This window comes from Bacillus sp. NPDC077411, assembly GCF_044543425.1.
Taxonomy (GTDB): domain Bacteria; phylum Bacillota; class Bacilli; order Bacillales; family Bacillaceae_G; genus Bacillus_A; species Bacillus_A bruguierae.
On the sequence record NZ_JBITWA010000004.1, the window covers coordinates 54,185 to 107,286 of the forward strand.

Here is a 53,102-nt window from a genome sequence, read left to right on the forward strand (position 1 = left end):
ACAATGCGAATGGAGTAGCATATAAGTATGAAGTGAAAGAACAGCCAGTAGACGGATATCAAACAGAAGTAAAAGGTTATGACATTACAAATACAAAAGTAGGCCAAACAAAAGTAGAAGGAACGAAGACATGGAAAGACGATAACGCGAAAGATCGTCCAAGCACGATCAAGGTAGACTTACTACAAAACGGTAAAGTAGTAGACACGGAAGAAGTAAGTGAAGCAACAAACTGGAAGTATACGTTTGAAAATCTCCAAGCGTATGATGCGAATGGAGTAGCATATAAGTATGAAGTGAAAGAACAGCCAGTAGACGGATATCAAACAGAAGTAAAAGGTTATGACATTACAAATACAAAAGTGGGCCAAACAAAAGTAGAAGGAACGAAGACGTGGAAAGACGATAATGCGAAAGATCGTCCAAGTACAATCAAAGTCGACTTACTACAAAATGGCCAAGTAATCGCAACACAAGAAGTAACAGCCGAAAAAGGTTGGAAATACGAATTTAAAGATTTGGCGGCATACGATGCGAATGGAGTAGCATATAAGTATGAAGTGAAAGAACAACCAGTAGACGGATATCAAACAGAAGTAAAAGGTTATGACATTACAAATACAAAAGTAGGCCAAACGAAAGTAGAAGGAACGAAAACGTGGAAAGACGATAATGCGAAAGATCGTCCAAGCACGATCAAGGTAGACTTACTACAAAACGGTAAAGTGGTGGATACGAAAGAAGTAAGTGAAGCAACAAACTGGAAGTACACGTTTGAAAATCTCCAAGCGTACGATGCAAATGGAGTAGCATACAAGTATGAAGTGAAAGAACAACCAGTAGACGGATATCAAACAGAAGTAAAAGGTTATGATATTACGAATACAAAGATTAAGGAACCGACACCTGAAGTTCCTAACGAAAATACAAATAACGATCCAAAAGTTCCATTTAATAAAGAAAACGATAAGACGACAGTATTACTTCCTAAAACAGGAGGAACACCAGCGGAAATGATTTCAATTGTTGGAGGTATGGTATTGTTCGTTTTAGGTGGAATTCTATTCGCTCGTCAACGAATTAAACAATAAAAAACTTTAGATTATTATTGATATCCCCTTTAGGGAATCATTCAAAAAACTTCACGGAAAGATGAAGGGAAGAATGAAGCTTGAAGGGGATTTTTTGTCTTTTCTTTAGGTGTCGCACTTAATAATACAATTCGCCTCTCAATAAAAAAGCCACCAGTTCTAGATGGTGGCTTTGAGGATAATTAAGCAGCTTTTTGTTCTTTTTGTACAGCAGGTTTTTGAAGAACATTATAGACACCAGTACCAATGACTTCTAACGCCATTTTCATACGTTCTGGTGAAATGTTTTCTAACACATTATCTTGTGGTGTGTGGTATACCTTTTCAATGTGATAGATAAGTGGATCCCAGCTATCTACCCCCATCCAAATAAATAATGCTGAAGGGATGCCAGCGTAAGCAAATGGCACATGGTCACTGGAACCAAATTTTCCTTGAAGAACAAGGTCATTATTTAACTGTTTACTAGCATTTAATGCTGCATCTGTTACAAGATTCGTAGAACCGTCAGGAGTCATTGCATATAAATTTTTTGCTTTATCATAATTTGTAGCAACCATATCAGCATTGAAAACACCTAAAATACGATCACGTTCTTGTTTTGATAAGTTATCAACGTAGTGCTCAGAGCCAAAAAGCCCCATTTCTTCTGAACCGAAAGCAATAAAGCGGATTTCTTTGTCAGTTTCTACATTTTGGAATGTGCGAGCCAATTCTAATAATAATCCAGTTCCAGAAGCATTATCATTTGCCCCGGGTGCCCCGGCAACGCTGTCATAATGAGAACTTACGATGACAGCTTTTTCATTTCCGGCGCTATTTTTCGGTTTCTTTTTTGCGATGACATTTAGAGATTGTAAGTTTGATTCATGTCGTGCCTTTAAAGAAAGAACTGTACTCCCCTTTTTTGCTAATTCTTCTTTGAAGGCATTTCCTTGTGCATAAGCAAGGCCAAATACAGGAATTGATTGTTTTTTTGTTAATCTTGGCTTGAAAGTTTGTCCATAATTGCCACGTCCACCAATTAAACTATACAAGAGAACGCCTTTTGCACCTTTTGCTACAGCATTTTCCACTTGTTTGTTATAGTCTTCTACTGTTTCTCCTTTTTCAAATAATACAATTTTTCCGTTTACTTCATTCGGGATTTCTTCTAGTTTTGTCCCATTTGGAACAAAGATTAGAGGAGCAGTAACAGCTTCAGTTGAAATAAGAGAATTTGGTGCAGCACCTGTTTGCCAATTTCGGGAATGGGATAGTGGAGAATCAATAAATCCCACGTATTGATCTGGTACAGCAAATGGTTGATATTCTACTTCATATCCCATTGCTTTTAATTTCATTCCGACATAACGGGAAGCCCACTGTTCTGCTTGAGTTCCGCCAGGGCGGGGGCCAATTGTTTCAGATAAAAAGCGAACATGTTCAATTGCGCGGTTGGAATCAACTTTTTCAATAATAGGTGAAACTTTTCCATTTTCTGAAGGGGAATCAGCTTTTGCTTGTCCAAGAGGGGCTAATCCGGCAGTGAGTGATATAGCAAGCAAAGAGCTTACTACTTTTTGTTTTAATGATCTCTTCATATTTTCTTCTCCCATTCTTCTATTCTATCTGACTGACAAAAGAAGACGGATAACGACCTTATTCTATCTTTTATTTTTTGTATTTTCAATCAATTGATGTTGAGAAATAAAAACAATAGATATTTTATAGTTTATATATTTTGTTTAAAAAATATATAATATCATCTTAGAGAAAGGTTCGCTTTTTTGTTTGAAGGCCCCTAAATTGTATGTCTAGTGTATTCGAACTTTAGATTATGTAGAGAAAAAGGAATGCATCATTTCTGAGTGCATTCCTTTTATTCGGTATTTATAGCGCTGTTAAAATAATTGGTTCACCGCGGGTTACAACGATTGTATGCTCGCACTGTGCAACAAGGCTGTTATCTGGTGTGACAAATGTCCAGCCATCATCACCGCGTTCAATAATATGATCTGCGCCCATCGATACGAATGGTTCTACTGCTAAGACAAGTCCTTCTTTTAAGAGAGCGTTATCCATTGGATCAAAATAGTTTAAAATGTGATTTGGTGCTTCGTGTAAGCTAAGACCAATGCCATGTCCTGTTAAGTTTTGAATGACCGTATAACCATTTTTACGAGCATCATTGGCAACCGCACGACCAATTTGATTTTGTTTTGCACCAGCTTTTACTTTTTTCATGGCTGCCCAAAATGCACTTTCAACAGCAGCGCAAAGTTTTTCTTTTGCTTCGTCTTGTCCAAGAACAAATGAAATACCTGTATCTGCATAGTAACCATCAAGTGCCGCAGATACGTCGACGTTTACTAAGTCGCCTTCTTTTAGGACACGGTCTCCTGGGATGCCGTGTGCAACTTCTTCATTGACGCTAATGCAAGTTGTCCCTGGAAAATCATATTCTTTTTCAGGTGCAGAAATAGCACCGTGATCATCTAATACTTTCTTACCGATTAAATCAAGCTCTTTTGTTGTCATGCCTGGTTTCGCTTGTTTTTTCATTTCCTCGCGAGCAAGCGCAACGATGCGACCGATTTTTCGTAAGCCTTCTAAATCTTGTTCATTGCGAATAATCATGAAAACCACTGTCCTTCCTCGAATGTACATCTCACATGATTGTATCATGTTTGTTTTTGTCCTGCTACTGACGTGGAAAGTCACTCATTTTAAGATTTCCTGACATTTGTCATATTCATGTCATGACGTCTCATACTGTTTTCCACCTCTTCCAATTTATACAATATAAATATAAGAACGACGGAGGTGGGGAAATGGAACAGATAATTGCAGTAAATGGTGTTTCAAAAACATTTAAACATAAAAAAGCAGTAAATAACGTTTCATTTACAGTAGCGAAAGGAGAAATCGTTGCATTACTTGGACCGAACGGAGCGGGGAAAACGACAACAATTTCGATGATGCTTGGATTAAGGGATCCTTCAGAAGGAAAAGTTTCTATCTTCGGTAAGAGCCCAAAACACCGAGATGTTCGCAATCGCCTTGGAGCAATGCTGCAAGAAGTGAGCGTCATTGATAGTGTGTCAGTAGAAGAAGCAATTGATTTGTTTCGTAGTTATTATACGAATCCAATTGCAAAAGAAACATTACTTAAGTTATCAAATTTAGAATCAGAAAGAAAGCAAAGGTGTGAAAAGCTATCTGGCGGGCAAAAAAGACGTTTAAATTTTGCACTCGCGCTTTCTGGGAATCCCGATTTACTTTTCTTAGATGAACCAACAGTAGGGATGGACATCACGTCTAGAAAAAGCTTTTGGGATACAATTCGAAAATTGGCAGATGAAGGAAAAACAATAATTTTAACAACACATTACTTAGAAGAAGCAGATGCATTAGCAAATCGAATTTTATTATTTGCAAATGGAAAAGTGATTGTTGATGGAACACCAGATGAGATGAAAGCAACAATTTCTCAAAAAACAATATCGTTTTATGTAAAAGAGGAAGTGCCGACGAGTATGCTTCGTAGCCTACCTCATGTTACAAGTGTCCAGTGGCATGAAAAGCGTGTGGTGCTGACAACAGATGATCCAGATGCTACGATACAGGAAATTTTTAACAAAAATTTGCCGGTCATGGATATTGCTGTGGAACGGGGCAGCCTGGATGAAGCTTTTGAACAGTTTGTTGCAAATCAGAAGGAGGGAATTGCATGAGAGCGTTTTGGATGCAATGCAAAATAGAAATATTACGTACGTTTCGCAATAAATTATTTATCTTTTTCTCATTATTAATGCCGGTTATGTTTTATTACATTTTTACAAATGTGGTGCCAGTGCCGCAAAACGGAGATGCATGGAAAGCACACTATTTAATTTCGATGGCTACTTTTAGTATTGTAGGAACAGCACTCTTTAGTTTTGGTGTTCGTCTGTCACAGGAAAAGGGGCAAGGGTGGACACAGCTTTTACAAATTACACCGCTGCCAGAGGGAGTATATTTAGCAGCTAAAATTATTGCTCAAACGGTTGTAAATGCTTTTTCAATCATCGTTATTTTCATCGCGGGTATAGTCATGAATGATGTACAGTTAACAATTGGACAGTGGATTGGCGCTGGATTATGGTTATTGGTTGGTGTTACACCATTTTTAGCACTTGGAACAATTATCGGTGCAATTAAGAAAGCGGATGCGGCTACTGGACTAGCGAATATATTAAATATGTGTTTAGCGATTCTAGGCGGCTTGTGGATGCCGATTGAAATATTTCCAAAGACGTTAAGAAGCATTGGGGAATGGACACCGACATATCATTTTGGAAGTGCAGCTTGGGACATTGTTGCTGGCAAGACAATTGGTTGGGAAAATGCGGCAATTTTGGGAGGTTATTTTATCGCTTTTGTTGTACTATCAATATATATAAGAAAAAGACAGGAAGCGGTATAAAATGATCGAAAAGAAGCAGTTTGAAATTTTTCCAAAACATATGGGATTTTTCCCTTATATATGGCTCGTATATTTGTTTTTTCCTCTTTACTACCTGATGGGGCAATCAGGATGGAAATTGATATTAGGAGGCGGGATGCTTATACTCTTTGTTATTGCATACCGCCAGCTTTATTTTGTGCCAAAGAATTATGTGATGTGGGCCTGTATTCAAATTGTAATTACGTTCTTATTTAGTACGTTTTATAACCCATATATGATTTTCTTTGGGTTTTTTATAGCCAATGCAGTGGGATTTGCACCGACAAAAAAACAATTTCGATTGTTATTTTTCTTTTTGATCGTCATGATTGGTTCTTTTATGTTGGTGAATATGCGCGTGTTTATAAATACGTCTGCCATAACTGCAATCCCGATGTTTATTTTAATGATTGTTACACCATTTGGCATGCGGAATTTTAATCAAAAAAAGATATTAAGGACACAATTAAGTGAAGCAAATGAACAAATTCGCGATCTAGTGAAGCGCGAAGAACGTCAGCGTATTGCAAGAGATTTACACGATACGTTAGGACATACGTTATCGCTTATTACATTAAAAAGTCAGCTTGTTGAGAAGCTGATTGTGAAAAATCCGGAACGCGCTTGTCTAGAGGCAAAGGAAATTACGCAAACATCAAGAACGGCGTTAAAACAATTACGAGAATTAATTTCTGATATGCGGATGATTACTGTCGAAGAAGAGTTAGAGCAAGTGAAGGTAATTCTTCAAGCTGCTAGTATGTCGCTTGAGGTGCACCAGGAGACAAGTACGAATGTATTATCGCCGCTAGAACAAAACATTGTGGGAATGTGTTTACGTGAAGCGGTGACAAATGTGGTTAAGCATAGTAAGGCAACAGAGTGCGTGATTTCGTTACTTGAAGCACAGGGGAAATTGATCGTACAAGTAAAGGATAATGGCATTGGATTACAAAAAAATCACGATGGGAATGGTATTCTTGGCATGAGGGAGCGATTGGCTCTTATTGATGGAGTACTTAAATTAGATGATATTCATAATGGAACGATGTTAACGATACATGTTCCAATTGTTATAAGAACAGGGAAAGAGGGTGTGCGTGCATGATCCGAATCATCATTGCAGAAGATCAGCGTATGCTTCGCGGAGCGTTAGGAGCTTTACTAGATTTAGAGGATGATATTGAAGTTGTTGGGCAAGCGGAAAACGGAGAAGAGGCTTTAAAGCTAATTGAAACATTGCAGCCGGATATTAGTATTATGGACATTGAAATGCCGATTCAAAGCGGGCTGGATGTTGCTGAAACATTACGGAAGCAGCAATCATCGTGCAGAGTTATGATTTTAACAACATTTGCTCGTCCCGGTTATTTTGAGCGCGCAATGAAAGCAAATGTACATGGATATTTATTAAAAGATAGTCCGAGTGAAGATCTTGCAGCGGCAATTCGTAATGTTATGAATGGAAAACGAGAAATTTCTCCTGAGCTTATGTTTGGACTATGGCAAGAACAAAATCCGTTAACAGATCGGGAAAAAGAAGTTCTCCTATTAGCGAAAGAAGGAAAGACGACAAATGAAATCGCAAAAACACTATATCTTTCATCTGGAACCGTTCGAAATTATATTTCGGATGTTTTAACAAAGTTGGATGCAAAAAATCGGATTGAGGCGATTACGATTGCAGAAGAAAAAGGGTGGATATGAAAAAAGATGTTTACCAATGTGAATCGGTAAACATCTTTTTTATTATTTTCTATTTTGTACATCAATCACTTCATTCACTTGTGGTAATGCTTTGTAACCGTGTGCTAGGAATGCTTTGTCTACTTCTGTTGCTACGGCATTACCATATAAGTCTTTTGCAGCTTGTACAATGTGAGAGTGAAGAGATTCGAAATCTTCTGCTGATGTTGCATAGTTTTGCAGGGCACGCATAACGATTTTACTTACTTTATCGTTACCTTGTTTTGCAACTGTTACACCGTTATATGTTTTTCCTTCTACCAATTGATAAAGAACGTGACTAATAATCCCTGAATTTTGATGAGACTCTTGGTTGTTTCCATCATTATAGAAATCTTGTAAGTTTGTATATAGTTTTTTACCATGGTCACCGATTTCGTTTGGAATATCACGAATTGTTGGGCCGTCTAATGTATCACCCATAATCCAGTTTCCTTTGTCTTTCTTTACGTAAAACTCTATTTGTGTTCCCCAGAAGTCCGCAAGCCCTTCATTTAATGCATTTGTTTCATCGTTTGGATATTTTACAACTTTATTTTTAGTTGTTCCGCTAAATACAGCATGTCCAAATTCATGTGCGGTTACATCAATAGCAGATGTTAATTTTCCGTTTAAGCCATCGCCAAACACCATTTGGTTCCAAACTGGATGCCAAAAGGCGTTTTCATAGTTTGTTTTTACACCATCACTTACTTCAGTAGAATCAAATCCATGTACGCTTGCAACAATTTTTGCATCTTTATTATCGTAGCTTTTTAGATTGTGTTTCGTTTTATAATAATCATAAATAACACTCATGTTTTTCATAACACCAACAGCTTCTTTATCGACAAATGTAGTTGATGTACTAGAAACGAGTGTACCAGGATAACCAGCTTGATCATATCCGCCTTGCGAATCTGCATAGTTTGCATCATAAATATAAATACCATTACCACGCATTAAATCAGCTAAATAAAATTTTCCATCAGTTCCTTTTGCGATATTAAATAATGTCTTTTCTAGTAGTGCGTTTACACCAGCTCCGTGTTTTTTTACTGAAGATAACTGCGGAATCCCAGCTTGTGGAACAGGTTGTTTTTCTTTATTTTTTACGATTTTTTCTTGGAATAACATTTCACTATGGATTAAATCAATAATTGCTTGACCGTTAATGATTTGATCGTCATTTTCATATGTAAATGTAATAACATCTGCATATGTGTAGCTGCCGTCTTGTTTTTTATAAATGACAGTTTCACCAGTAAATTCTTTTTCTAACGCATCATTTGGAGTTTGAAGAGCATTTCGTAAGAAAGTTTTCACTTCATTTTTCGACAAAAAATTTGTTATAGTAAGATTAGGTTGTTGTGCTAAATTTTGGGCAACCTTACCGCTGACAGTTGTAATTACTCCATTTTTATCTACTTTTACAATTAAGTCTTGGCCGTATACTTTGTAGCTTTTATAAGTTTGGGTAAGACGTACTTCTGTTTGATTTTCTTTTGTCTCTTTATTTGTCAGTTGGAAATCAACGCTTTTTTCAGTGGTAACTTGTTCTTGTTGTGCTTTTGACCCTTGCACTTCACCTTTTAAGTACTTTTTCGCGATGTTTTCTTTCGTGTCATTTTGAGGTTCTGTTAATTTTCCGATTGTTAGACCGGGCTGAGCAACTTCAACTTTTACTTGGTTATTATTAATTTCTTGAGCATGAATTGCTTCAGTTGATAAAGGACAGAGTAGACCGAAAGTAAGAAGGGCACTAGTCATTTTTTTATAATTCATCTCTAACACTCCTAATCTTGTATTTGTATGAGATAAATTGTAAGAGGAAGTTGCTAAATTTTATATAAATTATGCAATATTTCATATCGAAAATTGTCGAAAGGGCCTTATTGTAGTGGTATGACCACTTAAAAAAATAAACTGCTATAAACGGGATGGTGAGCTAACATGCATGCACAAAAGCTGGGAGCCGAAATTAAAAACATTAGAGTAATGAGAGGTTTGACACAAAAGCAGCTATCTGATAACATATGTCATCAGTCGGAAGTAAGTAGAATAGAATCAGGAGTAGTATATCCAAGCATGGACATACTTCAGGGAATTGCAGCGAAGCTAAAAGTACCTATCATTCATTTTTATGAAGTACTGGCTTATTCTGATATTGAACGAAAAAAACAATTTAAGAGTCATATTAAATCGCTAAGCAAACAAAGGAGATATGAAGAAATTTATAAAAAGGTATGGGATGAATTAAAGAAAGAAGAAGATCATCCAGAGTTTCAACAGTTTCTTCTTTGGTACCATCACTTATCGGCGTATGTGTTGAAAAAAGTGAATTATGAATACTGCATTTTGGAATTAAAAAAATTAATAAATCAGCAATTAGTAGGTATAGATGTATTTCAAAATTTATATATCGAAAATTCAATTGCAAACATTTATGCGGAAAATGGATGTATTCAAAAAAGCATCGAACTTTATCAAAATATTTTAAAACAGTTGGAGTCGTTACATAGTAGCGAGGAATTTGCTATAAAGGTTGGCTATAATTATGCAAAGGCATTGTATTTAGATGAACAGTATGAGAAAGCGCTTAAGCAAGTTGAAAAAGCAATTGAAACATCATGCTGTAATAGTAACATGACACTCATTGGGCAGCTGTTTTATCAAAAAGGAGAATGTCTTGAAAAGCTAGGGCATTCAGAAGATGATATTAGAATTGCTTATGAAAAAGCTCTTTTCTTTTTTGAACTATTAGATTTATGTTCTTACAAAAAGACGCTTTTAAAAAAAATGAATGTTTAAATATGAAAAAAATGGATATGCATAATTACATGTTTTGTGGATAAAATTTCATGTTATATTAAAAGAAAGATATGGAGGGAATGGAATATGAAGAAACTTCTTGTTGGTAGTTTATTGACGTTAGCAATGTTAGCGGGTATTTCATTTGGAACTGCGGTAGTAGATCAAAATCAAGCAGTAACAAATCATAACGAGGTAGTACAATTAGCTTCAGACTTACCATTTGAATATTAAAATAGAAAAAAACAACCGTCTAATTAAGACGGTTGTTTTTTTATGTCTTTTTCTAAATTTGTATTCCCTTTTGTAATAAATTCTATACGTCTTCAGCATAGACTAGTTTACCATTCAAGGGTATTGCTGCTCCGGCGTTTTATTCCCCTAATGGATGAAAGGTCCGCTACTAATTTAAATAGTGTTAAATCTTTTTGCAGGAGAACAGTTCCACAATGCAAGTGCATGTGCGACATAACCAAATCTTATTTGCATAGGTACCCCGCCTTTTCTGTATTTATAGAAAAAAAGAAAATAATGTTCCGATCCATTCCTTTCCTTTGTCAGAAAGGGATAGAGAAGAAACATCATCCATAGAAAGTAAGATGGAAGCTTTTAAGTCTTGCTCAATTTCTTTCTTTACTTGTTCTAAAAACGGTGAGTCATATAATATACAATTGATTTCATGATTAATATATAAGCTTCGCTTATCAAAATTTGCAGTTCCAATATCACAAATACAGCCATCTACCATTACAATTTTTGCGTGAAAAAATCCATCTAGAAATTCATGAATATGACACCCTGCTTTAATAAGCTTCCGACAATATGGAAGTTTTGCTTCACGAACAAATGGATGATCTGCTTTTTTAGGAACGAGTATAATAATACGAACGCCTCTTTTTCGAGCGCGCAGCAATGCGTTCATTAGTTTTTTTCCAGGAATAAAATAGGGCGTACCAATATACAGTTCTTTTGTGGCCTTTTCAATAAGGTCGAGAAATGTTTGTTGTAAATATGCACCGTCAGTTGGTATGAACCGATGAGAAGTTTCTCCTTTTTTTAGTATTGGAAAATAACAATTTTCATGCAATAAGTCTTCATTTGTATCATCGCGCCAATCATGTAGAAACTGCGTTTGTAAATCTTGTACACCTTCTTCAGTAAGGCGTAGATGATAGTCACGCCAAGGCCCTAGTTCTTGGTTGTGCCCTAAATATTCTTCCCCGATGTTGAATCCTCCAATGTACCCAATTTTTCCATCAATAATTGTAATTTTTCTATGATTTCTTTGGTTAACGGAGAAAAAGAGAAATGGAAGGCGAATTTTATGACAAAATGAAAAGTGCACACCGTGTTGTTTTAATTTACAAATCGTTTGTTTTGATAAATGATGGCTGCCGATTCGATCAAGAAGAAGGCGCACTTCAATACCTTGCTCTGCTTTTTCCATTAAAAGCTGTAAAAATGTGTGACTAATTTCATCATTTTTTACGATAAAAAACAAAATATGTACATGGTGTTTAGCGTGTTGTATATCAGTAAATAGTTCCTTATATAATGTTTGACCATATGTATAAAGTTTAAAATTACTATGGCGTACAGGAAAGGAACGCGGTTTAAGATTGTTCAAATGAATTTTTCTTCCATAGATGAAGTCAAAAGTTGCCCACAGTAAGAGAAAGATAAGGACGAGAAATAAAAAGTTCATGTAATCATTCCCCCCTCTATATTCATTTTTATCCTGCTATTCGAAGACAGTAATCCCCAGCCCTGAATATTCAGAGGCTACTGGCATTGGCATGAGCCAAATTGATTCAACTAATCATCAATGGGAATGAAAAAACCCTACTGATGGAAGTGTCGCTTTATAGTTTCACCGAAATAAAAAGCTTTATGAAAAAATATATTGTTGTATAACAAAAAACTGTTGACTGAATGCTCACTCATCATATAATGGGAGTAGGGGTAATAAATTCAGAAAATTATTTATTTTCGAAGATTCGAAAATAAAAATCATACTACATGGAGAGGGGCTGGCAGAAATTATGAATAGCTTATTAATTGTAAATTGGTTGGCGACAATTGCCATCATAGCGTATGCAGCATATTTATTTGTGTATCTTATACGAACACGAATTACCTACATACGATTAGGAAAGAAAGTAGAGTTTGATCGCCGCTTTAAAGAAAGATGGGACTTGATTAAAGGGAATGTCTTCGGACAAAAGAAGCTGCTCAAAGATAAAAAAAGCGGCATCATGCACGTTATGTTTTTTTACGGATTTATTCTTGTCCAGTTTGGAGCAATTGACTTCATATGGAAAGGCTTAGCACCAGGATCACATCTTCCACTTGGACCACTATATTCTGCATTTACATTCTTCCAAGAAATCGTCACACTTATCATTTTAATCGCAGTCTTTTGGGCTTTTTATAGAAGGTATATTGAGAAGCTTGTTCGTTTAAAGAGGAACTTTAAAGCAGGGCTAGTTTTAATTTTTATCGGCGGCTTAATGTTATCTGTTCTCCTTGGTAATGGAATGGGCATCATTTGGCATGGCGAGGAATTATCATGGAGTGAACCGATCGCTTCTGCAATCGCTTACTTATTTTCTGGAATTGGCAAAACAGCTGCAATTACCCTGTTCTATTTTGCGTGGTGGATGCATCTACTTATTTTGTTAACGTTTTTAGTTTACGTTCCACAATCGAAACACGCGCATTTAATTGCAGGACCAGCAAATGTATACTTTAGCCGTTTAACAAACCCAGGGAAATTAGAAAAAATTGATTTTGAAGATGAAACACAAGAAACGTTTGGCGTTGGGAAAATTGAAGACTTCAAACAAACCCAGCTTATTGATTTATATGCATGCGTAGAGTGCGGCCGCTGCACGAATATGTGCCCGGCAACAGGAACTGGTAAGATGCTGTCGCCAATGGATTTAATTTTAAAATTGCGTGACCATTTAACAGATAAAGGTGCAGCAGTAACGTCGCGCGCACCGTGGGTACCAACCGTTGCATTTAACAATACAAAAGGCAACCAATTAGCGATGATGGCAGCTGGAGATGGACAACATGAATCGGCAGCAACGCTCACATACAATCCAAGTTTAATTGGCGATGTCATTACGGAAACGGAAATTTGGGCTTGTACAACGTGCCGTAACTGTGAGGATCAATGTCCGGTTATGAACGAACATGTTGATAAAATTATTGATTTACGTCGCTACCTCGTTTTAACCGAAGGAAAAATGGATCCAGAAGCGCAGCGTGCTCTGACAAATATCGAACGTCAAGGAAACCCTTGGGGATTAAATCGTAAAGAGCGTGAAACGTGGCGTACGATGGAAGAAGAAGTTTCCATTCCAACTGTGAAAGAAAAAACGAAAGCAGGCGAAGAGTTTGAATATTTATTCTGGGTAGGGTCTATGGGATCTTATGACAACCGAAGCCAGAAAATTGCGTTATCATTTGCGAAGTTAATGAATGAAGCTGGTATTTCCTTTGCGATCCTCGGAAATAAAGAGAAAAACTCAGGAGATACACCGCGCCGCCTTGGAAATGAATTTGTTTTCCAAGAGATGGCAAGTAAGAATATTGAAGAGTTCGAGAAAGCGGGCGTGAAGAAGATTGTGACGATCGATCCGCATGCGTATAACACGTTTAAAAATGAGTATCCGGACTTTGGATTACAAGCAGAAGTCTATCATCATACAGAACTGTTAGCACAGTGGGTGAAAGAAGGGCGCTTAAAGCCAGTTCACCGCGTAGAAGAAACGATTACGTATCACGATTCTTGTTATTTAGGACGTTATAACGAAGTATATGAAGCGCCGCGCAATATTTTAAAAGCGATTCCAGGTGTGAAGCTTGTTGAAATGGAACGTAATCGCGAAACAGGAATGTGCTGCGGAGCTGGCGGCGGTCTGATGTGGATGGAAGAGACGGCTGGTTCGCGTATTAACGTGGCCCGTACCGAACAAGCACTTGCTACATCGCCGACGATGATCGGTACGGGCTGTCCGTATTGCTTAACGATGATCAGCGATGGTACGAAGGCGAAAGAAGTAGAAGAGCGCGTGCAAACGCTTGATATAACAGAGATTTTAGAGCGCTCTGTCATCGGACCGAAGAAAGAAGCAATGTAACATATAAGAATCCGTACAACTTTAGATAAAAGGAGGTGCAAACCGTGCACCTCTTTCTCACAACAGCTGCACTGAACGAGCGTTCAATCAACGCCGTAATAAAAAGAAATGGGGGAATATGTTTTGACAAGAACAGTAATTTTAAGTGCTGCAAGAACACCTGTTGGAAAGTTTGGGGGAGCTTTAAAGGATGTAAAGGCAACGGAGCTTGGAGGAATTGCAATTGGAGCGGCATTAGAGCGCGCGAATGTTGCAGCAAGTGATATTGAAGAAGTTGTATTTGGAGCGGTTATTCAAGGAGGACAAGGGCAAATTCCATCTCGCCAGGCAGCTAGAGAGGCAGGGATTCCGTGGGAGACTCGTACAGAAACAGTGAATAAAGTTTGTGCATCCGGACTTCGTGCTGTAACGTTAGCAGATCAAATTATTCGTACTGGCGATCATTCGTTACTTGTAGCAGGCGGCATGGAATCGATGAGCAATAGTCCATATATTTTACGCGGCGCACGCTGGGGATATCGTATGGGGCATAACGAAGTTGTCGACTTAAATGTGGCAGATGGTTTAACGTGCTCATTTACCGGCATGCATATGGGTGTGTACGGCGGCGATGTTGCGAAAGAAGATGGTATTTCCCGTGAAATGCAAGACGAGTGGGCGTACAGAAGTCATATGCGTGCGACTGCAGCGCAAAAGGAAGGCCGCTTTGAAGAAGAAATTGTCCCTGTATCTGTGCCGCAGCGAAAAGGGGAACCGGTAGTCGTAGCGCACGACGAAGCACCGCGCAAAGATACAACACTTGAAAAATTAGCAAAGCTAAAACCTGTATTTGATAAGGATGCAGCGGTTACGGCTGGGAATGCACCAGGTTTAAATGATGGGGCAGCAGCGCTCGTATTAATGAGTGAAGAGCGTGCGAAGGCGGAAGGAAGAAAACCCCTTGCAACGATTTTAGGGCATACAGCAATTGCGGTTGAAGCAAAGGATTTTCCGAGAACACCAGGCTATGCCATTAACGAGTTATTAAAGAAAACAGGCAAGAAAGTGGAAGACATTGATTTATTTGAGATTAATGAAGCGTTTGCTGCTGTAGCAATTGCAAGTGCAAATATTGCAGGCATTGATCCAGAGAAGATTAACGTAAACGGCGGAGCGGTTGCGATGGGGCATCCAATTGGAGCAAGCGGGGCGCGCATTATCGTTACTCTTATTCATGCATTGAAGCAGCGCGGCGGCGGAATCGGAATCGCTTCTATTTGCAGCGGCGGTGGTCAAGGCGACGCAATCATGATTGAGGTTCAGTAAAAAAGGGGGCTATAAACATGACAGTACAAAAGATTGTCGTAATTGGTTCGGGGCAAATGGGTTCTGGAATTGCACAGGTGTGTGCGATGGCAGGGTATGACGTATATATGCAAGATTTAAAACAAGAGCAGTTAGACCGCGGAATTGGGATTATTACAAAAAATTTATCTAGACAAGTTGAGAAGGGCCGCATGAGCGAAGAGGATAAGCAGGCAACGTTAAATCGTCTGACAGCAACGCTTACACTAGATTGTGTAAAAGAAGCAGACCTTGTCATCGAAGCGGCTGTGGAAAGAATGGACATTAAAAAGCAAATTTTTGCGAACTTAGATGAATTAGCACCAGAGCATACGATTTTGGCAACAAATACATCTTCGCTGCCAATTACTGAAATTGCAGCTGTTACAAATCGTCCAGAAAAAGTCATCGGTATGCACTTTATGAATCCAGTTCCGGTTATGAAGCTTGTCGAAATTATTCGCGGCTTAGCAACAGAGGATGCTGTATATGAAACGATTGAGGATATTACAAAAAAAATCGGCAAAGTCCCAGTTGAAGTAAATGACTTCCCAGGGTTTGTTTCTAACCGTATTTTATTGCCAATGATTAATGAGGCAATTTATACGTTATATGAAGGCGTGGCAACGAAAGAAGCAATCGATGAAGTTATGAAGCTTGGGATGAATCATCCGATGGGACCGTTGACACTTGCTGATTTTATCGGTTTAGATACGTGTTTATACATTATGGAAGTACTGCATGAAGGATTGGGAGATAGCAAATATCGACCATGCCCGCTCCTACGTAAATATGTGAACGCAGGCTGGTTGGGACGTAAGACAGGACGCGGTTTTTACGTTTATGAATAATAAACACCTCTTTCGGTGTACTAGTGGTCTTACTAAATCGTTCAATCGCAATAGAAAATAATTTGAGGTGGAGCAGATGAATTTTCAATTTACAGAAGAGCAGCAAATGATGCGGAAAATGGTTCGGGACTTTGCCGGGAAGGAAATTGCTCCCTTTGTTCCTACTATGGAGCAAGGGGTGTTTCCTCGAGAAGTCCTAAAGAAAATGGGTGAGCTTGGACTAATGGGGATACCGATTCCAGCGAAATACGGCGGAGCGGAAATGGATTTTATTTCGTATATTTTAGCCATTCATGAAATTTCAAAAGTAAGCGCTACCGTAGGGGTGATTTTAGCGGTACATACCTCTGTTGGAACGAATCCTATTTTATATTTTGGAACAGAAGAGCAAAAACAAAAATATCTTCCAAAGTTGGCAGCTGGTGAATATTTAGGGGCATTTGCATTAACAGAGCCAAGTGCGGGATCAGATGCTGGGAGTCTGAAATCAAGAGCAGTTAGGCAAGGTGATGAGTACGTTATTAACGGTTCGAAAGTATTTATCACAAACGGCGGCGAGGCAGATACATATATTGTCTTTGCTTCTACGAATCCGGAGGCAGGTACACGCGGGATATCGGCATTTATTGTTGAAAAAAATACACCGGGTTTAATTGTTGGAAAAGATGAACACAAAATGGGGTTATTAGGTTCTCGTACAGTGCAATTAACGTTTGAAGATATGAAAGTTCCTGCGGAGAATTTGCTTGGCGAGGAAGGTCAAGGTTTTAAAGTGGCAATGGCAAATTTAGATGTTGGCCGCATCGGTATCGGGGCGCAGTCACTTGGCATCGCCGAAGCAGCGCTGGAGTGTGCTACTGATTATGCGAAAGAGCGTCATCAATTTGGGAAACCAATTGCCGCGCAGCAAGGATTAGGCTTTAAGCTAGCGGATATGGCAACAGCCGTCGAGGCAGCTCGCCTGCTCGTATACCGCGCTGCATCATTAAGAGCACAAGGTTTACCGTGCGGGAAGGAAGCGTCAATTGCAAAATTATTTGCTTCCAAAACAGCAGTAGAAGTTGCTGTTGAAGGTGTGCAGGTGCTTGGCGGTTATGGCTATACAAAAGATTATCCTGCGGAGCGCTTCTTCCGCGATGCAAAAATATGTGAGATTTATGAAGGAACAAGTGAGATCCAGCGCTTAGTTATTAGTAGAGCGCTTTAAGGGGGAGATAGAGATGCATTTTAAACTATCAGAAGAGCACGAAATGATTCGGAAAATGGTTCGTGATTTTGCGAGAAATGAAGTGGCACCAACGGCAGCGGAGCGCGACGAAGAAGAACGCTTTGACCGCGCCTTGTTTGATCAAATGGCGGAGCTAGGTTTAACTGGTATTCCGTGGCCTGAAGAGTACGGCGGAATTGGAAGCGATTACTTAGCTTATGTGATTGCGGTAGAAGAGCTGTCACGCGTTTGCGCATCTACAGGTGTAACGTTATCAGCGCATACATCGCTTGCAGGATGGCCAATTTTTAAATTTGGTACAGAGGAGCAAAAACAGAAATATTTACGCCCAATGGCAGAAGGAAAGAAAATAGGTGCTTATGGCTTAACGGAGCCGGGTTCTGGCTCTGATGCTGGTGGAATGAAGACGACAGCAAAGCGTGATGGCAATCATTATATTTTAAACGGTTCGAAAATTTTCATTACAAACGGCGGAATTGCGGATATTTATGTTGTATTTGCACTGACAGATCCAGAATCAAAGCAGCGCGGTACAAGTGCATTTATTGTGGAAAGCAATGCGCCGGGATTTTCCGTTGGAAAGAAAGAGAGCAAGCTTGGTATTCGTTCTTCACCGACGACGGAGATTATATTTGAGGACTGCCGCATTCCTGCTGAGAACTTACTTGGCGAGGAAGGGCAAGGATTTAAAATTGCAATGCAAACATTAGATGGTGGCCGTAATGGTATTGCGGCGCAAGCGGTTGGTATCGCACAAGGCGCACTTGATGCTGCTGCTGATTATGCGAAGGAACGCCAGCAATTTGGGAAACCAATTGCCGCGCAACAAGGAATTGGCTTTAAACTAGCGGATATGGCGACTGGAGTAGAGGCGGCGCGCTTGTTAACATATCAAGCGGCTTGGCTTGAATCAGAAGGTTTACCGTATGGAAAAGAATCAGCAATGTCGAAACTATTTGCAGGAGATACAGCAATGAAAGTGACAACAGAGGCTGTGCAAGTATTTGGAGGATACGGTTATACAAAAGATTATCCAGTGGAACGCTTTATGCGCGATGCAAAGATTACGCAAATTTACGAAGGAACGCAAGAAATTCAGCGCCTTGTTATTTCACGTATGTTAACGAAGTAGAAATTATCCCGCTATTCGTGGGCAGTAAGCCCCCACTTCAAGATGCAGAGAAAAGCGTTGTCCAGCTTTGCCTCCGCTTTTCTAAAGAAGCTAGGTGGGGGATAACTGCTGGCATGCGCCCGATTGGGCGGGCTTTCTATCAGTGGGGGATGAAGAACCCCCCACTGATGGAAGTTTCATTTTATGAGAAGCGTAGGGAATCTCCTACGCTTCTTCCTGCAAATTGAGAAAAAAGGAGTGAAGGAGATGGTTAAGCGCAATGTACAAGCATCTGTGAAAGATGAAAGACTTATTGCACTTCGGCGTGAGCAAATGATTAAAGGTGCTGTGCAGCTCTTTAAACAAAAAGGATTTCCTCGTACAACAACAAGAGAAATTGCAAAAGCGGCAGGCTTTAGCATTGGTACGCTCTATGAATATATTAGAACGAAAGATGATGTACTTTATTTAGTGTGCGATAGCATTTATGAACATGTAAAAGAGCGCTTAGAGCAAGTGTTGTGCAGAGAAAAAGGAAATGTTGATAGCTTAAAAGCAGCGATTACAAACTATTTTAAAGTTATGGATGAATTACAAGAAGAGGTTCTTATTATGTATCAAGAAGTTCGTTTTCTACCAAAAGAATCGCTGCCTTACGTATTAGAGAAAGAATTTCAAATGGTGGGGATGTTCGAAGATATTTTGCAGCAATGTGTTCAAAATAAAGTATTTACTTTAACAAAAAAAGAGATTCAACTGCTTGCTCATAATATTTTTATTCAAGGACAAATGTGGGGATTTCGTCGCTGGGCGTTGCAGAAACTTTATACATTGGAAGAGTATACAGAGATGCAAATTCGTTATGTGTTAAATGGTGCTCATATGATTCAAAACGAAAAAGGAAAATAACCTTTAATATGCATAGGGAATCACTTTATGATTCCCTATTTTTTTTGTGGCATATTTGGTGCAGTTTTGTTTATAATGAATAGTATGGATTTTTTTGAACAGGCCTTTATATAATTAGGATATATTTTAAGAAAGGAAGTGTCGCACAAGTGAATTTAAAGCAATTTTCACCAGAAGAGCTAAAAGAATTGTCCATGATCGAAGTTGTACATAGCTTGTTAGAGGAAAAAAAACAAGCAACACCGTTTCATGATCTAGTTCAAGAAATTGCTCAATTACTGGAACTATCTGAAGAACAAGTTGCTGCGAGAATCGCGCAATTTTATACAGATTTAAATATCGATGGGCGCTTTATCAATCTTGGAGAAAATCGTTGGGGGCTACGTGGATGGTACCCATACGAGCAAATTGATGAAGAAATTTTACCTCAGCCGAAGTCTAAGAAGAAACGTAAAGTGGAAGAAGATGAATTAGACGACTACATCGGTGATGATGAAGACTTCGAAGATGATCTTGATGATTTAGAAGAAGATGATGTAGAAGATCTTGATGAACTTCTTGAAGAAGATGATGATCTTGATGATTTAGAAGAAGAAGAAGATGATGATGAAGACTTCGTTGATGAAGACGAATTAGAATATGACGAATCAGAAGAAGAAGAAGAGGAAGAGCTGTAGTTCTTGACTTTTCATTATCGTCCATGTAGAATCATTTTTGGGCTCTTTAAAAAAGACGATAACAACTTTTACGTGTAAATATAAAAGAAAATTGCTCCCTACTTATTACTTTTTGTGATAAAGGGAGCAATTTTCTTTTTTGTTTTTTGTTTAGAAAAACGAAAGAGTCTAACAATAAGATAAGGTAAGTGTTATCTACATCCGTTGTGATTTGCAGCGGTAATTATATAACAGCAAAGTGGAAGGGAGTACATTCATGACTAAGTATATTTTTGTAACAGGCGGTGTAGTATCGTCTCTAGGAAAGGGGATCACAGCAGCATCCCTTGGAAGACTATTAAAAAATCGTGGTTTAAATGTAACAATTCAAAAGTTTGACCCGTATATTAACGTAGACCCAGGGACAATGAGTCCATACCAACATGGTGAGGTATTCGTAACAGACGATGGTGCAGAAACAGATTTAGACCTTGGTCACTATGAGCGTTTCATTGATATTAACTTAAATAAATACAGCAACGTAACAACAGGTAAAATTTACTCTTCTGTTCTTCAAAAAGAGCGCCGTGGTGAATATTTAGGAGGAACAGTTCAAGTTATTCCTCACATTACAAACGAAATTAAAGAGCGCGTATTCCGTGCGGGCCGTGAAACAAATGCGGACGTTGTAATTACAGAAATCGGCGGAACTGTTGGTGACATTGAGTCTTTACCATTCTTAGAAGCAATTCGCCAAATTAAGAGTGATATTGGCCGTGACAATGTAATGTACATCCACTGTACGTTAATTCCGTACTTAAAAGCAGCGGGTGAAATGAAAACAAAACCAACGCAGCACAGTGTTAAAGAACTTCGCAGCTTAGGTATTCAGCCGAACATTATCGTTGTTCGTACAGAACTTCCTGTTTCTCAAGATATGAAAGATAAGCTAGCATTATTCTGCGATATTGATCCAAAAGCAGTAATTGAAGCACTCGATGCAGATACATTATATGCAGTTCCATTATCTCTTCAAGAGCAAAACATGGACCAAATTGTTTGTGATCATTTAAAATTAGACAATCCAGCTGCAGATATGACAGAATGGAATGCGTTAGTTGAAAAAGTACGCAATCTGTCTAAGAAAACAAAAATTGCTCTTGTTGGTAAATATGTAGAGCTTCAAGATGCATACATTTCTGTTGTGGAAGCACTTCGTCATGCAGGTTATAAATTTGATACAGATGTAGAAGTGAAATGGGTAAATGCTGAGCACGTAACAGCAGAAAATGTGAAAGAATTAGTTGGCGATACAGACGGTATTCTTGTACCAGGTGGTTTCGGGGACCGTGGCGTTGAAGGTAAAATCGCTGCAATTCAATATGCACGTGAAAACAAAGTTCCATTCTTAGGAATTTGCTTAGGGATGCAACTTGCATCAATCGAATTTGCACGTAACGTATTAGGATTAGAAGGTGCAAACTCTTCTGAAATTAATCCTGACACGCCTTACGCAATTATCGATTTATTACCAGAACAAAAAGATGTCGAAGATTTAGGTGGTACACTTCGTCTTGGTTTATACCCATGTAAGCTTACACCAGAAACAAATGCTTACAATGCATATAACGAACCGGTTGTATATGAACGTCATCGTCATCGTTATGAGTTCAATAATCAATTCCGTCAAGACATGGAAAATGCAGGGTTCATCTTCTCTGGTACAAGCCCAGATGGTCGTTTAGTAGAAATTATCGAATTAAAAGAACATCCTTGGTTCGTGGCAGCACAGTTCCACCCAGAACTTGTATCTCGTCCAAACCGTCCACAACCGTTGTTCCATGACTTCGTACAAGCTTCTATTATTAATAAAGAAGGTAAGTAATGAGAAAAAGGCGTCCTACTATAGGGCGCCTTTTTCTGTTATTCATATTCATTTATAATGTCATCGATTGTAAATTTTAATCCGTGATATGCAAATAAAGCTGTCATTAAACTTGGAAAGCCATAACGAGAGCCATCATCATCTGGAATTAATGGTTTTACAAGTTTTGTATCGATATGTGCATCGGTGAATTGTTCTAATGACACTTCGCCTTCTTGTTCAGCTGAAATACCAACAATAAAATGACCGTTTTCCTGCAAATGTTTTGCTAGTGAAATAATCTCTTCATCTGTGGAAAAACGGCTAATAAGTAGTACGCGATCGGCAGCGGTTACGTCTGCTTGTTTACCGTCTTCAAATAAACGTTTTGCATTTTGCATAGTCTCTGCTCCGTATAGGGCTTCGTAAATTACACCTTCCATCTCTTTCGTACCGTGCAAATAAATGTACCCATCTCCGACTAATGCTTGTGCAAGTAAACGAGCGCTATCTTCTATATTCATTTCTTCTTTCTGAGCAATTTTTGTGAAATAGCCACCTAACTGAGTGGAAAAAATTTTAAACATGGTGATGCTCCTTTCTAGCATGCTTGCCGGCTTTCATTATAGCTTATTTATTCATAACGGTGCTAGCGCTAGGAAATAGGAAGCGGTAAAATAAGAAAGAATAGGAAGGAATTTGATAAAATGTAGCGAAAATAAATCGAAAGAGATGCGAGAAATATAAATTATGCGTTTATTATAGAAAGGTTGGGGAGCATGGAAGGGAAAATTTTAATCGTTGATGATCAATACGGCATTCGTGTTTTATTACATGAGGTGTTTCAAAAGGAAGGTTACGAAACATTCCAAGCAGCAAACGGTTTTCAAGCCCTTGATATTGTGAAAAAAGATTGTCCGGATTTAGTTATTTTAGATATGAAAATCCCGGGTATGGACGGAATTGAAATTTTAAAACATGTGAAAGAAATTAATCAAGATATTAAAGTGATTTTAATGACGGCTTATGGTGAATTAGATATGATTCAAGAAGCAAAAGAACTCGGTGCGTTAATGCATTTTGCAAAGCCATTTGATATTGATGAAATTCGGGGAGCCGTGCGAAAAGAAATCGCTGTACAAGCATAATCGTGAATTTTTTATTAAAAAGTATGAAAAAAAGCGTTTTCATGAACTGATGAGCAGGTGAATGCGGTTGAGTTTTTGAGTACAAGTTGGTATCCTATGGAGTGTAGAAAAAAGTCCGGTATGTGGTTATACATATTTTCCCTTATCGTGGTCATACTACCACCGATAAGAACTTATCGGATACAAAAAAACGTTTTTAGGAGGATTTACCATGCCTTTAGTTTCCATGAAAGAAATGCTAAACAAAGCGCTAGAAGGACAATACGCAGTTGGTCAATTCAACATGAATAACTTAGAGTGGACACAAGCTATCTTAGCTGCTGCGGAAGAAGAAAAATCTCCTGTAATTTTAGGTGTATCTGAAGGTGCAGCTCGTCATATGACTGGTTTCAAAACAGTTGTAGCTATGGTTAAAGCTTTAATCGAAGAAATGAACATCACTGTTCCTGTTGCGATTCACCTTGATCATGGTTCAAGCTTCGAAAAATGTAAAGAAGCAATTGATGCAGGTTTCACATCTGTAATGATCGATGCTTCTCACCATCCATTTGAAGAAAATATTGAAACTACTAAAAAAGTAGTAGAATATGCACATGCTCGTAACGTATCTGTAGAAGCTGAGCTTGGTACAGTTGGCGGACAAGAAGACGACGTAGTAGCTGAAGGTGTTATCTACGCTGATCCAGAGGAATGTAAGGAACTAGTAGCTGCAACAGGTATTGACTGCCTTGCTCCAGCATTAGGTTCTGTACATGGTCCTTACAAAGGTGAGCCTAACTTAGGATTCAAAGAAATGGAAGAAGTTCGTGACTTAACTGGTGTACCTTTAGTACTTCACGGTGGTACTGGTATCCCAACAGCTGACATCAAAAAAGCTATCTCTTTAGGTACTTCTAAAATCAACGTAAACACAGAAAACCAAATCGAGTTTACAAAAGCGGTTCGTGAAGTATTAAATAAAGACCAAGAAGCTTACGATCCTCGTAAATTTATCGGACCTGGCCGTGAAGCAATTAAAGCGACTGTAATCGGTAAAATCCGTGAGTTTGGTTCTAACGGTCAAGCATAATTCTAAAAATGACTTTAGAAACCGTCTAGCCTTTTAGACGGTTTCGTTTCGTTGTATAATGAAAGCGTGAACATTTTATAGAATAGACAAATTTCTACTTGTTAGGGCATTTAAAGAGAAATATTTTTGTAATTGTGTAAAAATAAAGGAAACAAATAGCATGGACATACTCGCAAGTGTAAAAACGTATCCGAAATAGTGAAATTACCCGTTTAAATAGGGATTAGATCGGGGAATGAATTCACAAGAAGGGGGTTTGAGATGGATAAGTTGCTAATTGAAGGCGGTGTGCCCTTACATGGTTCGATTCGTGTGAGCGGCGCAAAAAATAGTGCTGTCGCGCTTATTCCTGCGACCATTTTAGCAGACACACCAGTTACAATCGGTGGTGTACCTAATATTTCTGATGTGAAAATACTCGGTGATTTATTGGAGGAAATTGGTGGATCTGTCACATATCATCCAGACGAAGAAATGACAATTGATCCTTCGAAAATGGTAGCAATGCCTCTTCCAAATGGAAAGGTAAAAAAATTGCGTGCCTCTTATTATTTAATGGGAGCAATGCTTGGTCGTTTTAAACAAGCAGTAATTGGACTTCCTGGTGGATGTCATTTAGGACCAAGGCCAATTGATCAACATATTAAGGGTTTTGAAGCGCTTGGAGCACAAGTAACTAATGAGCAAGGTGCAATATATTTACGCGCAGATGAACTGCGGGGAGCACGTATTTATTTAGATGTTGTTAGCGTAGGCGCGACAATTAATATTATGCTTGCTGCAGTGCGCGCAAAAGGTAGAACAGTCATTGAAAATGCAGCGAAAGAGCCAGAAATTATTGATGTAGCAACACTTCTTACAAGCATGGGAGCTCGTATTAAAGGGGCAGGAACAGACGTGATTCGTATTGATGGTGTTGAATCGCTTCATGGTTGTTATCATTCTATTATTCCTGATCGCATTGAAGCTGGAACGTATATGATTTTGGGAGCGGCTTCTGGCGGTGAAGTTGTAATTGATAATGTGATTCCGCAGCATTTAGAATCTATAACGGCTAAGCTTCGAGAAATGGGTGTAAGAGTAGAAACACACGATGATCAAATTGTGGTAGATGGGGACCGTCAGCTAAAAATGGTGGATGTAAAAACACTCGTATATCCAGGATTTCCAACTGACTTACAGCAACCGTTTACGACGCTATTAACGAAGGCAAGTGGAACGGCAGTTGTAACGGATACCATTTACGGAGCGCGTTTTAAACATATAGATGAATTAAGAAGAATGAATGCGCAAATTAAAGTAGAAGGTCGTTCTGCTATCGTGACAGGGCCTGTTTTAATGCAAGGAGCTAAAGTAAAAGCGAGTGACTTACGTGCCGGAGCTGCTCTTGTTATTGCAGGTTTAATGGCAGAAGGGGTTACAGAAGTTACGGGATTAGAACATATTGATCGCGGCTATGAAAATTTAGAAGACAAGCTCCGAGGTCTTGGAGCGAAAATTTGGCGTGAAAAAATGACAAGCCAAGAGATTGAACAGATGAAAAATGCCTAAAGAGCTTTGCATAGGTAAAGCGACATAAGGTAAACGGTATTAAATGTTAATTGTGGGAGAAATATTAAGGTTTAAAGGAGAGGGATTATAGTGGAAAGAAGTTTATCCATGGAATTAGTACGTGTAACGGAGGCTGCAGCGTTATCATCAGCACGTTGGATGGGACGCGGTAAGAAGGATGAAGCGGATGGAGCTGCAACTTCAGCGATGCGCGATGTATTTGACACAGTGCCGATGAAAGGAACTGTAGTAATTGGTGAAGGGGAAATGGACGAAGCGCCAATGCTATATATCGGTGAAAAATTAGGAACTGGATATGGTCCGCGCGTTGACGTAGCAGTTGATCCATTAGAAGGAACAAATATCGTTGCAGCAGGAGGATGGAATGCATTAGCAGTTATTGCAGTAGCAGACCATGGAAACTTACTACATGCACCTGACATGTACATGGATAAAATTGCGGTTGGCCCAGAAGCGGTTGGTGCTATTGATATTAATGCACCAGTTATTGATAACTTACGTGCTGTTGCGAGAGCAAAAAATAAAGATATTGAAGATGTTGTAGCAACTATTTTAAATAGACCACGTCATCAGGCGATTATTGAGGAAATCCGTAAAGCGGGAGCGCGCATTAAATTGATTAATGATGGTGATGTAGCTGGTGCTATTAACACAGCGTTTGATCGCACAGGTGTTGATATTTTATTTGGATCTGGCGGTGCACCTGAGGGAGTTTTAGCTGCCGTGGCATTAAAATGTTTAGGCGGAGAAATTCAAGGAAAGCTCCTTCCACAAGACGAAGCGGAATTAGAGCGCTGCAAAAAGATGGGGATTAGTGATATCGACCGCGTTCTTCGTATGGAAGATTTAGTAAGAGGTGATGATGCAATCTTTGCAGCAACAGGTGTTACGGACGGTGAATTACTGCGCGGTGTTCAATTTAAAGGAAGTACTGGTACAACGCATTCCCTTGTTATGCGTGCGAAATCGGGAACAGTTCGCTTTGTTGACGGGCGTCACAGTTTAAATAAAAAACCAAATTTAGTTATGAAGTAAAACTTCCATTAGTGGGAATTTTTCTTCATCCCTGCTACTGGAAATTATAACTAATCGTGCTTTTTGGGGCAGTCATCTTCACCTATCTTCTTTGACTTTGCAGAATTTTGAACACGGGCAGAAGATGTTTATGAAATGGAAATATGGCTGTCTGTATAGATAAAATAAGAAGTATGCAAGTGATGGATAGAGCGAAGACAAATTTTGTTGTCTTCGCTTCTTGTATTTGTCTCGTAACATATTGATTAAAATGAGGTAAAAGGGTTACAATAGTGAATATTACTCTACTTGTACTTATTGCCTTTCATTTTATATGTATTAGCCTTCCGCAATTACCTTTACCCAATGAAAAAGAGAATAATATTAAAGTGTGGTGTCCGAATGAATTTAACAATTTCAGCATTAGAGAACATGAAGTTAAAAGAGTTATATGAACTTGCAAAAGAATTTAAGATTTCTTATTACAGCAAATTAACGAAGAAAGAGCTAATTTTTGCAATTTTAAAAGCACGAGCAGAAAAAGAAGGTTTCTTTTTCATGGAAGGTGTACTGGAAATTATTCAATCAGAAGGATTTGGATTCCTACGTCCAATCAACTATTCCCCGAGTTCTGAAGATATTTATATTTCAGCTTCGCAAATTCGTCGTTTTGATTTGCGTAATGGAGATAAGGTTTCTGGTAAAGTGCGACCTCCGAAAGAAAATGAGCGTTATTTTGGATTGCTGCAAGTTGAAGCGGTTAATGGAGATGATCCAGAATCGGCAAAAGAACGTGTGCATTTCCCTGCGTTAACACCGTTATATCCAAATCGTCAAATGAAATTGGAAACGGAAACGAAGAAATTATCAACACGCATCATGGATTTAATTGCACCAGTTGGGTTTGGGCAACGTGGTCTAATTGTTGCGCCTCCAAAGGCTGGTAAAACAATACTGTTAAAAGAAATTGCGCACAGCGTTACAACAAATCATCCAGAAGCAGAACTGATTGTACTTTTAATTGACGAACGCCCAGAGGAAGTAACAGATATCGAGCGTTCTGTAAAAGGTGATGTTGTAAGTTCTACTTTTGATGAAGTCCCAGAAAACCATATTAAAGTAGCTGAGCTTGTGCTAGAGCGTGCGATGCGTCTTGTTGAACATAAAAAAGACGTTATCATTTTAATGGATAGTATTACTCGTTTAGCGCGTGCTTACAACCTTGTGATTCCGCCAAGCGGACGTACTTTATCTGGTGGTATTGATCCAGCGGCATTCCATAGACCGAAACGCTTTTTCGGAGCGGCTCGTAATATTGAAGAGGGCGGTAGTTTAACAATTTTAGCAACAGCTCTTGTTGATACAGGGTCTCGTATGGATGACGTCATTTATGAAGAGTTCAAAGGAACAGGAAATATGGAGCTTCACTTAGATCGTTCTTTAGCGGAACGTCGTATTTTCCCAGCTATTGATATTCGTCGTTCTGGTACACGTAAAGAAGATTTATTAATTCCAAAAGAACATTTAGACAAGTTATGGGGTATTCGTAAAACAATGAGAGATACGCCAGACTTCATAGAAAGCTTCTTGCGTAAGCTACGTCAAACAAAGACAAATGAAGAATTTCTACAAAATATCCCTGCAGATTCAAAGAGATATGTCACGATGAAGTAATGCTAAAAACAGGTAGTTGCAAAATGCAGATAGCCTTGTTATAATTTCATCATGTGCGTTTCATCGCTATAGTTGTGATTGCAGCTAACGATGAAAAAACTCTGTTTCGAAAATGATTCAGGGCGGAAGGAGATGAAAAGAATGAAAGCAGGAATCCATCCAGATTACAAGAAAGTTGTATTTATGGATACAAACACAGGCTTCAAATTCTTAAGCGGATCTACAAAAGGTTCTAACGAAACTATCGAGTGGGAAGATGGTAATACTTATCCATTACTAAAAGTTGAGATCAGTTCTGATTCTCACCCATTCTACACAGGACGTCAGAAGTTTGCTACTGCAGACGGACGTGTTGACCGCTTCAATAAGAAATACGGCCTTAAGTAATAACAAACATAAAGCAGGCAAGTGTATATATCCGCTTGTCTGTTTTTTTTGCGAAAATATAAACCTTTACTTACTTAGAGTAAGAATAAGTAGGTAAATCCAAATTAAAAAACGACATAAAACCATCTTTTTTAGGTGGGCGAGAGCGTCTGGCCATGCATAGAAGTGGTCAGGACCTTTTACTGCCACATGCGAAGTTCAAACAAAGGGAGAAAGTAGCAGGCTCCTTTTTTTTCTGCATAGCAGCAATCTATATGTCGAAAAATCAAAATGGGTTCATATAGGTGAAAGGAGGAGCTTTTATGTACTTAATAAATCAACACGGTTGGCTTGAAGTGATTTGTGGAAGCATGTTCTCCGGGAAATCAGAAGAGCTCATCCGCCGTGTGCGCCGTACGCAATTCGCAAAGCAAAACGCGATTGTATTTAAACCGTGCATTGATAACCGTTATAGTGAAGAAGATGTTGTGTCGCATAATGGATTGAAAGTAAGAGCAGTTCCTGTTGCGGCTTCAAAAGAGATGTTTGAACACGTAACAGAAGATATTGATGTTATAGCAATTGATGAAGTGCAATTTTTTGATGGGGACATTGTGGAAGTGGTGCAAGAATTGGCAAACCGAGGCTATCGTGTAATTGTTGCCGGTTTAGACCAAGATTTCCGTGGTCTACCATTTGGACAAGTTCCTCAGCTTATGGCAATTGCGGAGCATGTAACAAAACTGCAAGCAGTATGTGCTGAATGCGGATCTCCTGCAAGTCGTACGCAACGTTTAATCGATGGGGAACCAGCTTCTTTTGATGATCCAATTATTTTAGTTGGCGCATCGGAATCATATGAACCACGTTGTCGTCATTGCCATGCTGTATCAATTAAACAGAGATAAAAACTCGCTACATAAGGCGGGTTTTTTTAGAAAATGCGAATAGTTAGATGTGAATCTGTTTTTAGGAGATATCTAGTTCCGCCCCCGGGCCTGAACAGTCGGCTCCACTTTTAAGTGATATCCAGCTCCGGCGGCAAGAATGGTCGGTGGCTTCGCTTCTTCCTACGAGGCAAAGAGCGCCCGCCTCTATGTCAGAAGCTCCATCCCCCTCCCATTCTGAGCGAGCCGCCTCCACTTTTAAAATATAATTTGCGTTTTTTTTGTTATGTACCATATACTATGTGTATTAGAGACTAGGATGTTGAGGTGAATGGTGTGTTAGATCGTTTGCAAGCTGTAGAAGATCGTTATGAAAAGTTAAACGAGTTTCTAAGTGATCCAGAGGTTATTAGTGATCCGAATAAACTGCGTGAATATTCAAAGGAACAATCTGATATGCAAGAAACGGTAGAGGTGTACCGTGAGTATAAAGATGTTCGTGAACAATTAAGAGATGCAAAAGCGATGTTAGAAGAGAAGTTAGATGCTGACATGCGTGAAATGGTAAAAGAAGAAGTTTCTGAGCTAGAGGGACAAGAGAAGGAATTATCAGAGCGTCTGAAAATTTTACTTGTTCCAAAGGACCCGAATGATGATAAAAACGTTATCGTTGAGGTTCGTGGGGCTGCTGGTGGCGATGAGGCTGCTTTATTTGCTGGTGACTTATACCGTATGTATAGCCGTTATGCAGAGGTTCAAGGCTGGAAAACAGAAATTATTGAAGCGAGTTACACAGAACTAGGTGGATATAAAGAGATTATCTTTATGATCAACGGTAAAGGCGCTTTCGCAAAATTGAAATTTGAAAATGGTGCACACCGTGTGCAACGTGTTCCCGAAACAGAATCTGGCGGACGTATCCATACTTCTACAGCAACTGTAGCTGTATTACCAGAAGCAGAAGAAGTAGAAATCGATATTCATGAAAAAGATGTTCGTGTTGATACGTTTGCTTCTAGTGGCCCTGGTGGACAAAGTGTTAATACAACGATGTCAGCGGTACGTTTAACGCATTTACCGACTGGTGTAGTTGTTTCTTGTCAGGATGAAAAGTCCCAAATTAAGAATAAAGAAAAAGCAATGAAAGTATTACGTGCACGTGTTTATGATAAGTTTAGACAAGAAGCACAAGCTGAGTACGATCAAAACCGTAAACAAGCTGTTGGTACGGGAGACCGTTCTGAGCGTATTCGTACGTATAACTTCCCGCAAAACCGTGTTACAGACCATCGAATCGGTTTAACGATTCAAAAGCTAGATCAAATCTTACAAGGTAAGTTAGATGATTTCATCAACGCCTTAGTGATGGAAGATCAGGCGCAAAAGATGGAGGCAGCTGAGTAATGCGTGTCTATGAAGCCCTGAAATGGGCTTCTTCTTTTTTACGTGAACATGGACGTGATGAAAATGCGGGAGAAATTGTCCTTTGTCATGTATTAAAGACGAATCGAACAGGTTTGATGATGAACATGCGTGAAGAATTAACGGAAGAACAAGAGAAAACTTTTACAAACTTTATTCATAAGCATGTGGAGGGTATTCCTGTTCAGTATTTAATTGGATATGAAATGTTTTATGGGCGCCCATTTTTCGTAAATGAAGAAGTGCTCATTCCAAGACCAGAAACAGAGGAACTTGTGCTAGGGGTGTTAACACGTATTCGCCGTAAATTTGGGGATAAACACATCCATGTGGCGGACATTGGTACTGGCAGCGGTGCAATTTCAATTACTCTGGCTTTAGAAAATCCGCATTTACATGTATACACAGTCGATATTGCCACGGAATCAATTGAAGTGGCGCGGAAAAACGCGGCAGAACTTGAGGCGAATGTAACGTTCTATCACGGTGATTTATTGTCGCCATTTCAGGAAACGAAGCAAAAACTAGATGTCGTTGTGTCAAATCCACCTTATATTCCAGAAGAGGATTGGAGAGGTCTTTCTTCTGTAGTGAAAGAGCATGAGCCAAAGCGTGCACTTGTAGGTGGTGAAGATGGGCTTGATTTCTATCGACGCTTTATGGAGGAATTGCCAAAGGTACTGCAAGAAGAATCGATTGTTGCTTTTGAAGTGGGTGTAGGACAAGGTGAGGATGTGCGTGCTTTATTGAAAGAAACATTCCCACATGCACATGTGGAAGTGGTCTTTGATATTAATGGGAAAGATCGCATGGTCTTTGCGGAAATGTAATTTTAATTTGGAGCTGACCTGAAAATGGACTTTTGTCAGCTCCCTTTAGTGTATCAAGCATGTCGAACATTGTTGAAGGATCTTTATGTTGTGTCTAATCGTCGATATATTGTGAAAATCTCCGATATATCAATGGGCATGTAAGAAGGAATTAACCTCCCAAAGAAATCTACATCCCTTTTGAGTCAGTTTTCTTTGACCCGTAGCAGGAAAATGGTTTTTATATCGATTTTTCAATTTGTATTTATATATAAATCCATTTTAATTTTTAAACATAAAATTCGCTGCTAGGGAGAAAAAAGTGCTCTGCACTCGTTTTCTCCTTTTGTTTTAACTCTTGTCCGTGGCAGAAAAAGGTCCTGACCGCTACTATGCATGGCCAGACGCTCTCGCCCATCTAAAAAGAAAAGGGTTTTTTGTTCGTTTTTCAATTTATATAACCACCTAAAAAACGAATAGATTCTGAATTTAGTAGTTTAGAAAGAAAAAAACTTGTCTACACTGTTTTACTGAAGGGGCGGTGGAGAGAAGATGAAAAAACAAGCGATTGCTTATCTACTTTTATTATTAATTGGTGCACAAATGATTGCGCACTTTGGATATATGAAAGCTGATGCAAAAGGACCTGTCGTAATTCCGAAAGAGGCGATTCGATTACGTATTTTAGCTAATAGTGATTCGAAGGAAGATCAAGAGTTAAAACGTAAAGTGCGTGATGAAGTGAAAGCGCAAATCGATGGTTGGGTGGCAGAGTTAAAATCGTTTGAAGACGCACGCCGCGTCATTCAAAGCCGTATCCCAGAACTTCAACAAACAGTCGCAAAAACGTTGAAACGAGAAGGCAGTAAGGAAACTTTTACAGTTCAGTTTAATAAACATATCAAATTTCCAACGAAAGTATATGGGAATTTTATTTATCCAGCTGGAGAGTATGAAGCGGTACTTGTGACAATCGGAAAAGGTGAAGGGGCAAATTGGTGGTGCGTATTATTCCCGCCTATGTGTTTCTTAGACTTCTCAAGTGGTACAGCTGTAAAGCGCGAAGAGAATGTTGTTCAAGCAGAAACAATTGATGAAGACGATATAGAAGAAAATTATGCACAGAAAGAAATTGTAAAAGAAGAAGTAAAACAATCTCTTAAAGTGAAGAAAGAGACGCACATCGCACCGAAACAAAAAGTGAAAGCAAAGGCTGCGCAAGAAAACCGTATTGAAAAGGAATTACAAGAAGAAAGTAAGCAAGAAGAACCGCGTGTTAGTAAACAAGAAGAGCAAGTGAAGGTAGTAGAAAAAACGGAAGAAAAGCCAGAAGTAAAATTGTTTATTGTAGAAGCATTTACATCTTTATTTTCAAAATAAGTTCTAAAAGAGAATCCCTCCTCATATATAAAAGTATGGGGAGGGATTGTGTATGAAGCAAATTCGTTTTGCTACAAAAGCAGATGTGGAAAGACTGAAAACCTTTTTTGGACAAGCTCGGATGAAAGAAGAACGCTTAGATCAATTGTACGGGAATTTTATGATATTAGTAGATGAGGAACAGATTCAAGCGGCTGTTGGGTATGAGCAAGCTGGAAATGATGCGCTTCTTCGTTCGTGTTTATTCACACCTACTGTGGATAAAGCTACGTTCTTACATTTTTTCGAAACGTTTTTGCAGTATATGAAAGAGAAAAGTATTGAACAATTATATTTACTCACGAATAGTCCACAGTCCGTTACAATATTTAAGTTTTTTCAATTTGAAACTGTGGAAAAGGATGTTGTGTCAAAAGAAATACAGACATTAGAACATTTTTGTAAAAATGTAAATCAACCAAATGTAATTATACTAAATTGTCAGCTATTCACAAAGTTATCCACTGATTAAATGAGTTTATCCACATTTTGTGGATAAACCTTATTTGGCTTTTGGATAAATTTCATAGTAAACTATAAATAACAAGCATTTCATGGCAGAAAAGGACGTGAAAAAAATGAATACAAAAATGTGGACTGTGGATAATGTTGTGGAAATAAAAAAAGATTATCCACAATTACAAGAAGCAGCGCATTTATTACGAGAAAATGAAGCAGTAGCGTTTCCGACTGAAACAGTGTACGGACTTGGTGCGAATGCATTAAGTGATGAGGCTGTTGCAAAAATTTTTGAAGCAAAAGGAAGACCAAGCGATAATCCGCTTATTGTACATATTGGTACGGAAGAACAATTAAATGGTATTGTGGCTCATGTTCCGCCAGTTGCAAATGTGTTAATGAAGCATTTTTGGCCAGGACCTTTAACACTTGTTTTCCCGAAAAAAGAAGGGATTTCTGAAAAAGTAACGGCTGGATTACAGACCGTGGCAGTTCGTATGCCGGATCATCCGGTAGCATTAGCACTTATTGAAGCAGCGAGTGTACCGGTAGCAGCCCCAAGTGCGAATCGTTCTGGGCGTCCTAGCCCAACTCTTGCTTCTCATGTATATGAAGATTTAGACGGAAAAATTGCTGGTATCGTTGATGGCGGGGCAACTGGTGTCGGTGTTGAGTCTACTGTAGTAGATTGTACGAGTGAAATACCGACAATTTTGCGCCCGGGCGGTATTACAAAAGAGCAACTAGAAGAAGTGATTGGTCCTGTTTTATTAGATCCAGCATTAAAAGATGCAACGGAAAAACCAAAATCGCCGGGGATGAAATATACACATTATGCACCGAAAGCCCCGCTTAGTATTGTTGAGGGATCGCGTACATTTATTCAGCAACTTGTGGATAATAAAAAGCAAGAAGGTTATAAAGTAGGTGTATTAACAACAGAGGAGTATGAGCATGTATATAAAGCAGACGTTGTTCTCTCTTGTGGAAAACGCAGTGATTTAGCAACCGTTGCGACAAAGCTTTATGATGTATTGCGTACATTTGATGCAAGTGGTGTCGATATTATTTTTAGTGAGTCGTTCCCAAGTGAAGGGATTGGTAGTGCCATCATGAATCGTTTAACAAAAGCGGCCGGTCACCAAATCATCTTCGAAAAATAAATTCTATCTCTCCTCGAACGTGCATATTGTGAAGTAGCAAGTCCGAGGGGGGACATTATGACAATTGAACATATTATAAGCGAATTGTTGCCGCTATGTATTATGGCATTTGCGCTAGGGCTTGATGCGTTTTCTGTTAGTCTGGGTATGGGGATGATTACGCTTAAGCTGCGTCAAATATTTTATATCGGCATTACAATTGGTACATTTCATATAATTATGCCTTTTATCGGTATGATACTTGGCCGTTTTTTATCAGAGCAATTTGGCTCCATTGCCACTATTATAGGTAGTATTTTATTAATGGGATTAGGATTTCACATTGTGTATACGTCAATGTCTCACGATGATGAGCATAGAAATGTTCCGGCCGGGGCGAGTTTACTATTGTTTGCTTTTAGTGTGAGTATGGATAGTTTTTCTGTCGGCTTAAGTCTCGGTATTTATGGAGCGCGTACGTTTGTCACAATTCTCATATTTGGTGTTGTGAGTATGATGCTTACTTGGTTCGGATTGCTAATTGGCCGTAAGGCGCATAGTATTCTTGGAACATATGGAGAAGTACTTGGCGGCGTTATACTTGTTGGGTTTGGAATAAAATTATTGTTTTCGGTATGAACGCAGCCAACTTCTTAGAGGGGATCACGGTTATGGTTAAATTAGCGAAACCGAAGAAAGAAGAAATAGAATCATTTTGTGAAAAGTTATAGCATAAAAGCCCAGCTACGATAAGTGGCTGGGCTTTTATAGTATATACATAATATATCGGCGCTTCTATAATGTACGCCAAAAATATACTTCTTGGTTGGAGGTCTCCAGTTAATATCTAGCTCCAGCGGCTAGAACATTCGGTGGCTTCGCGTCTTCCACCGAGGCAAAAAGCGCCTCTATGTCAGAAGCTCCATCCCCCTCTTGTTCTGGGCGAGCCGCCTCCGCTTTTATTTATGGCCTTACAAGTTCAAATTGCTCTCCAAGCTTTGCGTAGTTATGTCCAGCTAATCGGCTTATTGGTTTTAGTTCTTCAGCATGAATGCGTCCATTTTCATATAAGTGCTTAGCGATATGGAACCGTACAATGCGACCGATTAATAGATCGCATGCTGGGGAATCTTCTGTTCCGCCTAATTGAAGAGCGCGTTCTAATACACATTCCATACGAATACTTGCTTCTTTTACCCCTGGTACAGAAATTACATCGCTATCAATTGGTGTTAGTTTCGCAAGTTTAATTTCGCTTTCATTCGGAGGAAGATTAGCTGCTGTTTCGTTAATGGCTTCTGCATAAGATTCATCAGAAATATGAACGACAAATTCTTCTTTTTCCATCGCATTTCGTGCTGTATCTTTTGGTTCTCCGTCTTTTCGTTGTACAGAAACTGAGATAAGAGGCGGATTCGCAGCAACAATATTAAAATAGCTAAATGGGGCGCCGTTTAGTACCCCGTCATTTGTAACAGTTGTGACGAAGGCAACTGGGCGCGGAATAATACTTCCCGTTAGTAATTTGTAATTGTCTTTTTCAGTTTGTTCATTTGGATTAATAGACAGCATATATGTAATCTCCCTTCTTATATCTGTAACGCTTCTTTGTTTGTTTACAAGATAAAGGGGGAAAACTCCTGCTGAAAAAATATATTTTTGTAAAGGGTATGAAAAAAACCCCACAATTGTGAGGTTTCTTTATCTTGAATTCAAGATATTTAATTAAATTAAAGTGTAAGCGCCAGGTCCAATAAGTGCAACGCCAACTGCAACTGTGATTAAAACAAGGTTATATTCAAAACCGTTTTGTGTAACCCAGTAGCCGTTTTTACCGTGAACTGTGATGATAGATACTAACATCGTACCGACAATAAATAGAGCACCTATCCAAGTGAAAATACCAGCAGCAAATAAGAAACCGCCTAGTAATTCAGTTGCCCCGGCCATAAATGCCATAAATACGCCTGGGCGTAAGCCAATTGATTCCATCCAGCCGCCGGTTCCTTTTAAACCGTGACCACCAAACCAGCCGAATAATTTTTGAGCGCCATGCCCCATGAAAGTAATCCCGATAATAAGACGAATAATAAGAAGACCAATGTTCATCATTTTATAAAACCTCCAAAAAGTTATTTACTTATCTTATGTAAGTAATAATAAAATAGTTACTTACTTTAGTCAAGTGCATTTTATAAAAAACGAAAATAAATTTTATAAATAGTAAATGAAAAAATAATGATGTTGTTATGTTAAGATTTTTAGACAATTTGTGGAAAAAAAGCAAAAGAAGTTTACTTCCTTTCCAATTGAATTCAGACAGTCTGAATTGACCGGAATTTTGCAAGGCGATACAATAAGAGGCGGGTTGATAACTTCATTTTTTTATATGGGAATGTTTTTATGCCACTAAAGCAGTGAGCTATATGAGGTTTATTGTTGAGTAAGGATTATAAGGAGGATTATCCTATGTTTAAAAAATTATTTGGTTTTGGTTCTAAAACAAATGCAGAAACAATTGTATCGCCATTAACTGGAGAAGTGAAAAATATTGAAGAAGTACCAGATCCAGTATTCGCTGGTCGTATGATGGGGAACGGTGTTGCAATCGAACCAACTGAAGGTGTAGTAGTATCTCCGGTAGATGGTGAGATTGTACAACTATTCCACACAAAACATGCTGTAGGTATTAAAGCGAAAAACGGTGCAGAGATCTTAATCCATGTTGGGTTAGAAACTGTAAAAATGGAAGGTGAAGGTTTCGAAACGTATGTATCGGAAGGGCAAGCTGTTAAAGCTGGCGATAAATTAATCTCTTTCGATTTAGAATTAATTCGTGAAAAAGCTAAAAGTACAATCACACCAATCGTTATTACAAACACAGATGCAACAGAATCTATTGAAACAACTGTAGGTGTAACAGCTACAAAAGGCTCAACTGGAGTAATGAAAGTAACAATGAAATAATCGTTTGATGAATCGGGAATCCATTTCATAATCGAAATGGATTTCTTTTTTATGTCTGGTGTTGGAGTGGGGAATAGTGGTGGATTTTTTGTTTTCTTATATTACTATATATCCGTTTTAATTTTCTAACATATAAGCTGTTGCTATATAGAATAAAACATGATTGCTACTTGTTTGCTCCTTTTGTTTGAAATCTCGCATGTGGCAGGAGAAGGCCCTGACCGCTTCTATGCACGGCCAGAAGCTCTCGCCCTCCCCTAAAAAGAAAGGTTTTTTATGTCAGTTTTTTAACTTATATATACATTTCTTTTTTTCGTTACCATTGTGAGTTATGATGAAAATAGATATTCATCATAAGGAGTGGTGTTTGGTGAAGCGAGTATTATTCGTTTGTACAGGCAATACGTGCCGCAGCCCAATGGCAGAGGCGCTATTACGTTATCATGGTAAGGAGCAGTTTGACGTGCAATCTGCTGGTGTTTTTGCGGCGGTTGGTAGTGATGCATCTACTCATGCTAAAAATGCGCTACAAGAAAAAGGTATTCGGGTTGCACATTCTTCAAAGCAAGTGACGGCAGAGTTGCTAGAGTGGTCCGATGTTGTATTGACGATGACAACAGGACATCGTCAACTTCTATTAGCGCACCATCCAGAAGTAAGTGAAAAAGTGTATACATTATATGAATTTGTAGAAGGTACAAATAAGGATATTTCTGATCCTTTTGGTGGTTCGCTTGCTATATATAAAGCAACGCTGGAAGAAATGGAACAACTTGTGCACACTTTGGTGAAAAAGCATTCAGAAGGTTGATGTTTCGTGTATAATACGATATTGGAGATTATGCTGATTTAATGGGTAATATATCTTCTATTCTCAGAGGTATGAGGCGGAAGATATTGTTTATTTCACTGTCAGTGGAAAGAAGCAATCTTCACTGATTGGAAGTTTCACTTTATATTTGGAGGGATTTAGAATGAAAGTAATTGTAGCATCTGATCATGGCGGAATGAATATTCGTAAAGAAATCGTGAGTCTATTAGAAGAATTGAACATTGAATATATTGATTTGGGTTGTGAGTGTGAGGCTGGTTCAGTAGATTATCCTGATTTTGCATTTCCAGCAGCAGAAATGGTTGCAAATGGTGAAGTAGATCGCGGTATTTTAATTTGTGGAACAGGCATTGGTATGTCAATTGCGGCAAATAAAGTACACGGCGTTCGCTGCGCATTAGTGCATGATACATTTAGTGCAAAAGCAACGAGAGAACATAATGATACGAACATGTTAGCGATGGGTGAGCGTGTAATTGGAGCTGGCTTAGCACGCGATATCGCAAAAATTTGGTTAACAACGGACTATGAAGGCGGCCGTCACGAAAATCGTGTAGGAAAAATTAAAGCATACGAAGCGAAGTAATTGTATTCTAACTTCTAGTAAGAAGTAATATAATTTGTTGAACCTACCTGCGAAAGGAAGAGCGTAATGAGTGAAATATTACAATTAAAAGAGCAGTTGCAAACAGCGCTTTTTGAGTTTCAAGAGCAAGCCACGCTGCGAAATGGGAACCTTTTTGTTGTGGGCTGTAGTACGAGTGAGGTGCTTGGTGAAAGAATTGGAACATCGGGAACGATGGAAGTAGCAGAGGCAATTTTTTCTGAGTTAAAACACTTTCAAGAGCAGTGTGGCATTACCCTAGCATTTCAGTGCTGTGAACATTTAAACCGTGCTTTAGTGGTAGAAAGAGAAGTCGCAGAAAAGCATCAGTTTGAGATTGTAACTGTTACGCCTGTCAGATCAGCGGGTGGGGCTCTTGCAACATATGCATATCATAATATGAAAGCCCCTGTTATCGTAGAGTTCGTAAAAGCGGATGCAGGTATTGATATTGGAGATACATTTATCGGTATGCATTTAAAACATGTAGCTGTTCCGGTACGCACGCGAGTGAAAGAGATTGGGCATGCTCATGTAACGATGGCAAAAACGCGTCCGAAGTTAATTGGTGGAGCGCGTGCAGCATATGCAATAAAAGAGGAAACGTTTACTTGTAGTTAAGTAATAAGCTTCTAATAAAAAAGGGCCAAATTTGGTCTTTTTTTCTTTTATCATGTGTGGAGTCGTGTTAGAATGTAGTTGAAAATGTGAAGATTTAAAAGAATTACAACTAGAACTTTCGTTTTTTCTTAGAAAATGAAGGGAAAATATCGGAAATAGGTGTAGTTCGTTCAGAAAAGGGGGATTTTGGTGGAGCATTTAAAACGTCAAGATGAAAAGGTGTTTGCTGCAATTGAATTAGAATTAGGAAGACAGCGTTCAAAAATCGAGCTTATTGCATCTGAAAACTTCGTAAGCGAAGCAGTAATGGAAGCGCAAGGGTCTGTATTAACGAACAAGTATGCAGAAGGGTATCCTGGGAAACGTTATTATGGTGGTTGTGAACATGTAGATATCGCCGAAGATATCGCACGTGATCGCGCAAAAGAAATTTTTGGCGCAGAGCACGTAAACGTTCAACCGCACTCTGGTGCACAGGCAAATATGGCTGTATACTTCACAATTCTAGAGCAAGGTGACACAGTGCTTGGTATGAACTTATCTCACGGCGGTCACTTAACACACGGAAGCCCTGTTAACTTTAGTGGTGTACAATATAACTTCATTGAATACGGTGTAGATCCTGATACACATCGCATTAATTATGAAGACGTATTAGAAAAAGCGAAAGAGCATAAACCAAAATTGATCGTTGCCGGTGCTAGTGCATATCCTCGTGTGATCGATTTCAAGAAATTCCGTGAAATCGCTGATGAAGTTGGTGCATATTTAATGGTAGATATGGCACATATCGCAGGACTTGTAGCAGCAGGCTTACACCCAAATCCAGTACCATACGCTGATTTTGTAACAACAACAACTCATAAAACATTACGCGGACCACGCGGCGGTATGATTTTATGTAAAGAACAATTTGCAAAGCAAATTGATAAATCCATCTTCCCTGGTATTCAAGGCGGACCGCTTATGCATGTAATCGCAGCAAAAGCAGTTGCATTTGGAGAAGCATTGCAGGGCGACTTCAAAGTATATGCACAAAACATTATTAACAATGCAAATCGTTTAGCAGAAGGTCTACAAAAAGAAGGTATTATTCTTGTTTCTGGTGGAACGGACAACCACTTAATTTTAATTGATGTTCGCAATTTAAATATTACTGGAAAAGTTGCAGAGCATGTATTAGATGAAGTTGGTATTACAGTAAACAAAAATACAATTCCATTTGATCCAGCTAGTCCATTTGTAACAAGCGGCGTTCGTATTGGAACTGCAGCTGTAACATCAAGAGGTTTCGGACTTGTTGAAATGGATGAAATCGCATCAATTATTGCTCACACATTAAAAAATCATGATAATGAAGCAGCATTAGAAGAAGCACGCGTGCGTGTAAAGGCCTTAACTGATAAATTCCCAATGTATAAAGAGCTATAAGATAGAAAAAAGAGATGGTGAACGTAGAGGACACCGAAAAACATACGTTTTTAATTTCATAAAAATTATGTAAAGCTAAAAGGCAACTTTCCATTCAACCTTGAACAGAAAGTTGCCTCTCCTTTTTATTTATTAACTTATTCACCACTAACTTGTTGTTTAGTTATTGCTACTAGACATTTTGTGATTTTTTCACTAACAGATCCATTTGCATGAGAAGTTAATACAGAACTTTTAGTTTATATAGAATAAGAAGAGAAAAATAAAAAACTCATACAAATAATCTGTATATCAAAATAGTATTTGTTCGATATACAGATTATTTGTATAATACTTATAAAATAATATAATGGCAATAAATACTATTTACATTACTGCTTTTAAAAGGTCTGCTACTAATGGAATTACTGCACCTAGAAATTTTAAAACTGCCATTGCAATTTGCATAAACAATCTCTCCTTTTTCTGAATATTTAATTATTTATTTATATCTTAGTATACTTTAGGGTAATAAACTTTACAACTTATTTTGATATGCAATATTGCATGAAAGGTAAGTTGTTGAAAGGGTTATAATAATAGGAGTTGAAAGGTTCTAACAAAGCTATATACCTTATTTCATTTCAAGGGTAAATAGTCAAAACAAAAGTCCAAGTAGATAAAAAGGGTTGTCTCATAAGTCTGTGTAGCTGATTTATGGGACAACCTCTTTTTATGAGTAACAATTCAGCTACTTTCATTTTTATAGCATGGATCAGTTAATTCTACCAATGGGATATAGCAATTAATTCCATAATATCATGTAGTAAGAAATGATCAATGGCATGGAGGAACCAATAAGTGATGACTTGTTCTTCTCTTATTATCCAAAAAAATCTATTCTTGTCGTGATATTGCTAAGTTATTACGAGAACATTTACTGATGTCCAAACGTTTCTCGTTTTTGAGTAGACGTTCCTATATTGAGTTCATGTATGTCCTTTAGAGAAGAGAAAAAGTATGTTTTTTGTCTAAATAAGAAAAATAAATAAAAAATGACAGCTGTTTTACATCTATACTCCAAATTCACCCTTGAATATTAGAAGCGTTTTCTTTACAATCGTACATAGTGTAAAAACAGCGTGACCTCACGCATCAATATCATCTGAAGGAGCGATTCACATGGGAAAACTGTATGTTTTTGATCACCCTTTAATTCAGCATAAGATTACATATATTCGCGATAAGAATACAGGTACGAAAGAGTTTCGTGAACTAGTAGATGAAGTAGCAAGTTTGATGGCGTTTGAAATTACACGCGATCTTCCACTTGAAGAAATTGAAATTGAAACACCTGTAAGTAAAGCGAAAACAAAAGTGATTGCAGGTAAGAAGCTTGGTTTAATTCCTATTTTACGTGCAGGCTTAGGAATGGTAGATGGGATTTTAAAATTAATTCCAGCAGCAAAAGTAGGTCATATCGGTTTATACCGTGATCCAGAAACATTACAACCTGTAGAATACTATGTGAAACTTCCAACTGATGTAGAAGAACGTGATTTTATCGTACTTGATCCAATGTTAGCGACAGGCGGCTCTGCATCAGAAGCAATTACTTCCTTAAAGAAGCGCGGTGCGAAACATATTAAATTAATGTGTATTGTTGGTGCGCCAGAAGGGGTAAAAGTTATTCAAGAAGACCATCCTGATGTGGATATTTACGTGGCTGCATTAGACGAAAAATTAAACGATCATGGATATGTTGTACCAGGTCTTGGAGATGCTGGCGACCGTTTATTTGGAACGAAGTAAGACAACAGACGAGAAGATACCCTTCTCGTCTGTTTTTTTATACAACATATTATATAGTGAAATTGCATATAATATAGAAACTTCTCATTTGAGAAAGTCATATGAAATGTGAAAATTTATATATCTAGAAAGCATAATAGTGACAAACTTGTGAACTTTTTTCTTCTATTATAAAGAAAAAAGGTCTAGAAATTAGACGTCTTTTAACATTATTTTGAAGGAGAACGTTTTCAGTTATGGGAATAAATACCTAATACTCAAATTTTTTGATTTTTTTCGATTTGACGTTGACACTGTTTAACACCCTATTGTATGCTAACAACGGGGATAGATGGTAGGGTTTTCATTGACAAATTTTCGTCTATTCTTTGACAAAAAAATTAATTTTCTCATTTAAATAGGATTTATGCAAAAAAATGAGTTATTATTAACACATTCTTAACACATAGTGAATGAGGCTTTACATATGGAGGGATGAATCCTTGGAGGGAAACAAGCGTAGTCAATTTAAGGCGTATGCTTTAATGACTGGAATTCTTTCTCAGCTCGTTGGCGCTATTTTAGTTGGAATTTTTGGCGGGCAATGGATTGATGGTAAGCTTGGAACGTTTCCATTATTTCTAGTAATCGGGTTATTACTAGGACTTGGAACAGGGGTTTATGCTATGATTCGACTCATTCGACAATTTTATTCGGGAGAGCAATGATGATAGAAGTACATGAACTTGTCCAAAGACAAAAGAAATATATGTACAACCTTCTCGCACTCTTTGTATTAGGATGGGGCTTTACCTCATACAAAGATGTCTTTCTAGGACTGATTATCGGAACGATTTTCGGTTTTCTTAGTTTGCGCATCGTTGCACACAAGACGGACAAGCTGTTAGATCGCGTTACACAAGGAGAGACAGTGAAGTATAAAGCGACTGCAGTGAGTACATATTCGAGATTAGCCGCGATAGGGCTATTAATTTTATTTGCAGCAAAATATCAACATTTAATGGCGATGTGGAGCTTAGGATTAGGATTACTGACAGGATATCTTGTCATGATCATAGATTTTCTTTATCTACAGTATAAGAGCAGGGAAGAGAGGTGAATTACTAGTGGAACACGGTAAATTAGTTGAATTTCTAGGTTTAACGTTCGACTTGTCCTCTGTTATGATGACGACTGTTGCGGCAGTAATCGTATTTATCATCGCTGTTATTGGTACCCGTCGCTTAGCTCTACGTCCAACAGGAATACAAAATTTCCTTGAATGGGTTATGGACTTCGTAAAAGGTATGATTAATAGTACGATGGATTGGCAAACAGGTGGACGCTTTTTAACGCTTGGAGTTACACTCATTATGTATATCTTTGTAGCAAACATGCTCGGTTTGCCGTTCATGATTGCGACAGCTGAAGGCGGGGAGCATATTGCATGGTGGAGATCTCCAACGTCTGACCCAGCAGTTACTCTAACTTTAGCCGTGATGGTAGTTGCCCTCACCCATTATTATGGAGTTAAAATGAAGGGTACGAAAGAATATTTAAAAGGCTATATTCAACCAATGAAATTCTTATTCCCTTTAAAGGTAATTGAGGAATTTGCAAATACATTGACGTTAGGTCTGCGTTTATTTGGTAACATTTATGCGGGTGAGATTTTATTAACGTTACTTGCTCAATTAGGAGCAAGCGGTGCGTTTGGCGCATTAGGTGCTGTTCTGCCGATGTTAGCATGGATGGGCTTCAGTATTTTCGTAGGCGCTATCCAAGCATTTATCTTTACAATGTTAACGATGGTATACATGGCTCATAAAGTAAGCCACGACCATTAATATATTTAAAGTAAGTACAAAATTTATTTTTTATTGATAAAAAGGAGGACTTTTAAAATGAGTTTAGGTGTAATCGCAGCTGCAATTGCAATTGGTTTATCTGCATTAGGTGCTGGTATTGGTAACGGTCTTATCGTATCTCGCACAGTTGAGGGTGTTGCTCGTCAACCAGAATTACGTGGTGTACTTCAAACAATCATGTTCATCGGGGTAGCGTTAGTTGAGGCGCTTCCAATCATCGGTGTAGTAATCGCGTTTATCGTATTAAACAAATAAGGGATAGCTCCCCTTACAATAAGTGGCGAAGATCGTTTTGAGACCTTCTTCGCCATTGCTTTATGAATGAAACATTACTTGTCTTTTCATTTGTTTAATTTAGATTTTTGAAGGGAGTGAATCCTTGTGCCAACTCTATTATTAGGAGCTGCTGCTGTCCCATACGGAACAGTACTTTATACAATTGTCGTTTTCCTAATTCTATTAGCATTACTTCGTAAATATGCATTTGGACCTTTAATGGGAATTATGAAGGAACGTGAAGATCATATTTCTAGCGAAATCGACGCTGCTGAAAAGAACAATGCAGAGACGAAAAAGTTAGTAGAAGAACAACGTGAAATGTTAAAACAATCACGTATTGAAGCGCAAGAATTAATCGAGAGAGCGAAAAAACAAGCAGAAGATCAAAAAGAAAGTATTATTGCTGCTGCCAAAGAGGAAGCGGTATCTATTAAAGAATCTGCTGTACAAGAAATTCAACGCGAAAAAGAGCAAGCAATTACTGCTCTTCAAGAACAGGTTGCTTCTTTATCTGTCCAAATTGCTTCTAAAGTTATGCAAAAAGAACTGAAAGAAGAAGACCAAGTTCAATTAATTCGCGATTATATTAAAGAGGTAGGAGAAGCGCGATGAGCAATGAGATTGTAGCTAAACGTTATGCTGTCGCTCTTTTTCAAATCGCAAAAGAAAAACACGTACTAGAAATGTTTGAGGAAGAACTGCGCCTTGTGCAAAGTGCTTTTGTAAGTAGTAAAGAACTACATACTTTTTTAGGACAACCAAACATTTCAGCAGAAAAGAAAAAACAATTTCTTTCTAGCGTGTTTTCTACTGTTTCTCAGCCAATTTTAAGCACGTTATATCTTTTAATCGATAATCATCGCGAAACATTAGTACCTGAAATTGTAGATGTGTATGTTGCACTTGCCAATGAAGAGCGTAACGTAGCTGATGCAACGGTTTACTCTACTCGTTCTTTATCAGAAGATGAGAAGCTTAGCATTGCAGAAGCATTTGCAAAGAAAACAGGAAAAGATGCAATTCGCGTTCAAAATGTTGTAGATGAAGATTTACTAGGCGGTATTAAAGTACGCATTGGAAACCGCATTTACGACGGCAGTTTACAAGGAAAGTTAGCACGTATTCAGCGTGAACTTATGAAGAATAGATAGGGGTGAAGCGCATGAGCATCAGAGCTGAAGAAATTAGCGCACTGATTAAGCAACAAATTGAAAACTATCAGTCTGAGATCGAAGTTAGCGATGTTGGTACAGTTATTCAAGTTGGTGACGGTATTGCACGTGCTCATGGTCTTGATAACGTTATGGCTGGTGAGCTTGTTGAGTTCGCTAACGGCGTTATGGGACTAGCACAAAACTTAGAGGAAAATAACGTAGGTATCATTATTTTAGGACCTTATACTGAAATTCGTGAAGGTGACGAAGTACGTCGTACAGGTCGCATCATGCAAGTGCCAGTAGGGGAAGAATTAATTGGTCGTGTTGTAAACCCACTAGGACAACCAGTAGACGGTTTAGGTCCAATTAACACAACAAAAACTCGTCCAATCGAAAGCCCAGCACCAGGTGTAATGGATCGTAAATCTGTTCATGAGCCACTTCAAACTGGTATTAAAGCGATTGACGCTCTTGTACCAATCGGCCGCGGACAACGTGAGTTAATCATCGGTGACCGCCAAACTGGTAAAACAGCTGTTGCACTTGATACAATCTTGAACCAAAAAGATCAAGATATGGTTTGTATCTATGTAGCAATCGGACAAAAAGAATCTACAGTTCGTAACGTAGTTGAAACATTACGTAAGCACGGTGCATTAGAGTACACAATCGTTGTAACTGCATCTGCTTCTCAACCTGCTCCATTATTATACTTAGCTGCATATGCTGGTGTAACAATGGGTGAGGAATTTATGTACAACGGCAAACACGTATTAGTTGTATATGATGACTTATCAAAACAAGCGGCTGCATACCGTGAATTGTCATTATTATTACGTCGTCCTCCAGGTCGTGAAGCGTATCCAGGGGATGTATTCTACTTACACTCCCGCTTACTAGAGCGTGCGGCGAAATTAAGTGATGCAAAAGGCGCTGGTTCTTTAACAGCATTACCTTTCATCGAAACACAAGCAGGGGACGTATCAGCTTACATCCCAACAAACGTAATCTCTATTACGGATGGACAGATCTTCTTACAATCTGATCTATTCTTCTCTGGTGTACGTCCAGCGATCGACGCAGGTACTTCTGTATCTCGTGTTGGTGGTGCGGCTCAGATTAAAGCGATGAGCAAAGTATCTGGTACACTTCGTCTTGACCTTGCATCTTATCGTGAATTAGAAGCGTTCGCTCAGTTCGGTTCTGACCTTGATAAAGCAACACAAGCGAAATTAAACCGCGGTGCACGTACAGTAGAAGTATTAAAACAAGGCTTACATAAGCCATTAAAAGTAGAGAAGCAAGTTATGATTCTTTACGCATTAACACGCGGATTCTTAGATGATATCCCAGTAGTAGATATCACTCGTTTCGAAGACGAGTTCCATGCTTGGTTAGATACAAATGCTGCTGAATTATTAACTGAAATTCGTACAACAACAAAACTTCCTGAAGACGAAAAAATGGCAACTGCTATTAACGGCTTCAAAAAAGTTTTCGTAGCATCTGAGTAATAAAAAGCGGAAGCGGCTCGTTAAGCCGCTCCACTTCTATATAAACAGGGCTCTTACATAGAGTGCTAACGGATATGAAGAGGAAAAGAGTAGGTGCACCTATTCTTTTCCTTCAATCATGAACAAGTATAACGATTAGGAAGATCGACAACATGGAGCTCTTTCTGATCATGCCAACTTCCGGAAAAAAGGTGGTGAAAACCTGTGGCATCTTTACGCGATATAAAAGCGAAAATTAACTCGACAAAGAAAACGAGCCAAATTACGAAAGCGATGGAGATGGTATCTGCATCGAAATTAAACCGTGCAGAACAAAATGCTAAATCTTTCGTTCCGTATATGGATAAGATTCAAGAAGTAGTAGCGAGCATAGCGCAAGGTAGCGGGGTAAATCACCCAATGCTAACAGCGCGTCCTGTGAAACGAACAGGATACATCGTTATTACATCGGATCGCGGACTAGCAGGTGGATATAACAGTAACGTTTTACGTGCAGTAAGCAACGTAGTGAAAGAGCGTCACAACATGGATGCAAACCAATACGCAATTATTGTACTTGGACGTCTAGGACGTGATTACTTAAAACGTCGTGGTTTTAATATCATTGATGAAGTAATTGGATTATCTGATCAACCAGTATTCGCTGATATTAAAGATATTGCTTCAAGAGCAATTTCGATGTTTACTGATGGTGCTTATGATGAATTGTATATTTACTACAATCATTATGTAAGTAAGATCTCACAAGAAGTAACGGAGAAGAAAATTTTACCGCTTACGGATGTGGCATCTGACAAAGCAACAACTTCATATGAATTTGAACCATCTGAAGAAGATATTTTAAAAGTATTATTGCCACAATACGCAGAGAGCTTAGTGTACGGTGCATTGCTAGACGGTAAAGCAAGTGAGCACGCAGCGCGTATGACAGCAATGAAAAGTGCTACAGACAACGCAATGGAAGTTATCGATACACTTACACTTTCCTTCAACCGCGCTCGTCAGGCAGCGATTACGCAAGAAATTACGGAAATCGTCGGCGGTGCAGCAGCGTTAGAATAAAAAAGCGGAAGCGGCTCGCTCAGAATGGGAGGGGGATGGAGCTTCAGACGTAGAGGCGTTCTTTGCCTCGCAGGAAGAAGCGAAGCCACCGACCATTCTAGCCACTGGAGCTGGATTGATAAAAAGCGGAATCGATAGTCTCGATGCAAAATATAAAAAATAAAACCGACTGTTCGCAGAAAAGCCGGTTAATTTAAAGAAAGCTAGGAGGGAACCCGATGAATAAAGGGCGCGTTACGCAAATCATGGGTCCGGTTGTAGACGTTAAGTTTGACGGCGGAAAGCTACCTGAAATCTACAATGCCCTTAGAATTAAAGAAGACACAATCGACTTAACTTTAGAAGTTGCGATTCATCTTGGTGATAATACAGTTCGTACAGTAGCAATGTCTTCTACTGATGGACTTGTTCGTGGTACAGAAGTAGAAGACACTGGTAAACCAATTTCTGTTCCAGTTGGTGATGCAACACTTGGTCGTGTATTTAACGTATTAGGTGATGCAATTGACTTAGGTGAAGAAGTAGCAGCGGATGTACGCCGTGATCCAATTCACCGCCAAGCACCTGCATTTGAAGAGCTATCTACAAAAGTAGAAATTCTTGAAACTGGTATTAAAGTAGTAGACTTATTAGCTCCTTATATTAAAGGTGGTAAAATCGGTCTATTCGGTGGTGCCGGCGTAGGTAAAACGGTATTAATCCAAGAATTAATTAACAACATCGCACAAGAGCACGGTGGTATCTCTGTATTCGCTGGTGTAGGTGAGCGTACTCGTGAAGGTAACGACTTATACCACGAAATGAGTGATTCCGGCGTAATCAAGAAAACAGCGATGGTATTCGGACAAATGAACGAGCCACCTGGAGCACGTCAACGTGTTGCGTTAACAGGTTTAACAATGGCTGAACATTTCCGTGATGAGCAAGGACAAGACGTACTTCTGTTCATCGATAATATCTTCCGTTTCACGCAAGCTGGTTCTGAAGTATCTGCCCTACTTGGTCGTATGCCATCTGCGGTAGGTTACCAACCAACACTTGCAACAGAAATGGGTCAATTACAAGAGCGTATTACATCAACAAATAAAGGGTCTATCACGTCTATCCAAGCGGTATATGTACCAGCCGATGACTACACTGACCCAGCACCAGCAACAACGTTCGCTCACTTGGATGCAACAACAAACTTAGAGCGTCGTTTAACACAAATGGGTATTTACCCAGCGGTAGATCCATTGGCATCTACATCTCGTGCACTATCTCCAGAAATCGTAGGAGAAGAGCATTATGCAGTTGCTCGTCAAATTCAGCAAACACTGCAACGTTACAAAGAGCTTCAAGATATCATCGCCATCTTAGGTATGGATGAGTTATCTGAAGAAGATAAATTAGTTGTACATCGCGCTCGTCGCGTTCAGTTCTTCTTATCACAGAACTTCCACGTAGCAGAACAGTTTACAGGTCAAAAAGGATCTTACGTACCTGTAAAAGAAACAGTTCGTGGATTTAAAGAAATTCTAGAAGGAAAACATGATGACCTTCCAGAAGACGCATTCCGTCTTGTTGGTGGTATTGAAGAAGTTGTTGAAAACGCGAAGAAAATGATGGCATAAGGCCTTAGGAGGGACGAATTATGAAGACATTTCCAGTCAGTATTGTAACTCCTGATGGACCGGTTTACGAAAACGAAGTTGAAATGGTAAGCGTAAGAGCAGAGAGCGGGGAAATGGGGATCTTAGCAGGTCACATTCCGACTGTTGCACCACTTAAAATTAGTGCAATTCGCTTAAAAAATGGTGGACATACAGATTACGTAGCAGTTAGCGGTGGCTTTATTGAAGTTCGCCCTGAGAAAGTAACAGTATTAGCACCATCTGCTGAAACAGCAAATCATATCGACGTTCATCGCGCAAACGAAGCGAAGCGCCGCGCTGAGCAACGTATGCAAGATAAACAAGCACATGTTGACTTCAAGCGTGCAGAAATGGCACTTAAACGTGCGATTAACCGTTTGGATGTTTCAAATATGAAGTAAAGAAAAAAGCCGTAAAGGGATGAACCTTTGCGGCTTTTTATAATGTTTATTTTTGGATTTTCCTAAGTAAATCTAAAAACTGTTTTTTTTCCTCATGATTCAAATTGGAAAATTGTGATGCCTGAAAGTGTTCTTGATTCGGAACCACATCATGAAATAACTTTTTTCCTTCCTCAGTCAATGAAAGGTATTTTGTTTTCCATTCCTGCTCTCGTTTAATCAATCCTAACCTTTCCATTTTGCTTAACAGTTGTGTAATATTGCCTTTCGTAACAAAAAGCTTATTTGCTAATTCTTGTTGAGATAATTTTTCATGAGAACCGACTTGAACTAAGACGTCAAACTGGGCTACTGACAGATTCCATTTTTTTAAATGTTGATTCGATTGGCGAATACTCTGGTTGTATATTCGTGATAGACGGAACCATAACATTAAACCGAGACGTTCCTCTTGTTTAGATAATGAAGAATTGTTTATGTTTTCTTTCATCATGTCACCTAATTCTTTCTTATTTACATTGAATTTATGACTAAACTGATAGGATGTCAAGGTCTATAGTCGGTTACATACCGCCGTTTTAAGGTTTTAGATAAAATTGATTTATAACTAAACTGATAAAATGTCAATATTATGTCTAGTTTCCTTTGTAAGTTTTTGTTCCTTTTCTCCAATGTATCGACATAAGAATTTGAAATTTGATATAATATCTATAATTGCATTATTTAGAAAAATTAAAAAATAATAAATGATGCAAATGAATCATAATTTGTACTGAGTGAACTTGTTTTTATGAGGGGGAGAGGGTTTCACAATGGTAAATGTATATGAAAATAGTTATATGATTGTCGTCATTTTTTTGCTATTAGGTATATTGTTGCCGGTTGTAGCACTCACCTTGGGGAAATTGCTACGTCCACATAAACCAAGTGCAGCGAAGAAAACAACATATGAAAGTGGAATTGAGCCGTTTCATGATGCAAACGTCCGCTTCCATGCCCGCTATTATATTTTTGCATTGCTTTTTGTCATTTTTGATGTGGAAACTGTGTTTTTATATCCGTGGGCGGTAGCGTATGACAAACTAGGGTTATTTGCATTAGTGGAAATGCTCATTTTTGTTATTATGCTACTCATTGGTCTTGCATATGCTTGGAAAAAGAAGGTGTTACAATGGCTATAAATTTTGAAGATATTCATCCACAGGAACGTGCTGAGTTAGAAAGAAATATATTTTTTACGACGCTTGAGCAAGTAAAAGGTTGGGCACGCAGTAATTCATTGTGGCCGATGACATTTGGATTGGCATGCTGTGCAATTGAGATGATGGGAGTCGGTTCCTCGCATTATGACTTAGATCGATTTGGTTCGTTTTTCCGTACATCCCCGCGTCAATCGGATGTCATGATTGTATCTGGAACGGTAACGAAGAAAATGGCCCCAATTGTTCGTCGTTTATATGATCAAATGCCAGAGCCGAAGTGGGTCATTGCAATGGGGTCTTGTGCAACCGCGGGCGGACCGTATGTAAATTCGTATGCTGTTGTAAAAGGGGTAGATCAAATCGTACCGGTGGATGTGTACATTCCTGGTTGTCCGCCGAATCCAGCAGCTTTAATTTACGGTATTAATAAATTAAAAGAAAAAATTCGTTACGAAGCAAAGACAGGAAAGCAGGTGACGAATAAATGAGTAATCGAGATCAAAATATAGATGATATGAAAAAAGAATTAGCAAAACATGCAAAGGAAGAGGCAAAAAAGCGCCGCGCAGCAGAGGAAGCGAAGGCAAAGGC

Annotated in this window: 56 protein-coding genes; 47 read left to right on the plus strand and 9 right to left on the minus strand. The window is 38.7% G+C overall.

Going from position 1 to position 53,102, the window contains the following annotated elements; genetic code table 11:
• Positions 1 to 1,091, plus strand: a 1,091-nt coding sequence (locus tag ACIGHG_RS07425; RefSeq protein WP_396547858.1) for a Cna B-type domain-containing protein, incomplete at its 5' end; no start/stop codon positions are given.
• Positions 1,092 to 1,273: 182 nt separating this feature from the next.
• Here ACIGHG_RS07425 and ACIGHG_RS07430 read toward each other — a convergent pair.
• Positions 1,274 to 2,674 (minus strand): M28 family peptidase, encoded by a 1,401-nt coding sequence (locus tag ACIGHG_RS07430; RefSeq protein ID WP_336471867.1) that lies wholly within the window; start codon positions 2,672 to 2,674, stop codon positions 1,274 to 1,276.
• A gap of 289 nt (positions 2,675 to 2,963) precedes the next feature.
• Entirely contained in the window at positions 2,964 to 3,758 is a 795-nt protein-coding gene (map, locus tag ACIGHG_RS07435; RefSeq protein ID WP_396547860.1) for a type I methionyl aminopeptidase, read from the minus strand.
• A gap of 146 nt (positions 3,759 to 3,904) precedes the next feature.
• Here map and ACIGHG_RS07440 point away from each other — a divergent pair, with 146 nt between their 5' ends.
• The 4 genes from ACIGHG_RS07440 to ACIGHG_RS07455 are packed head-to-tail and all read left to right on the plus strand — an operon-like array spanning position 3,905 to position 7,266.
• On the plus strand, positions 3,905 to 4,807 hold the full coding sequence (locus ACIGHG_RS07440) for an ABC transporter ATP-binding protein (protein WP_396547862.1): 903 nt from the start codon (positions 3,905 to 3,907) through the stop codon (positions 4,805 to 4,807).
• Entirely contained in the window at positions 4,804 to 5,538 is a 735-nt protein-coding gene (locus tag ACIGHG_RS07445) for an ABC transporter permease (protein WP_396547864.1), read from the plus strand. The genes ACIGHG_RS07440 and ACIGHG_RS07445 overlap by 4 nt, the downstream gene beginning before the upstream one ends.
• Before the next feature lies 1 nt (position 5,539).
• Positions 5,540 to 6,667, plus strand: coding sequence for a sensor histidine kinase (locus ACIGHG_RS07450; RefSeq protein ID WP_336471871.1), 1,128 nt, complete (start codon positions 5,540 to 5,542; stop codon positions 6,665 to 6,667).
• A complete protein-coding gene (locus ACIGHG_RS07455) occupies positions 6,664 to 7,266 on the plus strand; it encodes a response regulator transcription factor (RefSeq protein ID WP_090917979.1) in 603 nt (200 codons plus the stop codon). The genes ACIGHG_RS07450 and ACIGHG_RS07455 overlap by 4 nt, the downstream gene beginning before the upstream one ends.
• Positions 7,267 to 7,308: 42 nt before the next feature.
• Here the strand turns inward: ACIGHG_RS07455 and ACIGHG_RS07460 are convergent, their stop codons facing one another.
• Positions 7,309 to 9,069, minus strand: a complete 1,761-nt coding sequence (locus tag ACIGHG_RS07460) for a M4 family metallopeptidase (RefSeq protein ID WP_396547866.1) — start codon at positions 9,067 to 9,069, stop codon at positions 7,309 to 7,311.
• A 168-nt stretch (positions 9,070 to 9,237) separates the two neighbouring features.
• Here ACIGHG_RS07460 and ACIGHG_RS07465 point away from each other — a divergent pair, with 168 nt between their 5' ends.
• On the plus strand, positions 9,238 to 10,095 hold the full coding sequence (locus ACIGHG_RS07465) for a helix-turn-helix domain-containing protein (RefSeq protein WP_336471873.1): 858 nt from the start codon (positions 9,238 to 9,240) through the stop codon (positions 10,093 to 10,095).
• A gap of 87 nt (positions 10,096 to 10,182) precedes the next feature.
• Positions 10,183 to 10,329 carry a quorum-sensing peptide PapR gene (locus ACIGHG_RS07470; RefSeq protein WP_336471874.1) on the plus strand — a complete coding sequence of 49 codons (147 nt, stop codon included), beginning with the start codon at positions 10,183 to 10,185 and terminating at the stop codon, positions 10,327 to 10,329.
• A 277-nt stretch (positions 10,330 to 10,606) separates the two neighbouring features.
• Here ACIGHG_RS07470 and cls read toward each other — a convergent pair whose 3' ends face one another.
• Positions 10,607 to 11,800: a cardiolipin synthase gene (gene cls, locus ACIGHG_RS07475; RefSeq protein ID WP_336471875.1), complete on the minus strand. Its 1,194-nt coding sequence runs from the start codon at positions 11,798 to 11,800 to the stop codon at positions 10,607 to 10,609.
• Positions 11,801 to 12,137: 337 nt separating this feature from the next.
• Between cls and ACIGHG_RS07480 the strand changes: the two genes are divergently transcribed.
• The 8 genes from ACIGHG_RS07480 (at position 12,138) to pyrG (ending at position 22,209) form a co-directional block, all read left to right on the plus strand.
• Complete coding sequence (locus ACIGHG_RS07480) at positions 12,138 to 14,246, plus strand: (Fe-S)-binding protein (protein WP_396547869.1); 2,109 nt, start codon at positions 12,138 to 12,140, stop codon at positions 14,244 to 14,246.
• A gap of 108 nt (positions 14,247 to 14,354) precedes the next feature.
• On the plus strand, positions 14,355 to 15,551 hold the full coding sequence (locus ACIGHG_RS07485) for an acetyl-CoA C-acetyltransferase (protein WP_336471877.1): 1,197 nt from the start codon (positions 14,355 to 14,357) through the stop codon (positions 15,549 to 15,551).
• Between the two features lie 17 nt (positions 15,552 to 15,568).
• Positions 15,569 to 16,420, plus strand: coding sequence for a 3-hydroxybutyryl-CoA dehydrogenase (locus tag ACIGHG_RS07490; RefSeq protein ID WP_336471878.1), 852 nt, complete (start codon positions 15,569 to 15,571; stop codon positions 16,418 to 16,420).
• Positions 16,421 to 16,496: 76 nt separating this feature from the next.
• A complete protein-coding gene (locus ACIGHG_RS07495; RefSeq protein ID WP_336471879.1) occupies positions 16,497 to 17,627 on the plus strand; it encodes an acyl-CoA dehydrogenase in 1,131 nt (376 codons plus the stop codon).
• Between the two features lie 13 nt (positions 17,628 to 17,640).
• Positions 17,641 to 18,780, plus strand: a complete 1,140-nt coding sequence (gene acdA, locus ACIGHG_RS07500) for an acyl-CoA dehydrogenase AcdA (protein ID WP_396547872.1) — start codon at positions 17,641 to 17,643, stop codon at positions 18,778 to 18,780.
• 246 nt (positions 18,781 to 19,026) lie between these two features.
• On the plus strand, positions 19,027 to 19,668 hold the full coding sequence (locus ACIGHG_RS07505) for a TetR/AcrR family transcriptional regulator (protein WP_336471881.1): 642 nt from the start codon (positions 19,027 to 19,029) through the stop codon (positions 19,666 to 19,668).
• Between the two features lie 149 nt (positions 19,669 to 19,817).
• On the plus strand, positions 19,818 to 20,345 hold the full coding sequence (gene rpoE / locus ACIGHG_RS07510) for a DNA-directed RNA polymerase subunit delta (RefSeq protein ID WP_396547874.1): 528 nt from the start codon (positions 19,818 to 19,820) through the stop codon (positions 20,343 to 20,345).
• Positions 20,346 to 20,601: 256 nt separating this feature from the next.
• Positions 20,602 to 22,209: a CTP synthase gene (gene pyrG / locus ACIGHG_RS07515; RefSeq protein ID WP_090917957.1), complete on the plus strand. Its 1,608-nt coding sequence runs from the start codon at positions 20,602 to 20,604 to the stop codon at positions 22,207 to 22,209.
• 38 nt (positions 22,210 to 22,247) lie between these two features.
• On the opposite strand, the gene ACIGHG_RS07520 is transcribed toward pyrG, so the two are convergent.
• The gene (locus ACIGHG_RS07520; RefSeq protein ID WP_396547876.1) at positions 22,248 to 22,775 is read right to left on the minus strand and encodes a DUF2529 domain-containing protein; all 528 of its coding nucleotides are present in this window, start codon (positions 22,773 to 22,775) and stop codon (positions 22,248 to 22,250) included.
• Positions 22,776 to 22,967: 192 nt separating this feature from the next.
• Between ACIGHG_RS07520 and ACIGHG_RS07525 the strand changes: the two genes are divergently transcribed.
• From ACIGHG_RS07525 to prmC, 9 genes are all read left to right on the plus strand, one after another.
• Positions 22,968 to 23,336: a response regulator gene (locus ACIGHG_RS07525; RefSeq protein ID WP_090917952.1), complete on the plus strand. Its 369-nt coding sequence runs from the start codon at positions 22,968 to 22,970 to the stop codon at positions 23,334 to 23,336.
• A gap of 211 nt (positions 23,337 to 23,547) precedes the next feature.
• Positions 23,548 to 24,405, plus strand: coding sequence for a class II fructose-bisphosphate aldolase (locus ACIGHG_RS07530; RefSeq protein ID WP_336471884.1), 858 nt, complete (start codon positions 23,548 to 23,550; stop codon positions 24,403 to 24,405).
• Positions 24,406 to 24,666: 261 nt separating this feature from the next.
• On the plus strand, positions 24,667 to 25,956 hold the full coding sequence (locus ACIGHG_RS07535; RefSeq protein ID WP_090917948.1) for a UDP-N-acetylglucosamine 1-carboxyvinyltransferase: 1,290 nt from the start codon (positions 24,667 to 24,669) through the stop codon (positions 25,954 to 25,956).
• A gap of 90 nt (positions 25,957 to 26,046) precedes the next feature.
• Positions 26,047 to 27,012 carry a class II fructose-bisphosphatase gene (gene glpX, locus ACIGHG_RS07540; protein WP_090917947.1) on the plus strand — a complete coding sequence of 322 codons (966 nt, stop codon included), beginning with the start codon at positions 26,047 to 26,049 and terminating at the stop codon, positions 27,010 to 27,012.
• A gap of 381 nt (positions 27,013 to 27,393) precedes the next feature.
• On the plus strand, positions 27,394 to 28,665 hold the full coding sequence (gene rho, locus ACIGHG_RS07545; RefSeq protein WP_020059786.1) for a transcription termination factor Rho: 1,272 nt from the start codon (positions 27,394 to 27,396) through the stop codon (positions 28,663 to 28,665).
• 141 nt (positions 28,666 to 28,806) lie between these two features.
• The gene (locus ACIGHG_RS07550) at positions 28,807 to 29,052 is read left to right on the plus strand and encodes a type B 50S ribosomal protein L31 (RefSeq protein ID WP_034635411.1); all 246 of its coding nucleotides are present in this window, start codon (positions 28,807 to 28,809) and stop codon (positions 29,050 to 29,052) included.
• Positions 29,053 to 29,354: 302 nt separating this feature from the next.
• Positions 29,355 to 29,939, plus strand: coding sequence for a thymidine kinase (locus ACIGHG_RS07555; protein WP_336471885.1), 585 nt, complete (start codon positions 29,355 to 29,357; stop codon positions 29,937 to 29,939).
• Between the two features lie 315 nt (positions 29,940 to 30,254).
• Complete coding sequence (gene prfA / locus ACIGHG_RS07560; protein ID WP_139207720.1) at positions 30,255 to 31,322, plus strand: peptide chain release factor 1; 1,068 nt, start codon at positions 30,255 to 30,257, stop codon at positions 31,320 to 31,322.
• The gene (prmC, locus tag ACIGHG_RS07565) at positions 31,322 to 32,170 is read left to right on the plus strand and encodes a peptide chain release factor N(5)-glutamine methyltransferase (protein WP_396547880.1); all 849 of its coding nucleotides are present in this window, start codon (positions 31,322 to 31,324) and stop codon (positions 32,168 to 32,170) included. The genes prfA and prmC overlap by 1 nt, the downstream gene beginning before the upstream one ends.
• 287 nt (positions 32,171 to 32,457) lie before the next feature.
• Here the strand turns inward: prmC and ACIGHG_RS07570 are convergent, their stop codons facing one another.
• The gene (locus tag ACIGHG_RS07570) at positions 32,458 to 32,601 is read right to left on the minus strand and encodes a hypothetical protein (RefSeq protein WP_336471887.1); all 144 of its coding nucleotides are present in this window, start codon (positions 32,599 to 32,601) and stop codon (positions 32,458 to 32,460) included.
• 100 nt (positions 32,602 to 32,701) lie between these two features.
• Between ACIGHG_RS07570 and spoIIR the strand changes: the two genes are divergently transcribed.
• From spoIIR to ACIGHG_RS07590, 4 genes are all read left to right on the plus strand, one after another.
• Positions 32,702 to 33,529, plus strand: a complete 828-nt coding sequence (gene spoIIR, locus ACIGHG_RS07575) for a stage II sporulation protein R (protein WP_396547882.1) — start codon at positions 32,702 to 32,704, stop codon at positions 33,527 to 33,529.
• A gap of 52 nt (positions 33,530 to 33,581) precedes the next feature.
• Complete coding sequence (locus tag ACIGHG_RS07580; protein ID WP_336471889.1) at positions 33,582 to 34,040, plus strand: GNAT family N-acetyltransferase; 459 nt, start codon at positions 33,582 to 33,584, stop codon at positions 34,038 to 34,040.
• 106 nt (positions 34,041 to 34,146) lie between these two features.
• On the plus strand, positions 34,147 to 35,190 hold the full coding sequence (locus tag ACIGHG_RS07585; protein ID WP_090917935.1) for an L-threonylcarbamoyladenylate synthase: 1,044 nt from the start codon (positions 34,147 to 34,149) through the stop codon (positions 35,188 to 35,190).
• Positions 35,191 to 35,247: 57 nt separating this feature from the next.
• Complete coding sequence (locus ACIGHG_RS07590; protein WP_336471891.1) at positions 35,248 to 35,808, plus strand: manganese efflux pump MntP; 561 nt, start codon at positions 35,248 to 35,250, stop codon at positions 35,806 to 35,808.
• Positions 35,809 to 36,132: 324 nt separating this feature from the next.
• Here the strand turns inward: ACIGHG_RS07590 and ACIGHG_RS07595 are convergent, their stop codons facing one another.
• A complete protein-coding gene (locus ACIGHG_RS07595) occupies positions 36,133 to 36,741 on the minus strand; it encodes a flavin reductase family protein (RefSeq protein ID WP_336471892.1) in 609 nt (202 codons plus the stop codon).
• Between the two features lie 153 nt (positions 36,742 to 36,894).
• Complete coding sequence (locus tag ACIGHG_RS07600) at positions 36,895 to 37,281, minus strand: DoxX family protein (protein WP_336471893.1); 387 nt, start codon at positions 37,279 to 37,281, stop codon at positions 36,895 to 36,897.
• 357 nt (positions 37,282 to 37,638) lie between these two features.
• Between ACIGHG_RS07600 and ACIGHG_RS07605 the strand changes: the two genes are divergently transcribed.
• The 17 genes from ACIGHG_RS07605 to ACIGHG_RS07685 all read left to right on the plus strand — a co-directional run bounded on the left by ACIGHG_RS07605 (position 37,639) and on the right by ACIGHG_RS07685 (position 51,309).
• Entirely contained in the window at positions 37,639 to 38,136 is a 498-nt protein-coding gene (locus ACIGHG_RS07605) for a PTS sugar transporter subunit IIA (protein WP_090917928.1), read from the plus strand.
• A gap of 370 nt (positions 38,137 to 38,506) precedes the next feature.
• Positions 38,507 to 38,947 carry a low molecular weight protein arginine phosphatase gene (locus ACIGHG_RS07610; RefSeq protein ID WP_336471894.1) on the plus strand — a complete coding sequence of 147 codons (441 nt, stop codon included), beginning with the start codon at positions 38,507 to 38,509 and terminating at the stop codon, positions 38,945 to 38,947.
• Between the two features lie 163 nt (positions 38,948 to 39,110).
• A complete protein-coding gene (gene rpiB / locus ACIGHG_RS07615; RefSeq protein ID WP_396547886.1) occupies positions 39,111 to 39,554 on the plus strand; it encodes a ribose 5-phosphate isomerase B in 444 nt (147 codons plus the stop codon).
• A 66-nt stretch (positions 39,555 to 39,620) separates the two neighbouring features.
• Positions 39,621 to 40,193 (plus strand): TIGR01440 family protein, encoded by a 573-nt coding sequence (locus tag ACIGHG_RS07620; protein WP_090917925.1) that lies wholly within the window; start codon positions 39,621 to 39,623, stop codon positions 40,191 to 40,193.
• A gap of 189 nt (positions 40,194 to 40,382) precedes the next feature.
• The gene (glyA, locus tag ACIGHG_RS07625) at positions 40,383 to 41,624 is read left to right on the plus strand and encodes a serine hydroxymethyltransferase (RefSeq protein ID WP_396547888.1); all 1,242 of its coding nucleotides are present in this window, start codon (positions 40,383 to 40,385) and stop codon (positions 41,622 to 41,624) included.
• A gap of 1,161 nt (positions 41,625 to 42,785) precedes the next feature.
• The gene (gene upp / locus ACIGHG_RS07630) at positions 42,786 to 43,415 is read left to right on the plus strand and encodes a uracil phosphoribosyltransferase (protein ID WP_020061432.1); all 630 of its coding nucleotides are present in this window, start codon (positions 42,786 to 42,788) and stop codon (positions 43,413 to 43,415) included.
• A 397-nt stretch (positions 43,416 to 43,812) separates the two neighbouring features.
• On the plus strand, positions 43,813 to 43,857 hold the full coding sequence (locus ACIGHG_RS07635) for a DUF4024 domain-containing protein (protein WP_368087050.1): 45 nt from the start codon (positions 43,813 to 43,815) through the stop codon (positions 43,855 to 43,857).
• A 40-nt stretch (positions 43,858 to 43,897) separates the two neighbouring features.
• On the plus strand, positions 43,898 to 44,122 hold the full coding sequence (locus ACIGHG_RS07640) for an AtpZ/AtpI family protein (RefSeq protein ID WP_139207717.1): 225 nt from the start codon (positions 43,898 to 43,900) through the stop codon (positions 44,120 to 44,122).
• A complete protein-coding gene (locus ACIGHG_RS07645) occupies positions 44,122 to 44,514 on the plus strand; it encodes an ATP synthase subunit I (protein WP_090917920.1) in 393 nt (130 codons plus the stop codon). Before ACIGHG_RS07640 ends, ACIGHG_RS07645 begins: the two co-directional genes overlap by 1 nt.
• A gap of 7 nt (positions 44,515 to 44,521) precedes the next feature.
• On the plus strand, positions 44,522 to 45,241 hold the full coding sequence (gene atpB / locus ACIGHG_RS07650; RefSeq protein WP_090917918.1) for a F0F1 ATP synthase subunit A: 720 nt from the start codon (positions 44,522 to 44,524) through the stop codon (positions 45,239 to 45,241).
• A 57-nt stretch (positions 45,242 to 45,298) separates the two neighbouring features.
• Positions 45,299 to 45,517, plus strand: a complete 219-nt coding sequence (atpE, locus tag ACIGHG_RS07655; RefSeq protein ID WP_020061436.1) for a F0F1 ATP synthase subunit C — start codon at positions 45,299 to 45,301, stop codon at positions 45,515 to 45,517.
• A 126-nt stretch (positions 45,518 to 45,643) separates the two neighbouring features.
• Positions 45,644 to 46,153, plus strand: coding sequence for a F0F1 ATP synthase subunit B (gene atpF, locus ACIGHG_RS07660; protein ID WP_336471897.1), 510 nt, complete (start codon positions 45,644 to 45,646; stop codon positions 46,151 to 46,153).
• Positions 46,150 to 46,692: a F0F1 ATP synthase subunit delta gene (locus ACIGHG_RS07665; protein ID WP_090917914.1), complete on the plus strand. Its 543-nt coding sequence runs from the start codon at positions 46,150 to 46,152 to the stop codon at positions 46,690 to 46,692. Before atpF ends, ACIGHG_RS07665 begins: the two co-directional genes overlap by 4 nt.
• 11 nt (positions 46,693 to 46,703) lie before the next feature.
• A complete protein-coding gene (atpA, locus tag ACIGHG_RS07670) occupies positions 46,704 to 48,212 on the plus strand; it encodes a F0F1 ATP synthase subunit alpha (RefSeq protein ID WP_090917913.1) in 1,509 nt (502 codons plus the stop codon).
• 204 nt (positions 48,213 to 48,416) lie between these two features.
• Complete coding sequence (atpG, locus tag ACIGHG_RS07675) at positions 48,417 to 49,274, plus strand: ATP synthase F1 subunit gamma (RefSeq protein WP_090917911.1); 858 nt, start codon at positions 48,417 to 48,419, stop codon at positions 49,272 to 49,274.
• Positions 49,275 to 49,492: 218 nt separating this feature from the next.
• Positions 49,493 to 50,887, plus strand: coding sequence for a F0F1 ATP synthase subunit beta (atpD, locus tag ACIGHG_RS07680; protein WP_336471898.1), 1,395 nt, complete (start codon positions 49,493 to 49,495; stop codon positions 50,885 to 50,887).
• A 20-nt stretch (positions 50,888 to 50,907) separates the two neighbouring features.
• Entirely contained in the window at positions 50,908 to 51,309 is a 402-nt protein-coding gene (locus ACIGHG_RS07685) for a F0F1 ATP synthase subunit epsilon (RefSeq protein ID WP_090917905.1), read from the plus strand.
• Between the two features lie 46 nt (positions 51,310 to 51,355).
• On the opposite strand, the gene ACIGHG_RS07690 is transcribed toward ACIGHG_RS07685, so the two are convergent.
• The gene (locus ACIGHG_RS07690) at positions 51,356 to 51,799 is read right to left on the minus strand and encodes a MarR family winged helix-turn-helix transcriptional regulator (RefSeq protein WP_336472101.1); all 444 of its coding nucleotides are present in this window, start codon (positions 51,797 to 51,799) and stop codon (positions 51,356 to 51,358) included.
• A 322-nt stretch (positions 51,800 to 52,121) separates the two neighbouring features.
• Here ACIGHG_RS07690 and ACIGHG_RS07695 point away from each other — a divergent pair, with 322 nt between their 5' ends.
• Positions 52,122 to 52,490: an NADH-quinone oxidoreductase subunit A gene (locus ACIGHG_RS07695; protein ID WP_336471899.1), complete on the plus strand. Its 369-nt coding sequence runs from the start codon at positions 52,122 to 52,124 to the stop codon at positions 52,488 to 52,490.
• Entirely contained in the window at positions 52,481 to 52,999 is a 519-nt protein-coding gene (gene nuoB, locus ACIGHG_RS07700; protein WP_020061447.1) for an NADH-quinone oxidoreductase subunit NuoB, read from the plus strand. Before ACIGHG_RS07695 ends, nuoB begins: the two co-directional genes overlap by 10 nt.
• The last annotated feature ends 103 nt before the right edge of the window (positions 53,000 to 53,102 follow it).

Coding starts and splice junctions, on each gene's coding strand:
- ACIGHG_RS07430 (WP_336471867.1), bottom strand. CDS start 2,674: ATGAAGAGATCATTAAAACAAAAAGTAGTAAGCTCTTTGCTTGCTATA.
- map (WP_396547860.1), bottom strand. CDS start 3,758: ATGATACAATCATGTGAGATGTACATTCGAGGAAGGACAGTGGTTTTC.
- ACIGHG_RS07440 (WP_396547862.1), top strand. CDS start 3,905: ATGGAACAGATAATTGCAGTAAATGGTGTTTCAAAAACATTTAAACAT.
- ACIGHG_RS07445 (WP_396547864.1), top strand. CDS start 4,804: ATGAGAGCGTTTTGGATGCAATGCAAAATAGAAATATTACGTACGTTT.
- ACIGHG_RS07450 (WP_336471871.1), top strand. CDS start 5,540: ATGATCGAAAAGAAGCAGTTTGAAATTTTTCCAAAACATATGGGATTT.
- ACIGHG_RS07455 (WP_090917979.1), top strand. CDS start 6,664: ATGATCCGAATCATCATTGCAGAAGATCAGCGTATGCTTCGCGGAGCG.
- ACIGHG_RS07460 (WP_396547866.1), bottom strand. CDS start 9,069: ATGAATTATAAAAAAATGACTAGTGCCCTTCTTACTTTCGGTCTACTC.
- ACIGHG_RS07465 (WP_336471873.1), top strand. CDS start 9,238: ATGCATGCACAAAAGCTGGGAGCCGAAATTAAAAACATTAGAGTAATG.
- ACIGHG_RS07470 (WP_336471874.1), top strand. CDS start 10,183: ATGAAGAAACTTCTTGTTGGTAGTTTATTGACGTTAGCAATGTTAGCG.
- cls (WP_336471875.1), bottom strand. CDS start 11,800: ATGAACTTTTTATTTCTCGTCCTTATCTTTCTCTTACTGTGGGCAACT.
- ACIGHG_RS07480 (WP_396547869.1), top strand. CDS start 12,138: ATGAATAGCTTATTAATTGTAAATTGGTTGGCGACAATTGCCATCATA.
- ACIGHG_RS07485 (WP_336471877.1), top strand. CDS start 14,355: ATGGGGGAATATGTTTTGACAAGAACAGTAATTTTAAGTGCTGCAAGA.
- ACIGHG_RS07490 (WP_336471878.1), top strand. CDS start 15,569: ATGACAGTACAAAAGATTGTCGTAATTGGTTCGGGGCAAATGGGTTCT.
- ACIGHG_RS07495 (WP_336471879.1), top strand. CDS start 16,497: ATGAATTTTCAATTTACAGAAGAGCAGCAAATGATGCGGAAAATGGTT.
- acdA (WP_396547872.1), top strand. CDS start 17,641: ATGCATTTTAAACTATCAGAAGAGCACGAAATGATTCGGAAAATGGTT.
- ACIGHG_RS07505 (WP_336471881.1), top strand. CDS start 19,027: ATGGTTAAGCGCAATGTACAAGCATCTGTGAAAGATGAAAGACTTATT.
- pyrG (WP_090917957.1), top strand. CDS start 20,602: ATGACTAAGTATATTTTTGTAACAGGCGGTGTAGTATCGTCTCTAGGA.
- ACIGHG_RS07520 (WP_396547876.1), bottom strand. CDS start 22,775: ATGTTTAAAATTTTTTCCACTCAGTTAGGTGGCTATTTCACAAAAATT.
- ACIGHG_RS07525 (WP_090917952.1), top strand. CDS start 22,968: ATGGAAGGGAAAATTTTAATCGTTGATGATCAATACGGCATTCGTGTT.
- ACIGHG_RS07530 (WP_336471884.1), top strand. CDS start 23,548: ATGCCTTTAGTTTCCATGAAAGAAATGCTAAACAAAGCGCTAGAAGGA.
- ACIGHG_RS07535 (WP_090917948.1), top strand. CDS start 24,667: ATGGATAAGTTGCTAATTGAAGGCGGTGTGCCCTTACATGGTTCGATT.
- rho (WP_020059786.1), top strand. CDS start 27,394: ATGAATTTAACAATTTCAGCATTAGAGAACATGAAGTTAAAAGAGTTA.
- ACIGHG_RS07550 (WP_034635411.1), top strand. CDS start 28,807: ATGAAAGCAGGAATCCATCCAGATTACAAGAAAGTTGTATTTATGGAT.
- ACIGHG_RS07555 (WP_336471885.1), top strand. CDS start 29,355: ATGTACTTAATAAATCAACACGGTTGGCTTGAAGTGATTTGTGGAAGC.
- prmC (WP_396547880.1), top strand. CDS start 31,322: ATGCGTGTCTATGAAGCCCTGAAATGGGCTTCTTCTTTTTTACGTGAA.
- spoIIR (WP_396547882.1), top strand. CDS start 32,702: ATGAAAAAACAAGCGATTGCTTATCTACTTTTATTATTAATTGGTGCA.
- ACIGHG_RS07580 (WP_336471889.1), top strand. CDS start 33,582: ATGAAGCAAATTCGTTTTGCTACAAAAGCAGATGTGGAAAGACTGAAA.
- ACIGHG_RS07585 (WP_090917935.1), top strand. CDS start 34,147: ATGAATACAAAAATGTGGACTGTGGATAATGTTGTGGAAATAAAAAAA.
- ACIGHG_RS07590 (WP_336471891.1), top strand. CDS start 35,248: ATGACAATTGAACATATTATAAGCGAATTGTTGCCGCTATGTATTATG.
- ACIGHG_RS07595 (WP_336471892.1), bottom strand. CDS start 36,741: ATGCTGTCTATTAATCCAAATGAACAAACTGAAAAAGACAATTACAAA.
- ACIGHG_RS07600 (WP_336471893.1), bottom strand. CDS start 37,281: ATGATGAACATTGGTCTTCTTATTATTCGTCTTATTATCGGGATTACT.
- ACIGHG_RS07605 (WP_090917928.1), top strand. CDS start 37,639: ATGTTTAAAAAATTATTTGGTTTTGGTTCTAAAACAAATGCAGAAACA.
- rpiB (WP_396547886.1), top strand. CDS start 39,111: ATGAAAGTAATTGTAGCATCTGATCATGGCGGAATGAATATTCGTAAA.
- ACIGHG_RS07620 (WP_090917925.1), top strand. CDS start 39,621: ATGAGTGAAATATTACAATTAAAAGAGCAGTTGCAAACAGCGCTTTTT.
- upp (WP_020061432.1), top strand. CDS start 42,786: ATGGGAAAACTGTATGTTTTTGATCACCCTTTAATTCAGCATAAGATT.
- ACIGHG_RS07645 (WP_090917920.1), top strand. CDS start 44,122: ATGATAGAAGTACATGAACTTGTCCAAAGACAAAAGAAATATATGTAC.
- atpE (WP_020061436.1), top strand. CDS start 45,299: ATGAGTTTAGGTGTAATCGCAGCTGCAATTGCAATTGGTTTATCTGCA.
- ACIGHG_RS07665 (WP_090917914.1), top strand. CDS start 46,150: ATGAGCAATGAGATTGTAGCTAAACGTTATGCTGTCGCTCTTTTTCAA.
- atpA (WP_090917913.1), top strand. CDS start 46,704: ATGAGCATCAGAGCTGAAGAAATTAGCGCACTGATTAAGCAACAAATT.
- atpD (WP_336471898.1), top strand. CDS start 49,493: ATGAATAAAGGGCGCGTTACGCAAATCATGGGTCCGGTTGTAGACGTT.
- ACIGHG_RS07685 (WP_090917905.1), top strand. CDS start 50,908: ATGAAGACATTTCCAGTCAGTATTGTAACTCCTGATGGACCGGTTTAC.
- ACIGHG_RS07690 (WP_336472101.1), bottom strand. CDS start 51,799: ATGAAAGAAAACATAAACAATTCTTCATTATCTAAACAAGAGGAACGT.
- ACIGHG_RS07695 (WP_336471899.1), top strand. CDS start 52,122: ATGGTAAATGTATATGAAAATAGTTATATGATTGTCGTCATTTTTTTG.
- nuoB (WP_020061447.1), top strand. CDS start 52,481: ATGGCTATAAATTTTGAAGATATTCATCCACAGGAACGTGCTGAGTTA.